We start from the raw sequence: 57,671 nt of genomic DNA on the forward strand, positions 1-57,671 counted from the left end.
TTTCGGTCTCGCTCCGGCGTCCGGACCGGGCGCTCCGCTCCTTGCCAGACAATCTGTAACTCCTTGGCATAAATTAATTTTCAATTTTCCATTTTAAAATGTCAACGGAATGCTTGAGCGGCAAATGAATGGTATCTATTTACTCAATAAAATCCGGAAATTTTCAAAGGTACCGCCGACCATGACGAGAGGCCCGGGAACCGTCCGAACCTTGACGCCGGAAACCGTTCTCCTGGTGGAGGAGATCCTGTCAGCGATGGAACGGCTGACCACCGCCGAGTTGGCGGGCGACCAGCTTGCCCAGCGGCGCGCGGAACGGGATTACAAGGCATTGTTGCTGGTGCTCCGCGAGCGCGGCGGCCACCGCCGTATCGCCCCCCGTTAGCTGCCCCGCAGCGGCAGCATGCACCGGAGCGCGCAGCCATCCGGATGACGACCTTCGACTGGCGGCCCATTCGCTACCGCAACGTGATCGGCGTGCTGAAGAACATGTTCTATGCCGGGGTCTATGCCTACGGAAAGACCGGGCGCCGGGCGGAAATCCGCGACGGACGCGCACATGTCACGTACAAGAACCGGAAGTCCCCCGAAGACTGGGATGTCGTGATCAAGGATCACCATGTCGGCTACATCGATTGGGAAGAGCATGAGCGCAATCAAGCCCAGCTGGCCAGGAATGCCTTCGGACGCGCAGGCGGCGTCAAGTCCGGCCGCGGCGGCGGCGCCCTCCTGGCAGGCATGCTGTGCTGTGCCCGATGCGGCCGACGGCTGCATGTCGTCTATGCCGGGCGAAAACCGCGGCCGGTCTACCGGTGCGGTTCTGGAGGCCGTGGCGCCGCTCGCAATCGAGGCCGCCGCGCAGGCGCGCGCCATCGTGAGCCAGGCCATGGAGGACAAGCGCAAGGTTCTCGAGATGGAACTGCAGCAGGCCCGCTACGACGCGTCCCTGGCCGAACGCCGCTACGCTGCCTGCGACCCGGACAACCGGCTCATTGCCGCGGAACTGGAAAGGCGATGGGAAGGGCGCGGGCGGGCTTTTCGCCGGCGTGGCGATCTTCCTCAGCGCGGCCAAGGTCGGCGGCGCGGTAGGTGCGTCGTCGACGGCACGGTAACCACGGCCAGCGGCATCAGCGTCACCGCGACCGGCAAGAATGTCGCCCAGACCGAAACCCTGGCGGTGGCCATCGGCTCGCTCGGCGGCTCGGGCACCGGGTCGTCTGCACGGATCACCTCCGCGGCCAATGTCACGGCTTCGGTGGGCACCGGCGCGAGCCTGACCACCGGCGGCGCCGTGCTGGTCCAGGCGACCGGCGAAAACGAGGCGACCAGCAGTTCCGATGCCGGCTCCGGCGGGCTTCTGGGGATTGCGGCAGCCGTGCTCGAGTCGGTGGTCGGCGGCGGCGTCTATGCCAGCCTGGACGGCTCCGTGACCGGCGCCTCCTCGCTGCAGGTGCTGGCCTCGGGCGACAACCGCGCCGACAGCGACGCGCTGGCGATCTCCATCGGCCTTGCGGCCGGGGCGGGCGCCGATGCCTATGCCGAGGTGTCCGACACGGCGGATGTCGAGGCCACGGTCGGCTCCAATGCGGTGATCAACCTGCCCTCGAGCGGCACGGTCGAGGTCGATGCCGAGGCCTATAACCGCGCCTGGGCGGATGCAGATGGCGGCTCGGGCTCGCTCGCGGTGTCGATCGCGGTGATGTTCCCCGAAGCCAAGATCGCCGGCGGGGTGCTGGCGGAATTCGACGGGGAAATGGTCAATGACGGCAGCATCGCCGACAGCCTGACCGTGACGGCGAGCGCCGACAACCTGGCCGACGCGGATACCTCGATCACCTCGATCAGCCTGCTCGGCGCCGGGTCCGGCGCCAAGGCGATCGCGACGATCACCTCGGCGGCGGATGTCATCGCCGGGCTCGGCGCCTCGGCCGCGGTCGCGGCACGGCTGGTCACGGTCAATGCCAGCCATGTGGGCGCGAAGAACAAGGCCGATGCGCGGGTGGACTCCGCCGGCGGGGCGCTCTTGGCCTCGGTGTCTGTGGTGAGTTCCGAAGCTTCGGTCGGCGGCAGCGTGATCGCCAAGATGGATGGCGAGATCACCTCTTCCACGGATGTCAGCATCACCTCCTCAGGCGAGCATATCGCCATCGCCGACACCAATGTCGCCGGCGGCGGGCTGGTCGGATACAACTCGGCGAGTTCCTATGCCGAAGTGACCGACGCGGCGTCGACCGAGGCGAATGCGGCGGCGGGCTCCAGCATCAGCGCGAGCGGCGTCGTGGTGTTCGAGGCGGCGGGCACCAGCACGGCCAATGCGGATTCCGACGCTGCGACCGGCGGGTTCATCGCCATCGGGTCGACCTTGCCGAGCGCGGCCGTGGAGGCCGACACCCGGGCCGATATCCGCGCCGACATTGCCGGGGCGGACACGATCCGCGTCGAGGCGATCGGCAGCAACCGGGCCGAGGCGATCTCGAACGCAGTGAGCGGCGGGCTGGGTGCGGGGAACAACGCCAATGCATACGGCACCATCACCTCCGCGTCGCAGACCATCGCGCGGATCGGCTCGGAATCGGATATCGACGCGCCGAATGCCGGTCTCGTCGTGCGGTCCACCGCCGATAACGAGGCGATCGCCAAGACCCAGACCACCACGGGCGGCCTTGTCGCGGTGTCTTCCGCGACACCACAGGCGGATTCGTCCGGCTATACGGCGGCCGAACTGCTCGGCAATGTCCAGCATGGCGCGGGCGAGGCCGGCGCGGCGACGATCACCGTCCTGGCGCAGGGCACCGAAGCTGCGGTCGCGAATGTCGAATCCGTCGGCGGCGGCCTGGTCAGCGCGCAGGACTCCGAGGCGCAGGCCAGGACCGGCGGCGTCACCGAGGCGCAGATCGCCGGCAGCAACCGCGACATCGTCGCGACCGGCGACATCGTGGTCACCGGGCTCGGCCAGACCGATGCCGATGCCACCACCAAGTCGAGCGGTGGCGGCGGCGTCAACATCAACGAATACGAAGGCAGCGCCTCGGCCTCGACCGCGGTCAATGTCTCGGTCGGCGCCAATTCGCTGGTCAAGTCGATGACCGGCCTCGTCAAGATCAGCGCCCAGCACAACGTCCCGCAGGAGGAACTGTCCGACGGCAGCTTCGACGCGGGCTCGGTCAGCAGCGACACGATCACCTTCGGCGCGTCGCACGGGCTCGATACCAACCAGACCGTGGTCTACAACAGCAATTCCCAGACCGAGATCGGCGTGGTCAGCAGCAGCGACCTGGAGGATGGCGAGACCTACACGGTGATCGCGACCTCGCCGACGACGCTGCAGATCGGCGCGGCCTTCCAGGCCGATGCCGAGTCGATCGACCTGGTGAACGACACGATCACCTTCCCGGTGGCGCACAACCTGCGCGACGGCGACCGGGTGACCTTCGTTTCGGCCGGCGGCGATGCGGTCGAGAAGCTGGTCAATGGCAGCACCCAAGTGGCGACCGGCATCCAGTACGATGTCGTGGTGATCGACGACCTGACGATCAAGCTTGCCGAGACCAATGCCCCGGCGAACGAGGACATCTCGGTCGCGGCCAGCCTGATCGACACGGACTCGGTGAACGTCTCGCATAATTTCGAGCTGAACGACGCGGTGACCTACATTCCGCTCGGGGACAAGTTCACCTTCACCGCCGATCTGGTCGACGTGAATGTCGCCGAGCAGAGCTTCGATGACGGCACCTTCCAGGCGCCGGTCCGCGATGGCAACGGCGACACCGTGCAGGTGGCGTCGAACAACAACATCTTCATCGGCGACAACAGCTTCTCCGAGAACGACAAGGTGGTCTACACGGTCGACTCGCCGACCCTGACCGCCAGCTTCACCTACGAGGCCAATGGCCAGCTCAACGACGTTCCGGTGGACTACGTCCGCAACGGCAACGTCGTGGAAGTGGTGCGCAGCGACGGCGGCAGCTGGATCGATGACGGCTTCCTCGCGGGCAGCGACGTCACCGTCACGGACAGCTCGGGCGCGAACGGCGTCTATGGCGTCACCGCCGTGACGACCGACACGCTGCTGCTCGACGGCACCGACGCCGTTTCGCTGGAAGCAAACGTGGTGGAGGGCACCTTCACCTTCGACCGCGACGAGACCTTCTCGGGCATTGCCTTCGAATTCGTCCGCGACGGCGCTTCGGTGCTGGTCACGCGGCTCGACGGCGGCAGCTGGATCGATGACGGCTTCGACGATGCCGGGGCCGATCTGGTGATCTCCGGCGGCACCGGGGCGGATGGCAGCTACACGATCGACGCGGTGACCGACACGGCCATCACGATCAGCGACGGCACCGACCTGGTGGACGACATCGAAGCGCGCCGGGTCGTGGCCGAGATGACCTTCGAGGGCCGCCAGCTCTTTGCCGGGATCGATGTCGACTATGTCCGCGACGGCAGCGCGATCGAGATCGTGCGCCAGGACGGCGGCAGCTGGCTGGATGACGGCTTCGACGCGGCGGGCGAGGACCTGGTGGTCAGCGCCAGCCCGGGGGCGAGCGGCACCTACACGATCGACAGCGCCACGGCGGATACGCTGACGATCAGCGACGGCGCGGATCTGCTGGACGACATCCAGGCGACGGTCGTCATTTCCGACATGACCTTCGACGGCACCTCGGTCTCCGGGCTGGCCGTGGACATCCTGCGCGACGGCGCGACGGTGCAGCTGGTGCGCGGCGCCGGCGACTGGACGGCGGACGGCTTCGCCATCGGCGAGGAGGTCATCATCTCCGGCGGCACCGGGGCGGACGGCACCTACCTGGTCTCCGGGGCGACGGCGACGACCCTGACCCTGGCCGACGACATCAACGCGGTGGACGACATCCCGGCCACCTCCTTCGTGGCGGGCTTCTCCTTCGATGCCGATGCCACCGGCGACACGCTGACCCGCACCGACGGCCGGACCTGGATCGCCGACGGGCTGACCAATGGCGACAGTTTCGACATCTCGGGCGCAGGCGCGCTCGACGGCACCTACACGATCGTCAGCGGCGCCGACAGCAGCACGGTGCTGCTGACCACGTCCAACGGCTTCGTCGACACGGCGGTGGCTTCGGCAACCGCGACCCGCGGCGACGTCACCGGTGATTTCAGCCAGTATGACCGGGTCACCCGCGATGACGGCCGCAGCTGGGAAGCGGACGGCTTCACCGACGGCCAGGCCTTCGAGCTGTCGAATTCCGGCGGCCGCGACGGCGTGTGGCAGATCCTCGGCGGCGCCTCGACTTCCACGGTCGTGCTGACCACCGCAACCGGCTTTGCCGACGGGTCCGAGACCGATGTCCGGGCCGACCGTGGCGACGGCGCCGGGCTGGGCTTTGCCAGCGGCGACTTCCTGCAGCCGCTCGACGGCGACACGATCACCCGCAATGACGGCCGGACCTGGGCCGATGACGGCTTCCAGGCCGGCGACGTGATCACCGTGACGGGCACCGCCGACTACAACGGCGTCTACGAGATCGGCTCGATCAACGGCGACACGATCAAGCTGACCGAGGCCGGGGTGCTGGCCGACGGCACGGTGGCCGATGTCTCGATGAGCCGGACGGTGCGGCTGCTGACCGCCGACATGACCTTCGACGGCGATGCCGGCGGCGACAGCATCACCCGCGACGACGGCTTCACCTGGGCCGATGCCGGGCTGTCGAACGGCGACACCTTCACCATCGCCGGGGCAGGGGCGGGTTTCGACGGCAGCTACACGATCCTGTCGGGCGCGGCCACGGGCACGGTCGTGCTGACCAGCTCCAATGCCTTCGGCGACGGGTCCTTCTCGGGCGTCGAGGCCTTTGAGGGCGATATCGACGGTGCCTTCGACCAGCCCGCCACCGGCGACCGGATCACCCGCACCGACGGGCGCGACTGGGCCGATGACGGCTTCACGAATGGTTCGACCGTCACGATCACGAATGCCGGCGCCTTCAATGGCACCTACACGATTTCGGACGGCGACAGCAGCGCGACGATCACGCTGTCGGCCAGCGGCCTGTTCTCGGCCGACGGCACCGAGGCGGGCACCGCCTCGCGCGATCCGGCGACGACCGGCGATTTCAACCAGTCGGTGGTTGCCGACCGGATCACCCGCAACGACGGCAAGACCTGGACCGAAGCCGGATTCGCCGACGGCGCGACGATCACGCTCTCGACCAACCCGATGCAGGAATTCACCATCGTCAGCGGGGCAGCGACCTCGACGATCCTGCTCGACGTCTCGGGCGCGCTGGCCGACGGCACGCAGGTGGCGACCGCACGGGTGCAGGAGGGCGCGATCGGCGGCCTGACCAACGGCGAGACCTACCGCATCGCCGAAATCACCAATGACGGCACCAGCATCAAGCTCAAGCGCAACGACTTCCTCGACGATATCGACATCGATTTCGTGCGCTTCGGCAACGGCACGGTGCAGGTGGTCCGCAACGATGGCGGCGACTGGCTGGAGGACGGCTTCGGCACCGTCGCGGGCGAGACCGTCCGCGTCATCATCAGCGACAGCAACAGCTCGAACGGCACCTTCATCATCTCGGCGGCCACTGCCAGCACGCTGACGCTGGCCAGCGACGCGACCAGCACCAGCACGGTCGACGCCACGATCCTGAACGGCGTGCAGCTCGATTTCATCGACAACACCGGCAGCAACAACGACGCGATCCACCGCGATGACGGCCGCAACTGGAATGCCGACGCCTTCGCCAACGGCTCCTCGATCACGCTCAGCGGCTACGGGGCCGGGCGCGACGGCACCTACACCATCGTCAGCGGGGCCGGATCGACCACGATCGTCGTCAACTCGACGGGGCTGACGGCGGGCACCAATATCGGCGGCGGGACGGTTACGCTGAACGGAACCTTCACCGCCGATTTCGACCAGCCGGTTCTGGCGCTCGATCCTTCGGTTGCGGATGACGAGACGCTGCACACGCTGCAGCCCTACGAGGACCAGGCGCTGCCGGGGCTCGTCGAGGGCCGGACCTATTACGTGGTCAGCCCCGACAGCGGCAACAGCTTCAAGCTGGCCGCGACGCCGAACGGGGTGGCGCTGCCGCTCAATACCGGCGGCTTCACCTCGGGTCCGCACCGCTTCGTGGTGCAGGGGATCGATTTCAGCGATACCGGCAGCGGCGAGAAGCAGGTCGTGCTGAACCTGACCAACGGATCGGGCACGCAGTATTTCGACCTGCAGGGTGCGGGCAACTTCATCGGAGCGCCCTCGGGCGACGGGGTGGTCACCGCCTCGGCCTCGGGCGGCGGCGGCGGCTTCATCGACGTGCAGAAGGCGGATGCCGCCACCAGCGTGACGGTGAGCGGCACCATGACGGTCGGCACCGGCGCGGTGATCGAGGGCAACACGGTCGTGGTCGGCTCGGACATCCGCGGCTCGACCAAGGCGATCTCGTCGAATACCGGCGGCGGCTTCGTCTCGGTGGGCGACGCCAACGGCAAGGCCGACATCGATGTCGACAGCACGCTGACCGTCGCCGAGGATGCCGTGCTGCGCGCCACCGGCATCGCCGAGGACAGCTATGAATACGAGCCCGGCGTCTTTGCCGAAGAGGGTGACGTGATCGTCAAGGGCAATGTCGTGGCCGCGGGCGACAGCTTCGCCTCGACCAATTCGGGCGGGCTGGGCGCCGGGGTGGATTCCCGGGCGCGGACCCGGATAGGGTTCGACAACGCGGTCGATATCGACGGCGCGCTCGAGGCGGCCGGGACGCTGAGCGTGCTGGGCGTCACCGACGTGACCGGCGACGTGAACGCCAAGGCCACCGCCGCCGGGCTCGGCGCGGATTCCGACGCCAACGACACCGACGACCAGGGCGTGCGGATCGGGGTGAACAACGGCTTCGACGCCGACACCATCGTCACGCTGCTCGACAACGCGGCACTTGCGGGGACCGCGGTCATCGTCTCCTCCACCAACCGGATCGACGCGCGGGCCGATGCACGGTCTCGTGCCACGGCGCTGGGGGCGGATTCCGATGCGCGCGGCGACATCTATGTCGGCGGCAGTGCCCAGACGGTCCTGCGCGAGGGATCGAGCATCATCGGCGACGAGACGGTGCTGCTGAAGGCGATGTATGACGATATCGATCTCCTGGCCGATCCCTTCGCCAAGACCAGCGGCGTCGGCGGCGACACCGACTCGCGCGCCAATATCGGCGTGAACACCGAGTCCAAGGTGATCGGCGAGGACGAGTCCGTCATCAAGACGGCGCGGCTGGACGTCCAGTCGCTGATCGACGTCATCCGCTTTGACCGGGATCCGACTCGCGACGGGGCGGCCTTCGACAGCGGCAATACCAGCCAGGGCGGCTATGCGACCTTCCAGCGCGAGATCTTCTGGGAATCGACCGTCAAGATGCTGGGCGAGCCGAACCCGCTGCTGATCGTCGACGATACCGGCAAGATCCTGCAGCTGCGCAACATCGAGTTCCTTGGCGGCAATGCCGGCAAGGAGGTCGGCCAGACGCTGACCGGCGAGATCGAACTGGCGGATATCGTCTATGACACGACCGGCTCTGCGGAATTCCTGGCCACGGGGGGGCAGAGCTTCGACGGCCTGTCGACGCCGACCGACCAGATCTGGGGCAATGCCGGGCTCTTCGAGATCCAGCGCTCCTGGGACTCGGTCTATATCGAGAATGCCAGCGCGCTCGACCTGCTGGTGAACCGGATCGACACGCTGCTTGACGGCTCGGACGTGCTCGAAGATGACGATCCGGCCGATATCGAGATCAAGGTCACCAGCGTGCCCGGCCCGGTCGACAACCCGGCGGACGACATTTCGCTCGATACGGTGGCGAATAACGGCCAGGGCGAGGATGACGGCGTCACCTTCGAGTTCAACGTCCTGAACAACTGGGTGCGGCCGCTCGTCGACATCCTCAATGTCATCGATGACGATCCGACCGGCTCGGACATCTATCTCAACGGCTGGATCGAGAACCCGATCGGCATCACCACGGTGCGCAACGAGCGCGGCAGCATCCTGTCGGATGCGGACAAGGAGCTGATCCGCACCTCCGAGATCGATCTCGATGCCACCGGCTCGATCGGCTTCGTCGGCGACACCGACACCTTCGTCGATGCCCATGGCTATGGCGACGAGGCGATGGTCAGCGCCACCAACGACCGCACGCCGATCGCCATCGAGCTGGTCCGCTGGCGCGATGCCAGCGAGGGCATCGCCGAGGGCGAGACCGCGGCGGATCTGGATCCGGGCGAGCTGGACCTGACGCCGAGCATCCCGGCCGGCAAGCTCTTCGAGCCCGATATCGAGGCCGATGCGGGCGGCGACGTGGTGCTGGATCTGGCCTATATCGATCTGGCGGACGCGGTTCTGGGCGGCGATCTCTCGCAGGATGCGGAGATCCGCCATATCCGCGCGGGCGACGACGTGTCCCTTGTGATCAACGACATGCAGGAGGCCAATGACGAGGGCGATGTCCCGGGCCTGACGGTGTATGACCGCGGCAGTTCGCCGGAACTCGTCCTGGCCACCGACCATTTCCGTCCGAACAAGGGCGGTCCGGCCTATGACGGCATCCTGCGCGCCACCAACCAGGAGCGCACGGCGGCCAGCGTCACGGCGATCGACTCCACCTGGATCTTCGAGGACGTGCGCGCGGGCGATGACATCGACATCGGCCACATCACCACGACCAGCGGCTATTTCGGCGACGAGCCGCGCCAATACGACACGACCTCGATCGGCGGGTCGCAATACGGCGCCGCGATCAGCTCGGCCGCGCCGCTGACCACGGTCAATTTCGAAATCGTCACCGATGTCGCCTGGAGCGGCGGCACGGTCGACAATGCCGAACAGACCGAGCAGATCTTCCTGACGACCAACGGCTACATTCTGGCCGAGGAACGCACCGGCGACATGCTGGTCGGCCACATCAACTCGACCGGCGCGGACGTGACGCTCGACAGCGGCGTGCTGATCCTCGATGCGGACGGCGCGCCGGGGGTCGATGTGTCCGGCGTCAACATCACGCTGAATTCCGGCGTGGTGACCCAGGGCACCGGCGGCCTGCATGGCGGCATCGGCGGGGAGAGCGACTTCCTCGAGATCGATGTCGACACCGCGGGCGGCGGCACCGGCAAGCTCGACGCCTTCGACACGGCGGCGTCTTCGAGCCATGGCGGCATCTTCATCGACGAGCTCGACGGCGACCTGCGGATCGGCATCGTCGAGACCGTGGAGAATGTCGCGCTGCGCACCGTCGACGGCTCGGTGATCGACGCCGACGACGAGACCGATGCCGACGTGATCGGCGACAGCATCGACATCGATGCCAACGGTGCCGGGGCGACGATCGGCACGGTGTCGAACGACCTCGACATCGACTCGCGCAACGGGCTCGACCAGGCGGCCTTTGCCGATGCGGATCTCGATGACGAGGGCGACGTGATCGACGATGTCGCGCTCGAGGCCTCGAACGGCATCTTCCTGACCGAGACCGATGGCGCGCTGCGCCTGGTGCTCGCCCATGCGCTGGCCGGGAACATCCGGCTGACCGTGCGCGAAAGCTCCGAGACCGACGGCGACACGCTGACCGGGCCGGATGGCGAGCATCTCTATGTCGAGGACAGCGGCACCGCCCGCTTCGCCGAAAGCAACAAGCGCGATCCCGGCCGGCAGACCGACGGGGTGCGCGAAATCGCGAACGGCACGATCTTCGCCGAGGCGGGGTCGGTCACGCTCTATGTCGGCGACAACATCGCCTTCGACGCCAATGCCGACATCCTGGCGGCGGGCGGCATCACGATCTTCGGCGACGCGGCGCAGATCGACGGCTCGACCGCGCTGCCCGGCGGCGATCCCGACGAGGGCCATGGCTCGACCATGATCCTGCGCGGCAGGATCATCGCCAATGCGACGGTGGTGCCGGGCAATGACGGCTACAGCCCGGGCGAGAACGGCAGCCTTCTGGCGCCCGGCAGCGGCGATCCGGCGATGGGGACGGCAACGCCGTCCTACGGCGCCCCGGCCGCGATGACGCTGATCTACGGCAATGACGATGTCGACACGATCCAGTTCGGCGATCCCTCCGGCGACACCGGCGGCACCTCGCAGAACGATGACGGCTTCATCTTCCTCGGCTCGATGACCCGCGCCTACGGTTCGCAGGACGACACCGACTCCACCGGCGATGACGGCCAGGACCGGATGATCGTCTACTACCTGCAGGACACCGCCACCGTGACCTCGCCCGCGCAGCTCGACCTGCTCGAGGCGCTCGGGCGCGAAAATGCGCTGCACACGCTGACCCTCGACGGCCAGGCCGATACCGACACCTACGAGGTCCACACGCTGGGGTCGCAGGGCGATGCGCGCAACTACATCATCAACGTGCTCGATACCGGGGACGAGGATGACGGCGTTGACACGCTCGACATCTTCGGCCGCGATTCCGAGATCGACCCGCTGGCCCCGGATGCGGTGGACGACATCTTTGTGATGCGCGCCGCCGAGAGCCTGCCGGGCGAGACCGCGGACCGGCCCGGCTATGTCGCGATGCTGCACGGCACGCTCGATCCCTATGCCGATGTCATCCCGGCCAACGAAGACAGCGCCGAGGTGCAGCGGATCACCTACGATACCGGCCTGAACGGGCGGCTGACCGTCGAAGGGCAGGGCGGCAACGATGCGTTCTTCTCCGACGACGTGACCGTGATCGCCACCTATGACGGCGGCACCGGAAACGACACCTTCCAAATCGGCCAGATCTTCGGCGCGAACCGCAATGTCGAGGACGGCAACCTGCTCGCCGAGGACGAGTTCCCGGCGCTGGTGCCGACGACGCGCGGCTGGCTGAGCCGCGGCTCTTCCGCCCCGGTCCTCGCCCAGGGCGGCAGCGGCAACGACACGTTCCGGGTCTATTCCAACCAGGCCGAGCTGCGGCTCGAAGGCGACGACGACAACGACCTGTTCATCGTCCGTGCCTTCGCCATCGCGGCGACGACCGATTTCGACTGGAACAATGACGGCACCATCGATGTCCTGGATCTCGATGTCGGGCGCGCCCTGCTGACCCATCTCTACGACGTGGTCGAAGGCGCGAATTTCGACTACGAGGGCCTCGACGGCGACGGGCTGCCGCTCGGCGACGACGTCAAGTCCGCCGATGCGATGGCCACGCTCGACCAGTCCATGCTGGAGAGCCTGGGCGTCTCGGTGGCCGACGGGGCCGCGGCGGCGGCCTATGTCACGGCGCTGGCCGGCGGGCTCCATACCGGCGATGACGACATCGACGGCGCGCCGATCTATGCCTTCGACACCAATGGCGACGGCGGGATCAACTTCCTCGATATCTTCCTGACCCAGGAGGACACGACCGACGACGTGATCGTGCTGGATGACGAAGGCGTCGCCAGCCCGCAGATCGGACTCGGATTCTCGGTCGCGCAGGCGCCCGACATCCGCGCCGGCGGCGGCCAGGACGAGGTGCGCTACAACATCAACGCGCCGGTCTCGGTCGAAGGCGGCACCGGCTTCGACAAGCTGGTGATCCTCGGCACCGAGTTCGCCGACGACATCGCGATTACCGAGGACGGCGTCTTCGGCGCCGGGCTGAACGTGCGCTATTCCACCGTCGAGGTGGTCGAGGTCGACGGGCTGGAGGGCGACGACAAGTTCTATGTCCGCTCCACCGCCTTCGGCGTGGCCTACCGGGTGATCGGCGGCCTCGGCTCCGACATCATCAACGTGGCGGGCGACGTCCAGGAGGACATCATCACCCGCGAGCTCGAGGGCGTCTCGGGCGCGGCCGACCATCTGGTGCAGTCCGACGGCGACATCTTCTATGACGGGCTGGTCGCCGACGGGCTCGACTACAACGTGACGACCGACGGCCAGGGGCTCGTGGTGATCGACGAGGGTGATGACGGCTTCACCGCGGTGCGCGAAGGCGAAACCGGCGGCAGCTCGGTCGACAGCTACAGCGTGCGGCTTGCGCGCAAGCTGACCGGCAGCGAGGTGGTCTATGTCACCGTCTCGGCGGCCCGCTCGCCGCAGGACGAGCGCGACGAGGCCTTCGCCAATCCGGCGGGGCTCGATGGCGGCCCGGGCGACACGATCTGGGTCTCCACGGCCAATCCGGCGGGCGCGACGACCGGCAATGCCGGCATCTACGGCGTCGACTACCTGGAGAACGGCACGGAGGCCTATGACGTCTTCCTGCGCGACTTCACGCTCGACGGCGATGATCTTGCGGTGGCGAACCGCGCCGTGGTGCTGCGCTTCGACGCGTCGAACTGGGATCTGGCCCAGGATGTCCATCTCTGGGCGGTCGACGATGCCCGCGCCGAGGGCGACCGCGTCGTGGTGGTCCAGCATTCGGTGATCTCGACGACCTCGGCGGATTACGATGCGGTCGACGTGCGCAATGTCGAGGTGGAGCTGCGCGACAACGACACGCCCGGCGTTCTGGTGATCGAGGCCGATCCGGACAGCGTGACGGTCGACGGCGACGGCAATGTCGACGGCTATGTCGAGGACGGCCGCACCCTGACCATCGAGGGCGATGCGACGACCGGCTTCGGCGACATCGTGCTGGTCAAGCTCGCCAAGGAGGTGGAGTCCGGCCAGGTGGTCATCAAGGTCAACCTGGGCGACCTGACCGGCAACCCGGACCTGAAGGCGCTGACCGACCAGGCCGTGACGCTGGAGAACGTGGCCGGCAGCAGCCGCTTCGACGCGGCGACCGGCACGATCATCTTCGACAACACTGCGGCACGGAACTGGGACAAGGCGGTCGCGATCCGCATCGTCCCGGTCGATGACGACATCCGCGAGGATCCGCAGACCGGCGTGCTGAGCTTCGGCCAGAATCTCGGCAGCTTCGGCCAGAACGACCTCTATGGCGATACCGGCCTGACCGTCGGCATCGGCGATCCCGAGGGAGATCTGCCCGACAATATCCGCCTGACGCTCTCTGGCGGCGGCTGGGTCGCGGGCGGCGTCGAGGTCGGCGAGATGCTGACCATCACCGGCATCGCAGGGCTGACCTCTGGCGAGGTGATCGGCTTCGAGGATGCCGGGCTGACCGCCGTTCTGAGCGAGACGGATGCGGGCGGCACGCTCGCCGGCACCTATTCCGCGGCGGAGGCGGTGCGCGACGCGCCCGAGGGTCCGCTCGGCACCGATGACACCTTCGTCTTCCCGAACCTGCGTTCGGGCACCGGGCTCCTCGACATCGAGGTGATCGACGACGAGACCCCCGGCGCGGTGGTGCTGGAATCCGGCCGCGACACGGTGCTGGTCCCGGCCACGGCCACGGGCGGCATCTTCGACTTCACCGCGACCACGGTCACGGCGCTGGAGGACGGCTTCGACTGGCTGGCCGAAGGCTTCGATGTGGGCGACCTGATCGAGCTGTCGGGCACCGGCGGCAATGACGGCACCTACGAGATCGGCAGCCTCTCGGGCGCGGTCCTGACGCTGGAGGCCGCTCCGGCCGATGCCGGAACGCTGACGAGCTTCGCCTCGACCGGCTCCGGCCTCTATGCCCGCATCCTGTCCGAAGACAGCGGCACGCAGTCCGACACCTACAAGCTGCGCCTGACGCAGGAGCCGAGCGACGACGTCACCGTCTCGGTCATCACTGACGGGCTGGCCGACGTGACGGCGATCGACCGCAACGGCGACGGCGATTTCGACGATGCCGGCGAGACCATCGGGGCGGATGACTACGTGACCATCGGCGGGCTGCGCGCGCAGCAGCTCTTCACCGGCACCATCCTCTTCGACAGCGAGGGCGGCCGCACCAGCCTGGTCCGCGGGGCGGATTCCGATTTCGGCAGCTTCCTCAACGAGGGCTGGGCCGCGGGCGACCTCATCGAGATCGCGAACACGCTGGATCCGGCGCTCGACGGGATCACCTTCGAGATCTTCTCGGTCGCCGATGACAAGATCGTGCTGGTACAGGATCCTGTGGCCGGCGCAGCGGCGACGGTGGAGAACGTGCTGCTGTCGAAGCTGGTGGAGCGCGACATCTGGTTCGGCGACGTGACCTTCGAGACCGACGAAAGCGGCGCGATCCGCATGGTCCGCACCGAGGCCTTCGTCGATACCACCGGGCTCGACGTCAACGATCCGGACGTGCTGGACAGCCTCGGCATTCCGGGCGATCCGAATTTCGATCCGAACTGGGAGGTCCAGGGCTTCCTCGGCGAGGGCTTCGTCGAAGGCATGCGGGTGCGCATCTTCAACACGGCCCTTGATGCCGATCCGTCGGACTACGTCGATGCCAAGATCGCGATCATCCGCGGCTTCAATGCCACCAAGGACCATACGATCCAGTTCACTTTCGAAAACAACGAGGATTTCGATGCGTCCTGGCTCGACCTTGACAGCGGCAGCGCGGTCAGCATCGAGCTGAACCGGATCGCGGTGCAGGCGGTCTTCGCGCCGAACCCCGAGGATCCGATGGCGCCGGTGCCCGAGAACCTGTGGCACCAGTTCCAGACCGTGGAGCTGACGGCCGATCCGTTCTACGACGTGCCGACCACCCGCGAGGGCGTGAAGATCTTCCCCGTCAAGCCGCACCGCCTGAGCGACCTGCGCGGTCCGCTCGCGGTCGAGGGCGGTCCCTCGGGGGCCGACCGCTCGCTGTCGAACGGCGTCAAGCTGCCGGGCGAACTGGACGATTTCCTGATCGCCATCGGCACCCAGGCGCCGGAGAGCCAGCAGATTGACGTGCTGAACATCTTCAATGACGGCAGCTGGGCGGACACCTCCGGCGTGCTGACCGAGACGACGCTCTCGGGCTTCGGGATGGGGCCGGATCTGGTCTTCCCCTTCGTGCAGGGGCCGCTCTTCGGCGAAGGCGCCGAGGACCAGGGACCGGTGACGCTGACCTATCCGGGCGGCATCAGCTTCGGCAAGGTGAACTTCGGCAGTTCGGGCGTCAGCAACGATGCCCAGGTCTCGACCATCGAGGTCGTCAACCTGATGCTCGGCGTCGGCAACGACTATCTCGAGGTCGAGGGCACGCTGAACCCGGCGCCCTTCGTCCAGGCGCAGAACGCGTTCGAGGCGATCGAGGGCTGGAGCGATCCGGATTACGAATTCCTGATCGGCGATGTCGATGACGACGGCCTGCCCGCCGCCGGCCTGAACGAAGACCTGCAGGGCAAGCTGGTGATCACCCGCGAAGGCTTCGACTGGAAGGCGCAGGGCTTCCTCGTCGGCCAGGACGTGTTCTTCGTCGACGGCGAGGGCAGCGAGACGCTGCTCGGCCGGATCATCGCGATCGAGGATGCGATCGAGTATTTCGACATCAACGGCAATCCGCTGATCGATCCGGAAACCGGCGAACCCTACCGCGATCCAAACGACAATTCGCTGCTTGTGCTCGACACCGAGGCGCTCCCGGCAGGCATCGCCTTCCTCGGCGACGTCAAGCTGATCGCCAAGGACCAGCAGGTCTACGAGGTGCTCTCGGCCAGCGTGACGCTGACCAACGGCGGCGCGGCGATCCGCTGGAACAGCCAGGTGCAGCCCGGTGACCGGGCGGCGTCGAACTGGGCCGAGGCCGGGTTCCTCGAAGGCCATCTGCTGCAGGTGGGGATCGGTGCGGACCGCCAGGAATTCCGCATCGTCGAGATCGTCAGCGACCTCTCCGAAGGCGACACGATCATCGTCGCGGCCTTCCGGGACGCCGCCGACTTTGCCAGCGATGGATCGGACAATCCCTGGGCCGGCGAGGACGGAGACAGCTTCGTGCTGGAAGAGGCCTTCTGGGTGCAGAGCGACCATGGCGGGCTGACCGTGCTGCATGGCGGCGGCAATCTCTATGTCAACACCCAGGGCACCTTCGACTTCTCGACCGATGACGGCAACCAGCTGACCCGCACCGACGGGCGCGCCTGGGCCGAGGCCGGGTTCGAGACCGGGCAGATCATCCAGCTCGAGGGCGAGACCCATACCCGCGAAATCCTCGGCATCCAGGACGCGGCGCAGGCGGAGTATTTCGACCTCGGCAACGGCGAGCTGCCGACCTTCGAGACTTGGGGCGAGGGCTCGGTCCTGCTGCTGAGCGATCCGCTCGGCACGTCGGACGGCGCGGTGGTGCTGACCGCCTTCACCGGCCAGGAGATGCTGGTGAATGTCGCCGAGGCGCTGGAGACCAGCGAAGTGCTCGATGTCCGCATCGAGGTGCTGGAGCGCGGCGAGACGATCGAGACCTATGTCACGCTGATCGGGGCCAACGAAGGCGATACCTGGTCGGATCTCGGCTACCAGGTCGGCGGCGTGCTCTTCATCGAGGGCCGCGCGGGCGGCTTCCAGATCGCGGCGATCGACGGGGCGGAGCTGCAGCTGCTGAATGCGGCGCTCGGCGACTGCGCGGATGCCGACGGCACCGCGACGCTCCGGATCACCACCTATGACATCGCCCGCTCCGCGCTGCAGCGCGTCGGCGGCGACCATTTCGTGGTCACCGGCGGCGCCGGGCCGGACAGCCCGCTGGTGATCTACGGCGATACCAGCCAGGACGGCGTCTGGTATGCCGGCGAGCCGAACAGCCGGCTCGGGCTGGAATTCGGCGAGAAGCCCTTCAATCCGTTCCCCGATCTTCCCGACCAGGAGAACGAGGATGACGAATGGGTCTTCGCGCTGGCCAATCCGTTCGACCTGCACGGCAACGACATCATCGACGCCTCTGCGCTGTTCGCGGACGAGGCGGATGGCGGGGTCTTCCGTTCGGTCGGGATCACCGCCTATGGCGGCATGGGCAACGACCTGATCATCGGCTCGCAGACCGGCGACCATCTGGCCGGCGGTTCGGGCGACGACATCATCATCGGCCAGCGCGGCACCGACCACATCTACGGCGACAGCGGGTTCAACGTGAACATCCTGACCCGCGGCCTGACCGTGACGACGGTGAACCTCTCGCCGCTGCCCTCGGTCGATCCCGGCGCGCCGCGCGGCGACAGCTCGATCGATCCCTCGGCAGGCAGCCAGGTTGCCGATCTGCTCGGCAAGCGGATTGCCGACCGCACGGTCCAGGCGGCGCAGTTCGCCGCGTTCGGGGCCGTGCCGGGGGCCGGCGACGACCTGATCGAAGGTAACGGGTCCGGCACCCCGGACGGCACGCCGGACATCATCTTCGGCGACCATGGCGAGGTCGTCCAGTTCGTGATCGACCCGAACCTGCCCGATCCGGTCGGCCGCCTCTATCTGGGCGAGATCGTTCCCGACGGCATCCCGCAGAAGATCCAGACGACCTTCCTCGGCACGGTGCTCGAGATCAACTCGGTCGAGCCGCAGACCGGCGGCGACGACGTGGTCTTCGGCTCCGAGATCGACGACATCCTGATCGGCGGCGCGGGCAATGACATGCTCGACGGCGGCGAGGGCGACGACCTGATCTTCGGCGACAATGTCAACCTCAACCGCCGCGGCGGCACCGAGGGCGGCATCATCACCTCGCTGCGCTTCCAGACGCTGGCGGGCACGATGATGTATTCGCGCTCCGACCGGGCGCTGTCCGAGGGCTATGACGGCAGCGCACAGGGACCGGGAAGCGGCGTGCTGATGGTGTCGCTCGACAGCGAGGGCAACCCGATCGCGCGCGACTACCGCGATCCGAACGGCCCGGGCTGGTGGACCGAATACGAGATCGACTATGCCGAGTATCACAGCTTCGACGTGCAGGAAGGCACGACCGGCGCAGGCAGCTTCGGCAACGACTATCTCGCGGGCGGCGAAGGCCATGACCAGATCTTCGGCCAGCTCGGCAATGACGTCATCCAGGGCGACGGCTCGATCCGCGGCGCCGTGGCAACGAAGGGCGACGGCACCTCGATCGGCGCCGAGTCGGACAACCCGCTCTTCGGCGGGCTGATCCTGCCCGAGCGCTATGTCAGCGCGGCGCGCGAGCTGCCCGAGACGACCGATCCGGTCGGCGCGCTGAAGATCGTCGCGGCCACCGAGGGCGATCCGTCCAAGGACGGCAACGACTACATCGAGGGCGGCGGCGGCTGCGACACGGTGTTCGGCGGCCTCGGCCAGGATGACATCGTTGGCGGCTCCTCGAGCTTCTTCAGCCTGGTCCATCCGGATCTGCGGCCCGACGGCGAGGACATGCTGTTCGGCGGCAGCGGCGCGCGCACCGACCGCAATGACGAGCGGGCGGCGGATGACGGCACGCTGGGCTTCGAGAGCGGCCTCAACACCGACGAGGAGGACCCCGATCTCGGCGAGGACACGGTGATCGGGGCGGGCCGCAATGCCCGCGACGCCGACGTGATCCTCGGCGACAACGGCGACATCATCCGGATCGTCGGCATCAACGGCATCGACGTGCTCGACACCGATGGCGACGGCACCAACGATATCGACATCGGCAGCTACGGACCCGATGGCGCGATCTACGCGACAGCCGACGAAGCGCTCTACGGCACGAAATATCTGACGCGGTCGACGCTGTCGGTGACGGGCGGCGGCGTGGCCTTCATGACCGGCGGGCTCTACCTGGCCTATAACTACGACGTCAATCTCGACGGGTTCTCCGGGCTCACCGGAACGACCGCCAACGAAAACGTCCGCGATACCGGCTACAACGACGAGGGCGGCGAGCGGATCGTGGTCCGCGGCGCGACGCTGCTCGACTATTCGGCGGGCGGTCCGGACTATGCCGGCAGCGATGGCGTGTCCGGCAATCTCGGCAAGTTCGACCTGGATACCGACATCACGCTCGACAAGAACCTGGCGGTGCCCGAAGGCGGCGACCTGTGGCGCAGCACCTTCGGCTTCTGGTCGCTGGTCGATATCGGCGGCGGCGACGAAATCCATGGCGGCACCGGCGACGACATCGCCTATGGCGGCGGCGGCAACGACATCATCTTCGGCGATGCCGACCATGACGACATCGTCGGCGGCTGGGGCAATGACTGGATCTCGGGCGGCACCGGCAATGACGGGGTGATCGGCGATGACGGCCGCATCTTCACCAGCCGCAATACCGGCCTGAGCGATGACGGCCAGGTCAGCCTGAAGGGCAATACCCGCAGCTTCGGCAATTACGGCACCGAATTCGCCGAGGAGCTGTTCGGGGTCTGGAGCCTGCTGAATGCCGATCCGGACAGCCGCACCAGCCAGGGCATCGTGCTGAACGAAGAGGCCTATACCCCCGGCCAGGTCCAGCGCGCGCTGCTGAACCGGGCGGGCGAGCTGGTCAAGTCGGTGGATATCAGCCCCTTCGACATCATCGACAGCTCGATCGAGCGGGTGACCTCGGCCGATCCGACGTCGCACGATCCGGACTTCGCCGATGACGTGATCTTCGGCGGACTTGGCGACGACTTCCTGCATGGCGGCTCGGGCGATGACGCGATCGGCGGCCAGGAGGCGCTGCGCGACAGCTACATGGTCTGGTTCTCCGGCGACTTGCCGCAGAACAGCGCCTTCCTCGAAGACGATGAGCTCAATCCCGACAATCCGGGCACGGACGAGATGGTGCTGGTCCGCACCGACTTCACCCGGCCCTGGAATCCGGGCAACATCCTGCTCTTCGGCACCGGCGAGGACCATTGGAACGAGCCGACCCCGGTCCAGCAGCGCACCGGCGAGTTCTACCTCTATGACGAGTACGACCCGCGCCGCGTGATCCTGTTCAACGAGGACGGCACGCTGTGGAAGGGCTCGGACGACCCGTCGGGCTACCGCCAGTACTTCCTTAACGCTTATGACAACGAGGGCCTGTCGCTCTCCGGCATCACCGAGTTCGAGCCGAACGGCGACCCGGTGCTTGGCTCCGAGCGCGTCGTCCAGAGCGACGGCGACGACCGGATCTTCGGCGACATGGGCAATGACTGGATCGTCGGCGGCACCGGGCGCGACCATATCTACGGCGGCTTCGGCAATGACCTGATGAATGCCGATGACGTGCAGGGCGGGCCGGGCACCTCCTATGACGACGGGACCTTCGGCGCCGCCGACGATCCCGACGGCGACGGCGGCGACATGGGCCTGAACGACACGCCCGAGACGCATTACACCTGGGAGGACCGCGTCTTCGGCGGGGCCGGTCTGGACATCCTGATCGGCAACACGGGCGGCGACCGGCTGATCGACCATCTGGGCGAGTTCAACAGCTACATCGTGCCCTTCGCGCCCTTCGGCATCGCGACGGTCAGCCGCCAGGTGCCGCCGCAGCTCTGGGACTTCCTGACGGCGCAGGCCGCCAGCGACGGGGTCGACATGACCCGCGCCGCGGACCAGGGGGCGCTGACTGCCGACCAGGACAGCCGCTATTCGGCGGTGATCCAGCAGCAGGGCAACCCGCATGGCGAGATCGGGCTGGTGACCCAGCGCGACCACGGCTTCTGGCAGGACCAGTCCGGGCCGCCCACCGATCCTCAGGCCGGCAACATCCCCGGAGGGGCCCGCGACATCCTGCGCACGGCGGACTTCAACGACCGCTCCGGCGACGGCTTCGCGGTGGACCGCGGCAAGTTCACGGCGGAGGCGGGCGCGCTGGAAATCGCCTCCGAGACGCCGGACTCGGTCGCCTCTGCGGTGTTCCTGCTCGACGACTACAAGCCGAGCTATTTCGAGATCGTCACGGATGTGCAGGTCGACAAGCCGACGGCCGGCTGGAAGGCCAATGCCTTCGCGGTCTTCGACTACTACAGCGACAACGACTTCAAGTTCGCCGGCATCGACATTTCGACCAACAAGATCGTCATGGGCTACTATGACGAGACCGGCATCCACTATGTCCGGCAGTCGAACAAGCCGGTGCAGATCAAGCCGGACCAGACCTACCGGGTCACGGTCGCGGTGAACGGCAACAACGTCACCGTTGCGGTCGCGGGCGTGAACTACTTCGACCACGACTATGCGCCGCGCTATGACGTCTACGGCGATCCGATCCCGATGGCCCGCGGCATGGTCGGCGTGGCGATGGTCGGATCGAAGGGGCGGATCGACAACTTCAAGGTGCAGATCCTGCCGCCGGAATGGACGCTGGAGGAAACCGACGACTTCCTGCCGCCGGTGGCCGAGCTGCCGCGGGTGATCCAGTCCAGCGAATGGGCCGAGGCCTCCGGCACGCTGGTCGGCACCGCCATGGGCCCGGCGCCCGCGGTGCAGACCGTCGATCTGGGCGTCCCGCTGATGACCAACTCGATCCTCGAGATGGAGGTGGACATCGAGACCGAGGGCATGGCGGGCTTCGTCTTCGACCGCTACGACGCGTTCGACTACAAGTTCGTCGCGCTCGACACCGCCAATGACCGGGTGGTGGTCGGCCATGCCACGCCGGAGGACGGCCAGGTGATCGACGCCGCCTATGCCGTCAGTCTCGACGGGTCGGCGGTCCGGCTGAAGGTCTCGATCCAGGGCGCCGGGCTCGACATCCTGGTCAACGGCTCCGAGATCGCCTCGCACGGCTTCAATGCCGGGCTGGTCGATGGCGGCTTCGGGCTGGCGGTGATCGAGGGCGAGGCGTCCTTCTCGGAGTTCCGCCTGGCCACCAATGACCAGCAGTTCGAAGCGGCGCTGAAGCTGGCGGCGGAAAGCGTCGCGGCGCTCGACGGCGATGCCTATATCGCCGCCGATCCGGTCGATCCCGGCGACGTGCAGCGGATCTACGCGGCTGCGCTCGAAGACTGGGTCGAGGCGGGCTTCGTCACCGAGGCAGAGGCGGATGCGCTGGCCGATGTGCAGGTCGTCGTCACCGATCTCGAGGGGGCGACCCTGGCGCGGGTGCTCGACGAAAACACCATCGCCATCGACCTGACGGCGGCTGGCGCGGGCTGGAACCTCGAAGCCGATCCGGAGGACGACACCGCCTATGACAGCGGCCTGGTGTCCGGCGGGGTCGACCTGCTGACCGTGCTGCGCCACGAAATCGGCCACCTGCTCGGCTACGAGCATGACGATCTGGCAATCATGTCGGCGGAGCTCTCGGCTTCGACCCGCATCGCGGTCGATGCGGAGGACGCGCCGCCCGCAGAGGACAGCGGCACGGCAACGGTCGATCCGGCGCCGGAGGACAGCACCGATCCGGTGGTGACCGACGGCAAGGGCAATGGCCGCAAATCCGCCGCCCTGGTCTATGATCCGGAGACCGGCACGCTGGTCGACGGTGCCGAGGCAGACCAGCTCTTTGCCTCGCGCAACACCGGCGGGGCAGTGCTGGCAGGCGGCGCGGTGGCTCTGGCAGGCACCCGGCTGGCCTCTGCCAAGGCGCAGCCCGCCAAGCCGAAGCCCTTGGCAAAGGCCGCGACGGCGAAGGCGCGGGGCCTGCGCCGCTGGTTCAGCCGCTCGGCCTGACCTGACCTGACCTCGACGGGGCCGGTTTCCGCTTGGCGGGACCGGCCCTGCCGCTAGGATGCGGCCATGACATGCCCATCCGCACAGGCCCCGGGGGAGCCGCCATGACGCTGGTCGACGTGCTCGACATCCTGGGAACCTTCGCCTTCGGCCTCAGCGGCGCGACGGTGGCGATCCGCAAGAAGCTGGACCTGTTCGGCATCCTCGTGCTCTCGGCTTCGGTCGGCGTGGCGGGGGGGACGATGCGCGACGTGCTCCTCGGCGACGTGCCGCCGGATTCGCTGAAGGACCCGCGCCTGTTGCTGGTGGCCTGTTCGGCGGGGATCGCGGCGTTCTTCCTCGGCAGGCGGCTCGAGAAGCTGCGCCGCCCGGTTCAGGACCAGGGGGCGCGCGGCAGCTTCCAGCCGAAATGCTCGGCCCCGACGCGCAGCGCGAAGGTCACCAGGATCGNCGGCGATCGCCGAGGGCAAGAGCGGCCAGGCGAAATGGAAGGCGGCCGNCATAGACCGCCGCCCCGGCCAGCGCGGCGGCGGCATAGATGTCCTCGCGCAGCACGCGGGGGATTTCGGCCGCCATCATGTCGCGCAGCACGCCCCCGCCGACGCCGGTCATTACGCCGAGCAGGATCGCCGACAGCAGCGGCAGCCCATGGGTCAGCGCCTTGTGGCAGCCCGCCACCGCGAAGAAGCCCAGCCCAACCGCATCGAGCAGCATCCGCCGCTGGCGCGGACCGGCCCGGACTCCCCCGGACGGTTTCCTGATCCTCCTCATCCGCCATAGGCCTGCTGGCGGCCGCGGCGTCCCGATGGGATGGCCTCGCATTGCGTCGAAGGATCGGACCAGACGGTCAGCGATCCGCGCTGCTTCAGAACCTCGCTCGCCGTTGCGCCCGGACCGCTGGCGCGCAGCGGCTCGCTAGCTACGCCAGTTGGCGGTCTTGCAGGCCGGTTTCGCCGGTCTACTCTGGCCAGCCCGCGACTACATTGGATTAACGATGTGAATCCCAGACCGTCTTTGTGAAACAAGACAACCCGCAGCCAAGGCCTCTTCCGAAAGCGCTGGCCCCCGCCCCGTGGCACCCCCCGGTTCAGCCTGCCCGGGCAGAAGGGCCGCGACAGTCTCCCGAAAACATCCGGGCGGGAGGCGGAGATCTCGGCGCGGAAACGCGCTATCGAGACAATGCGTGGCGACGACTCACTCGTCGGCTCCAAACCACGTAACGGAAAGGGAAAGACATGAACACGCTGAAATTCCTGCGCCTCGCGGGCAACGACCTGCCGCTGCCGGCCTATGCGACTCCCGGGGCTGCGGGAATGGATCTGCGGGCCTGTCTGCCCGAGGGGCCGGTCGAGATCGCCCCCGGCAAGGTCGCGCTGATCCCTGCGGGCTTCATCGTCGAATTGCCGCTGGGCACCGAGATGCAGATCCGGCCACGCTCGGGGCTGGCGACGCGCCATTCGATCCTGGTGCCCAACAGCCCCGGCACCGTGGATTTCGACTATCGTGGCCCGGTCGCCGTCGCGCTCCTCAACGCTGGCAGCGAAACCTTCACCGTCACGCATGGCGACCGGATCGCACAGGCCGTGATTGCGGATGTGCGCCGCCCGGAAATCGTCGAGGTTGACGCCGTTTCTGAGACCGAGCGCGGCGCCGGAGGCTTCGGCTCCACCGGCGTGGCCTGAGGCCGTCCCGGAGGCGTCGCCCAAGGGCCCCGTCGGCGCGGCGGCGGTGGAGATCGGGCGGGCCATCGCCTCCCACACCCTGAGCACTGATCAAGTCGGACAGGCCCGCCTCGACCGGCTGCGCGCCGGGCCGATGACGGTGGGCGAGCCCGCCTGACCGAACTCCGCGGCGAATGGGCCGCCGCGGACTGAGCTTGCCCCCGGGATCGCGGACTGGGCCGATATTCACTATGCGGCCAAGCCGAACCCGAAATCCTTCGGCGAGCGGATCGCTTCAAGGGACCCCGACCGCCAGACCGCCGAAATCCATATCCGAGTTGCCCTGATCAACCGCTTCAACGCCCTCGGCACCGCCGAGATCGGGCGCGTGGCCTGACCTCATATAGGGGAAGGGGCATCGCGTCCTGAAGCCGACTTCTGCAACAATGCCCTTTGACGGTGGCTGAGTGAGGAGAACTCAGCCCCCGGCCAGTCCTCGCCCGCCATTTCGAGGATGCTGGAGAACAATCCACCTCGCCATGGTCACTCGGACCCGTGGCGTTCCCATGGCTCGATCTGCCGGATCGGCAAGCCGACCGCGACCGTGACCATCAGGCAGACTTGGATGGCATCTGCCGGGCAGGGCTCCGCCCGTCCGGCCCTCAGGGGCTCCGCCCGTTCCCTCCTCAAACTGTCCGCGGGGACAGTTTGCCTCCTGAGGAGGACCGGAGCGACCCCCGCCGGAGGATTTGCCGCTGGCGCGGATCGAACCGAACTCCCCCGGACTGTCTGCGGCTCCTCTTCGTTCAGGGAAGACCGGCGGGTGCCCGGCCTTGCCTGCCTTCGGCGCGAGCCATGTCATGTCCTTGTCCAGCCGGACGAGCAGCGACCCGCGCCGCTTCAGCGCGTCGTGTTCGGGCCAGGAACCGCGGTCGGCTGCTGACCATGGACATGTCGCGCAAGGAGATGGCATTCGTCGGCGAAACCGTCCCCCGGACGGTTTCCCGATCCTCTTCATTCCTGGCGCACCGCGAGGCCGCGCCGCAGCTGTCCGCTGCCCGATAGGACATTGCGTAGCAATGTCCCGAAAGGGGACGGCCATTTTCCGTTCATCGCCAAGGGCCCGGGGTCCATGGCCCGGACCAGCTTCAGGGCACTTATCATGGCGTCATCGGCCCGAGCCCGATGGACGGCGGGCTGCGTCATCTGCCAACGACGCGCTCCCGCGAGGCTTGGACCGGTGGCGCCAGCGTGTCCGCTCCTTCCGGTCCATGGTGGCGGGGTTTCGGCCCCGGTCTCGACCATTGTCCTGCAGCGAAGCCGCTTGGGGAAGCAAGCGTGCGGTGCCTCTTGCCCGGCCGCGTCTTCCGGTCGGACAGCCTCCCGGCATGCGTCGGACCTGCATCGCGGCAGTTTTGCCGGACACGGTGTCTTTGAGGCGTTGCGCCGCCGCGGCTGTCCGCATGACGTCAAGCCGGTTCGCGCGGCGGGTCGGACTGCCTCCGGGGGCGGAAGGCGCGGATCGCAAAGGCCGGGTGCTGCGCGAAGGTGCTGACGGGGGAGGAGGCCTGCCTGTCGGAGCATGGAACCTGCGCGGACTCCCGGTCAGAGTCCCGGCTTGATCGAAGCCTGCAGCTGCGTCCTGCATTCAGCTCCGGGCTGCCTGAGCCCCGCTCAATTCGAAGGCTGCCGCCTCCGCGCCAGGGGCAGGGCCGCTGCCTGATCCGCTCCATCCGCCGTGGTTCGGTCCGGGTTCGGCCAGGTTTGCGCCCGCCGCCTGCCGCGCGATGCATTGTTCGATCTCGACCTCGTAATGCGCGATCTCTTCGATCAGCTCGGCCATCAGAGGCATCAGATGCGGGGCATAGGCTTTCCATTTCCCGGAACTGCCGCGGTAGATGCCTTGCCGCACCTGGCGCAGGCTTGCCGTTTGAACGGTCCCGGTGCTGCCGCGGTAGTCGGCCAGACCCTCCTCCATCTCCAGGCCGCAGAACCGGGCCATCCGGGCAATCCAGGCCGCGGGGGCTTCGGTCAGCGGTTCGTAGAGAACGGGCAGGATCCGGCCGGGGAAGTCCTTGGCCCAGCGGGCCATTGCCGTTTCCGTGAGCCGGTGGAATTCGGCGAGAGTGGCAAAACGGTGCGCGTGGTCATGCCCCTCGGCAAAGCGGATGCGGAAGGCCGAGAAGGCGCAGGCCATCGGATGGCGGCGGCAATGCAGGACCCGGGCTTCGGGCATGGCCTTGAGCGCGAGGCCGCAGAGAAACGCGTTCGAGGGCATCTTGTCGAGCAGCACCTCGGAATCGGCGGCCTCCGGCGGCAGATTGCCGAGATAGGCGTCCCGGAAGGCTTGCGGATCGATCGGGCCGTCGCCGGCGCAGAGCGTGTTGTAGGCCTCGGCCAGCCGCGTGCTTTCGCCGATCGTGGCGGTGCGGCTGTGGCGCAGCAGGATCTGTTCGGCCAGCGTCGTGCCGGAGCGCGGCAGGCCGGTGATGAAGACCGGGCGGGGCGTCCGGCCCTGCGGCGGCGGTGCGGATATCCGGGCGGCCACCGCAGGGGCGCGCCCGGCAACCGCGCGGACGCTGTCCATGTAGCGGCGGATATCTTCGTCCGGTTTCAGGGCGTTGGCCATTGCCAGATAGCGGAAGGCCGTCGCGGTGTCGCCCTGGTCCTCGCGGTTCTTCGCCAGCGCATAGGCGGCCATTTCCCGGTCGGTGCGCGGTGCAGCGGGGGTGTCGAACACCTCTTCGATCTGGCTGATGATCTCGGCTTCGGCCGACAGGTCCGTCTGGCGGGACAGGTTGTAGAGCCCGGACATGGCGAGCCTGCCGGATCGGGCGGCGCCGAGCAGGACCTGCCGGGCCTCGTCAAGCCGCCCGAGAAAGGCCAGCGAACTGCCCAGCACGTTCAGCGCCTCTGCATCGAGTGCGCCGCGCTGGCACAAGGGCTCCAGCATGTCCGCGGCGGCGGCGTGGTCTCCGTCGAAGGCGGTGGCGATGGCATGGCTGGTGCAGATGCCGTCATGATCCGGATGGCTGCCGAGGAAGGGGGCGAGCCGGGCGAGCGCCGCGCGGGGCTGCTTCAGCACGACGAGCGCGCGGGCCTCGAAGGCGGCGAGCGCCGGGTTCGCGGGCGGCGGGTCGCTGCGCTTTGCCGGCGCCGTGCTGGAGGGCGGCGGCCTCGGCGACATGCCGGTGCTGGTCTTCGGCGCGGGCACGGCCGGGGAGGAACGCCTCGGCGCGGAGGAGCTCGAGGCGCTGATCGGCGACGGCGGCGATGCCCCGGTCTTCCTCTCCTCCGGGCTGGCCAATGACACCGGGCGCAGCGCGTCGGACGGCATCACCTCGGATCCGGCCATTGCCGGGCAGGTCTCGGACGATGCCGGTATCGCGAAGCTGGAGCTGCGCTTCGGCGAGGGCAGTGCCTTCGCCGACATCACGGCGGCGCTCGCTGGGGACGGAACCTTCTCGCTCGGACGGGCGGCGCTGGAGCAAGCGCTCGGACGGGCGATCGGCGATGGCCTCCATGCCGTCACGCTGCGCGCGACCGGCGGCGACGGGCAGCGCGCCGAGACCGGCTTCGCCATGCAGGTCGATACCGCGATCCAGGCGGTGCAGGCCGCGCTGGCCGTGTCCTCGGATACCGGCACCGCGGGCGACGCCATCACGTCGCTCCGCTCGGTGAAGCTGACCGGCCAGGGCGAGCCCGGGGCCACGGTCGAGGCCGGCGGCATCTCCAGCGTCGTCGCGGCGAATGGCAGCTTCGCGCTGAACGGCGTGGCCGTGGCCTTGGGCACCAACGACATCGTGGTCACCACCACCGACGCGGCCGGCAACAGCAGCCAGACCCTGCTCGAGATCACTGGCATCGCCGCGGTCGAGGGCCAGCCGGTGCTGGTCTGGAACGACATTGCGCTCGAAGCCATTGCCGGCAATGCCGATATCGGCACCGGCGCGTCGCGCGTCCTCGCGATGCAGTCGGTCGCGGTGCATGACGTGATCGCGGCCATCGACGGCACGCAGGCCTTCATGGTGGACGAGACCGCCGCAGACGGGGCCAGCCTGGCCGCGGCCATCGCCCAGGCTTCGCACGCGGTCCTGAGCTATGCCTATCCGGCCTTCCGCGACGCGCTCGACGCCTATCTGGCCGAGGCGCTGGCGGATGTGCCCGACGGTGCGGCAGAAGATGCCGGCATCGCGCTGGGACAGGCCGTCGCCGACCAGATGATCCGGATCCGCAGCGCCGACGGCTGGGACGATTTCGAGACCTATCCCGGCAGCGCCGATCCCGGAAAATGGCGCGAGACCGGACCGCTCTACGAGGTCGCGGTCGATCCGCAATGGGCGACCATGACCCCCTGGGCACTGACCGGAGCGGACCAGTTCCGCGTGGGCGCGCCGCCCGCGCTGAACAGCCAGGCCTATGCCGATGCGGTCAACGAGGTGAAATCGCTGGGTTCGGCGACCTCGACGACGCGCACGGCGGACATGTCCGAGGCGGCACGTTTCTGGAAGGACGGCCGCGGGACCGAGACCACGCCGGGGCACTGGAACTCGATCGCCACGGACCTGATGAAGGCCGGCGGCGCTTCGTCCTCGGAGTCGGCGCGGGCGCTGGCCATCCTGAACGTGTCGATGGCCGACGCGATGATCGCCGCCTGGGACTCGAAATACGCCTATGGCCTGTGGCGGCCGCAGGACGCGATCCGGATGGCGGAGACCGACGGCAACCCGGCCACCGCGGCGGACAAGGCGTGGCAGCCCTTCATGTTGGCGCCGGCGCATCCGGAATATGTCTCGGGCCATTCGGTGTCCTCCGGCGCCGCCGCCGGCGCGCTGACCGCGCTGTTCGGCGGCGAAACCGGCTTCACCACCGAAAGCCTCGGCCTCGCCGGGGTCGAGCGGAGCTTCGGCAGCTTCTGGGAGGCGGCGGAAGAGAATGCAAATTCGCGGCTCTGGGCCGGGGTGCATTACGCGTTTTCGAACACGGCCGGCCTGGCGCAGGGGGCCGAGGTCGCGCAATGGGCGCTCAACGCGTTCGACAGCGTGACCGACACCGCGGCGCCGGTGGTCATCCTCGACGTCGCCTTCGGCTACGCCTCCGGGCTGCCCTTCGCCGTGAACGGCGCCGCCCTCGACACGCTGTCCGGGGTCGCGAAGCTGCGGGTCACGATCGACGACGGCAACCCGGACACGCCCGCGGAGGTGCGGGAGCTGGCCTTCGACGCCAAGGGCGGGTTCTCAGCCGCGCTCGGCGAGGCCACGGCGGACGGCACCTATACGCTGGCCTTCCGGGCGGAAGATGCCGCGGGCAACCTGTCGAAGACCGTGACCTCCACCGTCACCGTCGACACCGCCGATCCCGAGCTGGAGCTGACCAGCCTGGAAGACGGCGCGCTCAGGGGCACCGCGGCGCGGCTGGCGGGCACCATCGACGGCACCGGCGCGCCGGTCATCGCGCTGGCCTACCAGATCGACGGCGGCCGGACCTATTCGCTGACCTTCAACAAGTCGACCGGCGCCTTCGACCGGGCGCTGAATCTCTCGGCAGTGGGCGAGGGCGAACATGTCGTCAGCGTGATCGCCGCCGACGCCGCGGGCAATTCGATCCGCGAGGACTTCGCGCTGATCCTCGACGAACCGGTGCCCTTCGTCGTCACCGACGTCTCCCCGGCCTCCGGCGCAACCGAGGTCGGCGCCACCTTCCGTCCCGAGATCCATTTCTCGCGCGCAGTCGATCCGGACACGGTGACCGCGGACACGGTGTTCCTGACCGGCGCAGCGGGCCAGAGGCTGCCCTCTGCGGTCAAGGTTTCGGCCGACGGGCTGAAGGCCTGGGTCTTCCCCGAGGGCGCGATGCCGGGCGCGACCAAGATCAAGCTGGCCGTGACGGACGGGGTCAAGGCGCTCGACGGCACCGCGCTCGACGGCGATGGCGACGGCACCGAAGGCGGCGACCTGGTGTCGGACTTCACCACCGTGTCGACCACCGCGGTGCCGGGCACCACGCTTTCGGGCTATGTGGTCGATCCCGGCGACGACCTGAAGCCCCTGACGGTGGACGATTACTCGGTCGGGCCGGACGGGACGGACTTCACCGGGGACGACGTGTTCCTCAGCCCGATCGCCGGCGCCGAGGTCTTCGTCCTCGGGCTCGAGCACATCAAGGCGATCACCGACGAGAACGGCTATTTCGAGCTGACCAACCTGCCCTCGGGCAACGTCAAGGTCGCCGTCGAGGGCCGCACCGCGACCAACGCGCCCGAGGGCGTGTTCTGGCCCGAGATGGTGATGGACGTGACCATCATCGCGGGCCAGGCCAACACGCTGATGGCCGGCATGGGCACGGTGGAGGAGCGCGAGGCGGTTGCCGGGCGCGGCGAGGTCTACCTGCCGCGGGTGCAGACCGACATCCTCAAGGAGCTTTCGGAGACCGAGGCGACCGAAATCGGCGTCCCGGCCAAGGCGGCGCAGGATCTGACGACCGAACAGCGCGAGGCGATCCGGCTGGTGGTGCAGCCCGGCAGCGCGGTGGATGCCAGCGGCAATCCGGTCGAGGGCGCGCAAGTCGGCATCTCGACCGTGCCGCCCGAACTGGTGCTCGACATGCTGCCCGAAGGGGTCATGCAGCACACCTTCGACCTGACGATCCAGTCGCCGGACTCGGCGGTCTTCACCACGCCCGCCGAGCTGACGCTGCCGAACGTGTTCGACGCAGCGCCGGGGACCAAGCTCAACATCCTGTCCTTCGACCACACCACCGGGCGGCTGGTGATCGAGGGCACCGCGACCGTGTCGGCGGACGGCAAGACCGTGACTTCGGACCCCGGTACCGGCATCACCAAGCCCGGCTGGCACGGGCTGACGCCGCCGGGCGGCAACGGCTGCAACGGCGGCGATCCGCTCGGCCCGGACGAGAAGGATCCGGAGGTCCCCGATCCGGAGGAGGCGGACGAGACCGAGGTGATGGCACTCTACAGCCATGACGGCGAAGGCGGCATCCGCTTCAAGCGCGAATGGACCGCGCCCGATCCGCTCGAGGAAACCCCGCCCTCGCCCGGGGGCGACGAGGACTGCCCCGAGGCCGCCGAGGATCTCGAGGACAAGGAGCAGCCCTGGATCAACGTCAAGATCGAGATCGACGGCCCGCTGGCGGATTTCGCCAAGAAATCGGGAAACCTGGGCCTGACGGACACGGAATTCACCCTGCGCGCCGGCACCAATGCCGAGCGCGGCTTTGCCTTCTCGATGAAGACCTTCGAGGAGATGTTCGGCGCGGGCGGGCTGAAGAACGTCGAGAAGAACCAGCTCTACGGCTCGAAGATCACCATCACCGAACGGGTGCAGGATGCCGATGGCAACCAGACCGTCACCAAGGAGGAGATCTTCGTCACCCGCTATGTCGATGCCACCGACGACAACCACACCGATGCACAGACGGAATTCAATGACGCGGTGGTCGACGGCGTTGCGCGGGAGGTGCCGCTGGAGGTGAAGGGGACCGACGGGCTGACCGTCGAGGTGGCCGACACGACCCATTTCCAGGCCAGCAATTCCAAGATCACCTTCGATCCCGGCGCGACCGGATCGCAGAGCACGCAGCTGAACTTCAAGTATGACGGCGGCAACGACGTCCCCGGCGCGATCGCCCTCAAGGGCAAGGGGGCGGAGGTGCAGAAATTCCTCGTCGACACGGCGTCGATCGTCACCACGCTCGCGGCCATAGCCAACGGCACCGACGCCAACACCACGGCGAACACCACGGCGGCCGAGAAGCAGCTGTTCGACAATTCCGACAATGCCATGCCGCCGGCGGCCAATACCGAGCGCGCCGACATCGCGGCGGCCATCAAGACCAAGACCGAGGCATTCTTCACGCCCTACAATGCCGGGCTGGCGCCCGGGGCTGCAGGCGACTCCAACCTGATGACGCTGAAATTCCTGACCACCTCCTCGGGCGGTCTTCTCGGCGACAGCGCCCCGGGCGGCGGCATCGACAAGGCGGCGGACATCAAGTCGGTGGTGGACGACCGCGCCGACTGGTCCAAGGCGGAGCAGAACTTCCGCCTCGACAAGGCGATCAACCAGAGCTTCACCGGCACCGTCGAAAGCTACATCAACACGCCGCTCGAATACCGTGCCGTGGCGACCGCCACCGCGCTGGAGAACACGCTGGCCAAGACCGCCGCGCACGAGCTGGGCCACACGCTGGGGCTGAGGCACACAGGCAATTCCAGCGGCACCAAGGTGGTCAATGTCGGCGGCGTCGCCGGCAGCACCGACTTCATGCAGCAGGGGCTCGATTTCAACGCCAACCTGAGCGTGACCAGCATCACCGACGGCGCGCTCAAGCTCGCTTCGAACATCGGCTACACGGTGGCAGAGGCCCAGGCCGCGCTGTCCTATTACGTCGCGCATTACGCGCTCGGCGCCTTCGATCTGGTCCTCGAGACCGCCGCGAGCATCGTCGCCGATGCCGTGGAAACCGGCGCGGAGTTCCTCTGCGGATGCGGCGGCAACCATGCCTTCGTCCACGAGAAGGCGATCTCGGTCGAGCTTGCCGATGCCATCGAGGGATACAACGACCCGCAGGGCGAGGGCGCGCCCATCGAGGGCGTTGCCGTCGCCGTCTTCGACCTTGCCACGGGGCTGCTTCTGGGAGGAGACGTGGAGTTCGGCACCGTCCTGGCCGACGGTCCCGGCGGCGAACAGGCCGTCCGGTCGATCCAGATCATCTCCATCGGCTCGGAACCGCTGGAGCTCGACGGCGTCTGGTCGGCCTCTTCCGCCGTTTCCGTCGAGGGGCTGGACGGGCCGCTCGAACTGGGACTGGGCGAGACGCTGGTTCTCGACATCGTTTTCGATCCCGCCGGGCCCGGGGCGCAGGACACGACGGTCAGCTTCGCATCGAATGCCGGGAACGGACTCGCCGACATCGCCGTCGCCGGAAGCGCCGTCACCGCAGGGCCGTCGATCTTGGTCACCACGCAGAATTCCAACATCGGGGGCGTCGACCGCGGCACGGCCGAAACGGCGGCGGAGATGTTCACCATCGCAAACCGGGGCGTCGAGGATCTGGTCATCGACGCGATCACGCTCGATCCCTCTGCAGCGTCCTTTGCCCTCACCGGCCTGCCCGCCGATCTTGCCGCCGATCCGATCACCCTGTCCACCGGCGAGACCTTCAGCTTCGGCGTGTCCTTCACCGGGGTCGCGCCCGGGCTGTCGCGCGGCGCGATCGCCATTTCCTCGAACGATGCCGCCTCCCCGGTCACCGAGGTCGCGGCGGCGGCCACCTCCTACGAGGACCTGCTCTATTTCGACTGGGGCAATGACTATGTCGCGATCGACATCGCCGGCGACACGCTGCGCACGGTCTCCGACGAGGACGGCGATCTCATGGTCTTCCTTCCGGCGGAGGAGGACTACAAGATCACGGTCTTCGATCCCGAAAGCGGCCTCGTGGCGGTCAATTACGGCACCACCTCGCCCTCGGGCCAGGGCACCGACCTGACCTCGGGGCTGGTGTTCAAGGCCTCCGCCGCGGTCGACGCCGATTTCGACGGGCTGGCCGCGGATATCGAACATGCCATCGGCACCTCGGACATCAACGCGGATTCGAACGGCGACGGGATTTCGGATTTCGACGCCCTCGCCGCCGGGGTGGCCGCGCTCGATCCCTTCGCCACCAATCTCGGCGTCGTGCGCACGCTGGAGCTCGACGGCGAGATCAAGGCAATGTTCGCGACCCGCGGCTTCGATGCCGGGGGCACGGCCAGCGATCCGCTCTTGGTGCTGACGGCAACCGGGCTGTCGGTGATCGACGTCACCGACCCGCGCGAGCCGGTTCTGTCTTCGGTCACCGCCATCGCGGACGTCAAGGGCGGCGCCTTCGATCCGGCGCTGGAGCAGCTCCTGGTGCTCGGCACCGACGGCACGCTTTCGGCCTGGAATCTCGCGGATCCTGCCGCCCCCGCCAATCTCGGCACCGTGGCCACCGGCGTGAGCCAGGTCACCGCCCGCGACGGCCGCGCGCTTGCCGCCGTCGCAGGCACGCTGCGGCTCTTCGATCTGGCGACCGGCGAGGAGCTCGACAGCGTCAATCTCGGCCCGAGCGTCTCCTCGGTCCGCAGCCTCGCGCAGGACGGCGCCTTCGCCTATGCGCTCGACAACCGCGGCAGCCTGAGCGTGATCGAGCTGTTCGGCGACGAGCTGGTTTCCCGCGGCAGCGTGTCGACCGCGCTGTCCTCGGGCGACCGCAAGATGTTTGCCGCCGAGGGCATCGTCTACATCCCGGCCGGGAACGGCTTCCAGGGCGGCTACCAGACCTATGACGTCTCCGACCCGGATGCGCCCGCGCTGATCAGCGGCGCCGACGACACTTCGCTGGCAGGGACCGCCATTGCGCTGAACGGCGCGGGCCGCGGCCTGCTGGTCGGCGATCCCGGCGGCGTCTTCGGCACCGATGCCATCGACGTGGTGAACACCGCCGACAGTGCCGATACCGGCGCGCTGATCACCCGCTACCAGATCGACACCAGGCCGACGGACGTGGCGATCGCCGCCGGCGTCGGCTATGTCGGCACGACGGACGGCAAGCTGCACATCGTCAACTTCCAGCCCTTCGACACCTCCGGCGTGCCGCCCGAGGTCGCTCTGGCCGCATCCGGCCTCGATGTCGACCCGGACACGCCCGGCGTGCAGATCCTCGAAGGCACCCTGCTCTCGCTCGATGCCACGATCACCGACGATGCCGGGCTGAAATCGGTCTCGCTGCTGGTCAACGGCGATCCGATCTCCGTCGACATCTCCTATCCGTTCGACCTGAGCGCGCGGATTCCGCTCCTGGCCGAGGGCGAGGACGCGCGCGACGTGACCCTGCAGGTGCGTGCCACAGACACGGGCGGCAATATCGGGCTCAGCCAGCTGATCGAGGCCGAGATCGTGCCGGACACGATCCCGCCGATGCTGATCGATTCGACGCTGGAGGAAGGCGCGCTCTACGGCCGCTCGAAGCGGTCCTTCACCTTCACCTTCGACGAGCCGCTCGACCCGGAGACCGACCCGGCCGCCGCCTTCCGGCTGACCGGGCCATCCGGACTGGTCGATCCCGACATCGCGCTGCTCCTGTCCGGCGACCGCGTGGTGCGGCTGGTCTATCCCGAGCTGGAAGAGGGCGCCCATGTGATGACCCTGCCCGGGGGCGGGATCACCGACCTGGCGGGCAATGCCTATTCGGAGACCGATATCGAGCTCGGCTTCGAGCTCGGCAGCTTCTCGAACGAATGGACCGGCGCAGCCGGCGACGGGCTCTGGGGCACGGCAGAGAACTGGAGCGCGGGCCGGGTGCCGGAGGCCGAGGATGACGTCTTCGTCGGCAATCTCACCGGCGGCGTCGCGCTGCAGAATCTCGGCACCGTCGCGCTGAAATCGCTGGTCGCCGAGGCGCCGATCACCATCGGCTTCAACACCACGCTGGCGACGGAATTCGACGCGATCCTCGACGAACTGATCCTGAGCGGCAGCTTCAATTCGCGGGTCGAGATCGGCACCGCCGCCGAGATCGGCACGCTGGAGATGCAGGGCGGCATTTTCGGCGGGGCGGGCACGGTCAACGTCACCGAGAAACTCGACTGGACCGCGGGCACCTTCGAGCGCGGCGGCCTGCTGACGGTGGAAAACGGCGCGGTTGCCGAATTCGGCCGGGATTTCGACCCGGAGGTTGCACCGCCCTCTCCGGCCAGTTCCTATCTCTACCGCGACCTGCTGCTTGCGGGCTCGGGCGTGGTCGGGTCGAACCGCCTCTATCTCGGCACCCAGGATTACGACGCCGATCTCGGACAGAACGTCAATGTCGGCGGCAGGTTCACCATCGCGGCCGGCGCCGAGCTGGAGCTGGCCAATTTCAACTCTGACATCCTCCTCGGCGTCTCCGGCAGCGATGCGGGCATCGAGAACCTCGGCACGCTGCGCAAGACCGGCGGCGGCACCTCGACCGTGGTGCCCTTTGCCCAGTCGCTCGGCGAGGTGGTGATCGAGGACGGCTTCATCGCGATCCCGGCCAACGCCACGCTGCGGCTGTCCTCGGAGGACGATCTGGATCTCTTCGCCGGGCTGAAGCTCGAGGGCGGCACGCTGATCCTCGAGGACGACGTGACGCTCGGGAATTTCCAGATGGCCAGCGGCACGGTCGGCGGGCCGGGCACGCTGACCCTGACGGGCACGGCGGCGGTCACCGGCGGCACCTTCTCGGGCGCGGGCGACGTGGTGGTGCCGGAGGGCGCGCTGCTGACCCTCGGCCATCCCTACGACCCGGACGAATACCGCAGCATCGGCTATCCGACCCTCGGCCGCGACATCATCGTCGAGGGCGAGGTCGACCATGCCAATGCCGATCTCCGCCTGGGCACCCGGACGTACAATTCCGAAACCGCCCAGTTCGACTATGCCGACGGGGCGCTGCGCATCGCGCCGGGCGGCACCTATACCTTCTCCAGCCCGTTCGCCGACATGAACGTCAACTATCCGGCCCAGAACACGGCCTCCGGCCTGCTGAACGAGGGCGGGATCGTCAAGACCGGCGGCGGGGCCTCGGGCGCGGCGTTCTTCGGGACGCAGACCGGCAGCTTCGACTTCCGGGACGGCATCCTGGAAATCACCGACGGCGCCTTCCTGCTGACCCAGGACCTGGTCGATGCGGGCTTCGACCGGCTGCAGATCTCCGGCGGCACGGTCACCATCGACGAGGAGGTGACCCTGGCCGCGCTGTCGATCACCGGCGGCACGCTCGCCGGCGCCGGAGCGGCGGAGATCGCCGAGCTGGACTGGAACGGCGGCAGCGTCACCCTGGACGGCGGCCTCTCCATCGCCGAAGACGCGACCGCCCGGATCGGCAGCGCCTATCCCTTCGCCAATGCCTATCTCGGCACCACGCTCTCGGTCGGCGGCACGCTCGTCTTCGAGAACAATGCCCGCCTCTATCTCGGCCGCAATGACGGCACGGACCACGTGCCGGGCCTGATCGATGTCGGCGCCGGGGGCACCGTCGAATTCGGCCGCGACAGCTCTCTCTACGACAACACCTCGGGCAACGCGCTCTCGGGGCTGACCGGCAGCGGCGCGATCGTCAAGTCCGGAACCGGGACCTCCGGACTGATGCTGCAGGATTTCACCGGCAGCTTCGACGCGGGCAACGGCCGGTTCGTTCTGCAAAACGGCGTCTCGACGATCTCGCAGGCCGCGATCGACGGCGGACTGTCCGATCTGGTGATCAGCGGCGCGACCGTGCGGGCCGAAGGCGACCTGGTCCTCGGCGGGCTCGAGGTCTCGGGCGGCCGGCTCGACGGCGCCGGAGACGTCACGGTCGGCGGGCGCTTCGACTGGACCGGCGGGGCGCTGACCGGCAGCGGCGGGATCACCCTCGCCGAGGGCGGCGCCGCGCAATTCGGATTTCCGATCGAGGAGAGCAGCAGCACCCGGACGCTCTATCTCGGCCGCGAGATGACGCTGGCCGGCGGTGCGGCCTTCGGAAACGCCAACCTCTATCTCGGCTACCGCTACTATGACGGCACGATCCCGGGCTATGTGGACCTGCCCGGCTTCCTGACCGTCGCCGAAACCGGCACGCTGGATTTCCGCAATACCGCGGGCGAGATCCGGATCTACAACAGCGGCTTCTTCGGCGCAGGCGAGGCGGTCGGCCTGGTCAATCTCGGCGGGATCACCTCGAGCCTCGGCAGCCAGACGACCAATGTCGCCTTTGCCCGCAACGAGGGAACCGTGGATGCCGCCGAAGGCCGGCTGGCGGTGAATGGCGGCGTGCTGATCCTCGACGGCGACACCGATGCCGGCCTCCTGGACCTCGCGGCGGTGCTCGGCGGCACGGTCTCGGCGGCGGAGGACGTGACGCTTGCCCGTCTCGATTTCCGCGGCGGGACTTTGGCCGGTCCGGGCGACCTGACGGTGGACACCCGCCTCGACTGGCGCGCGGGCACCTTCGGCGGCACCGGCCAGGTGATCATCGCCGACGGCGCCGAAGCCGAGATCGGCGCCGGGCCGGACGGCACCGCGACGCTCTACCTGCGGCAGGATCTGGTGATCGGCGGCGAGGCGAGCTTCGAGGGGCTGCGGCTGCGGCTGGGCGACTATTACAACGACGCCGGGCTGGGACAGAACGTCAACACGCCTGGGCGGGTGCTGGTCGATGCTTCGGGCACGTTGCGGCTGGTCGGCGAGGCCTCGGATCTCGACATCTACCGCTCGACCGGCGGCGCAGCCTCCTCGGGCAATGCGCTGGTCAATGACGGGCTCGTCGTCAAATCCGGGGGCGGCGCCAGCTCGGTCTCGGGCGGGGTCCAGATCGAAGGCAGCGGCGTCTTCCTGACCGAGGACGGCTTCCTCGAAATCGGTTCCGGCGCAACCTTCGTCATCGACGGTCCGGTCACCGTGGCCAACCTGCGCCTGAACGGCGGCACGCTCGACGTGCAGGCCGATGCCGCCATCGCCAATCTCGAGATCGCCGGCGGCACGGTCACCGGCGGGGCCGACCTGACCGTGACGGAAAGTCTGGTGCAGACCGGCGGCACGCTCGCCGGCGCGGGAACGCTGATCGTCGGCGCCGGGGCGGAGGCGCTCTTCGGCAGCCCCTGGACCGGAACCTCGGATCCGGGATCGGCGGTGATGGCGGTGGCGCGAAACCTGGCCATCGAGGGAACCGCGGTGATCGAACAGGCCGAGCTGCGGCTCGGCATCGACGATGCGCCCGATATCGGCATCGACGTGACCGTCGCGGCGGGCGGCGTGCTGGAATTCGACGGCGCCCGCGCCCGGCTGCGCGACTACCGCAGCTCGGCGGGCGAGGAGAACCGCGTGATCAATGACGGCACCATCCGCAAGACCGGCGGGGGCATTGCCGACATAGATCCCGGGATCCTCGTCTCGGGGGGCGGCACGATCGAGGCCTCGGAGGGGATGCTGGCCACGCCGATCGGCGATTTCGGCAGCTTCGCGCCGCCGCCCGGCACCCCGGTCTATGCCGATGCGGTCGGCAACGGCGTCACGAGAGTGCTGGCCGAGGCCGACGGCGTCTCGGAGATCAGCGTCACCGGCGGCGTGCTGCAGGTGGACGAGGACATCACGCTGGACAACCTCTCGATGACCAACGGCCGCATCGAGGGCACGGGCCGGATCACGGTCACCGGCCGCTTCGACTGGGAAGGCGGCGACATCCGCGGCAACAACGAGATCGTCGTCCGCTCCGGCGCCGAAGCGGTGATCGGCGCGGCCTACGATGTCGAGGCGCCGGCCAATCACGGCAACCTCCATCTCGGCGGCCGGCTGGTGATCGAAGGCACGGCGCTGCAATCGCAGGCGGTGCTAAGGCTCGGCTCGCTGACCGCCGGGGAGGACGCCGAGGGCGTTCTGGAAATCGCCGCGGGCGGCAGCTACGTGCTCGACGGCTGGCGGGCGGACATCAACCGCTACCGCGACGGCTCCGATGGCAGCCTGTCGCAGATCATCGTCGACGGCAGCCTGTCGAAGACCGGCGGCGGCGAGTCGCTGCTCAGCGGCCTGCCGGTCTCGGGCACCGGCACGGTGGCGCAGTCCGGCGACGGCACGCTGCGGTTCCAGAGCGGCAGCATGGCGTTCGATGCGCCGGGATTTGCCCTGTCGGGCGAGGTGATCCTGAGCGCCGGCACGATGGCCATCGGCCCGGGGGCCGATCTCTCGGGGCTGACCGGCCTCACCGTCACCGGCGGCACTCTGATCCTGTCCGGCGATCTGGAAATCCCCGAACTGTCGGTCCTGGGCGGCGCCGCGGAAATTTCGGACACCGTCACCGTGACGGACAGCTTCGCGCTGAGCAATGCCACGATCCGCGGCGGCGGCGAAATCGCCATTGCGGACGGGGCGGCGGCATCGCTGGTGTCGACCCAGAGCTATACGGTCAACAGCTATCTCGGCGTCACGCTGACAGTGAATGGCGATCTGGCGGTCGAGCGGAGCAATGTCCGGCTCGGAACCAACACCTATGACGCGGAGCTCGGCCAGTATGTCCAGAATGGCGGGCGGATCGAGATTGCCGCCTCCGGGTCGCTGACCCTGCAGGGCGAGGATTCCGACATCCTGAACTCGACCAACGAGACCGGGTTCGAGAACGGCGTCTCGGTGGCGGGCTCGCTGGTGAAGACCGGCGGCGGCAGCAGCCGGGTCCACAACCTGAGCTTCGGCGACGGGGCCGGCATCGACATCGTCGACGGGGTGCTGGAACTCACCGGCGGCCGCTTCGAGCTGAGCCAGGAGATCGTCGATGCCGGGCTCGGCCAGATCCGCGTCAGCGGCGGCGAGCTGGTCCTGGACGGGGATGTCACGCTGGCCGGGCTGGAGATGACCGGCGGCCAGCTCCTCGGCGACGGCGACCTGACGGTGACCTCGACGCTGGCCGTGGGCAATGCCACGCTGAAAGGCGGCGATCTGGTGATCGCGGCCGCCGCGACCGGCACCATAGCAAACGGCTATTACGGCTCCATTGGCCGCGACCTGGCCGTGGAAGGCACGCTGCGGCTCGGGGACAACACCTATATCGGCCGCCAGGAATTCGACAACGACCTCGGTGAATACGTCCAGCTCGGCGGGCATCTCGACATCGGCGCCGCCGGGCGGCTGGAGCTGCCGGCGAACGGGGCTGTCTATCTGGGCTTCCCGCTCCAGGAGGGCGGCGACCACGGGGTGTCCTCGGCCGGCACGATTTCTTCCGAGGGCAACATCCGCCTGCCCTTCGCCCCGGGCGGCGGGATCGGCACGGTCGAGCTGAACGGCGGCACGCTGATCCTGAGCCAGGACATGACTCTGACCCAGGCGATGGTCGATGCCGGGATCGACGCGGTCCGGGTGGTCTCCGGAACGCTGACGATCGACGAGGACGTGACCCTCGGCACGCTCGAGCTGCATGGCGGGGGCCTTGCAGGCAGCGGAGAGGTCACCGTCGCCGGGTCGTTCGAATGGCTGAACGGCAGCATGTCGGGCAGCGGCACAACCCTCCTCGCCGCCACGGCCGACGTGCAGTTCGGCCATGACTGGGAGCAGACTTCCGCCACCGGCAGCGGCACGCTTGCCAGGGCGCTGGAGGTCGGGGGCGCGGCCGACTTCGGCAACCTCTATCTCTCGCTCGGCCAGCGGCTGGCCTATGATCCGGACCTCGGGGACTATCCGTTCGACAGCGGCATTCTTGCCATCGCCGAGACCGGCAGCCTGACCATCGGCGGCGACCGCAGCCGGATCATCCGCACCTATAGCGGCCATGAGCTGGACGAGAGCGGGATTGCCAATGCCGGGCAGATCGTCAAGACCGGCGGCGGCGCGACGCCGGTGTCGCTGGCCTCGAACAGCGGCAGCTTCGTCTTCGAGGACGGCGTGCTGACCCTGCGCGAGGGCGAGCTCACGCTGACCCAGGCGCTGATCGACGCAGGATTCTCGGAAATCGTCATCGAATCCGGCAGCGTCGTGATGTCCGAGGCGCTCACCCTCGACACGCTGACCGTCACCGGCGGCGAGCTTGTCGCCGAAGAGGGTCTGACCGTCACCGGCAGCTTCGACTGGAGCGGCGGCGGCATCCGTACCGGCGCGGCGGCCTTCACCATCGCCGGCACCGCGACAGCCACCTGGGGCGCGCCCTTCGACCCGGAAAACCCGACCGCATCGGATTATCTCTATTTGCGGGGGAACATGGACATCGCCGGCAGCGTCGCGATGGGGGCGGTGCAAGTCGAACTCGGCGGCATCGAATACGACAGCGAAGCGGGTGAATACATGCTCCTGCCGGGCTCGGTCGACATCCTCGAAGGCGGATCGCTGGCCATGGACGGCTCGCGCGCGGATTTCCGCAGCTATCTCGACTACGGCGAGTACGAATTCTATTACGGAACCGGCACGGCCGATACCGCCGTCGCGGTCGGCGTGAACAACCAGGGCAGCCTGGCCAAGACCAGCGGCGGCACCAGCGGTCTCGTGCTCTACGGCGAGCAGGCCGGCAGCTTCGACCAGGGCAGCGGCGCCTTCGCCCTGTCGGGCGGCTTCGCCGGCGGCGCCAGCCAGACCGTCGCGCTGACAGCCGACATGGCCGCAAACGGGCTTGGCGATGTGCTGATCGACAGCAGCATCCTGGAGGTCGGCGCGGACGTGACGCTGGCCTCGCTGCGGATGACGGGCGGCGCCGCCCTGATCGGCGGCGGCGATCTGACCGTGTCCGAATGGTTCCAACTCGAGAGCGGCGCTCTCGCGGGCACCGGAACGCTGATTGTCGGCAGCGGCGCGACCGGGCGCTTCGGGATCGAGGCGGTGCCGGACCAGTACAACTACCCGCAGCAGATCCAGATTTCCCAAGCGGTCGAGATCCGCGGCACCGGCATCTTCGAACAGGCCGAAACCGTGCTCGGCGGCTCCGTCGACGAGTTCGCCTTCCTGGAGACCGAGCCGCAGGCAGGCACGGTCTTCGTCACCGACACCGGAACGCTGATCTTCGCCGGCGCGCTGAGCGACGTGACGCGCGGCGCCGACGCTCCGGCCGGCGAGCCGAGCGGCTTCGACAATGCCGGCACTCTGGTCAGGTCAGGCGCCGGCACGACGACGATCGCCGAAGAGCTCGGCTTCTCGAGCAGCGGCACCATCATCGTGCAGGGCGGCGCGTTCGATGCGCCGGGCACGGAGTTCGATTTCGGGCTGTGAGCGGGTGCCGGTCCGGAGCGTTGTTCCGGACCGGCACCGGCGGGGCGGCCATGGCAATCCGCCCCGTCCGGGCGTCGGGCAGCCAATGCCCGGATGCCAAGGCTGCCGGTTGCAAAGAGGCCGCTTCTCCCGGAGCCTCCCTCCGTGCTGGCGCATTGCCGCGGACCGGAGCGACGCTTCATGCCGTCAAGCACGCCCTGCAGGAGAGCCAGATCATGGCTGCAACACCCGCCGGCGGGGCCGCGATCTCCGCGAACGTGCGTCAGCCTCTCCGTTCTGCCCATGCCGCCGATGCGCCGGCCGGCATCTTCTGAACCGGTCTGCAAGATCCGGTTCCAACGCGCCGAGCCAATGCGGCAACGCCTTCCGTGACAGGGCAGCCCTGAGCTCCAGCTGATTTGCGCAGCAGCGCCCCTCCCGGGCCCGAGAGCGAAACAGGCCCTGTTTTTGTGCATCTGCCCGAAATGCACCAATTCCAGGACCTGGGACAACGGACAAGCAAGGAAAATGGTTGTCCGCTCCTCGGGAAGGTGACAGGTCTTTGCAAACGATTGCCAAACCGTTTCGTCCGGCCACGCCGCGCGCGGCAGATGGCGAGGTCGCAACGCAACGACCCGAGTACAGGAAACACCGCAACATGTCCGAGACCCGCCACGACGTGCTGGTTGTCGGCTCCGGCGCCGCTGGGGCCCTTGCCGCCCGCGAACTCACCGCGCAGGGCCTGTCCGTCCTCATGCTGGAGGCCGGTCCGCCGGTCGGCGCGGCGCATTTCAAGCCGCGCAAGGCCAAGCCCAAGACCGCGATCAACCTGCCGGAGCGCGGCCTTGCCACGCTGGCGGGCCAGCACCTGCAGGCGCGCGCGCTGTTCTTCTCCCGCAAGATGGGACGGTTCTTCGTGAACGACCGCAGGAACCCCTACACGACGCCGGAGGGGGAGCCCTTCCTCTGGGTGCGCGGCCGCCAGGAAGGCGGACGGATGCATTCCTTCGGCCGTGTCCTGATGCGCTGGACCGACGACGATTTCCGCATCCATAGCCGGGCGGGACGCGGGCTCGACTGGGCGTTCGGCTATGACGAAATCGCGCCCTATTACGAAGAAGTAGAGCGTATGCTCGGCCTCTACGGCAACGAGGACCAGGCGGCGACGATGCCGGACAGCCTCTATGCCCACCCGGCCTATCTTACTCAGGCAGAACGGATTTTCCGGGAAAAGGTGGAGACGGCCGACCCCGCGCAGCGAGTGGTGTCCTGGCGCTATGTCATGGCCGAGCCCGACCGGATGCTGCCGCCGATGCGGCAGGCCAAGGCGACGGGGCTGCTTGAGATCCGCCATGATGCGGTCGTGCGCCGGGTGCTGGCAGACCCGGAAGGACGGGCCACTGGAGTCGAATTCGTCGACCGGATCGGCCATGACGTCCATGTCGCGCGGGCGGCGGCGGTGATGCTCTGCGCCTCGCCGGTCGAGACGGTCCGGCTCCTGCTGAACTCCGCCACGAAAGAGCAGCCGGAGGGGCTGGGCAACAGCTCGGGCAAGCTCGGCCGGTACTTCATGGACCAGTTGCCGGTGCTGGCACAGGGCCAGTTTCCCGCCGCGAAGGGCTGGGAAGACGACCGCTCCGGCCCGGCCGATCCGTTCTACGCGCAGCCCGGCGGCATCTTCATCGCCCGCGCCGACCGTCCGCTGGCCGAGCGCGGCGAATACGCATTCCAGGGCAGCCTCGGGCGGGCCGCCCTGCCCTCGCGGGACGATGCGGCCGCGTTTTCCTTCTTCGGCTTCGGCCAGATGCTGCCCTACGAGGACAACCGGATCACGCTGGACCCGGCGCGGGTCGATGCCTGGGGAATCCCGGTGCCGCATATCCGCTGCGTGATGCATGACTACGAGACGGCGCTGATCCAGCGGCAGCAGGACGAGTTGATGGAAATCGTTTGCCGAGCCGGCGGCGCGTTCGACTTCATCGGCTCGCCGCTCGGCCTGCGCGAGATGAACCGCGGCGGCTTCCCGCATGCCGATCCGCTCAGCCGCCTGTTCTTCCGCAAGATGTTCACCAAGTCGATGTGCATGGGCTCGGCGATCCACGAGACCGGCGGCGCCATCATGGGCACGGATCCGGCGGCCTCGGTCGTGGACACCTGGGGCCGCAGCTGGGACGTGCCGAACCTCGTCGTTGCGGATGCCTCCGCCTTCCCCGGCAGCGGGGTGACCGGCACGACGCTGACCGTCATGGCGCAGGCCGTGCGCGCCGGCCGCCGCCTTGCCGCCGCAGCAGGCCGGCATCGCCGTCCGGGACGGCGGCCGCGCCCGCCATGAGCGCGCGCAGCTCCATCATCGGTTTGGCCATCGGGGCATCCCTCGCTCCAGGCTGCGCCGGGTCTGTCGAACAGGTGGCGTTCACCGGCGCGATGCCGGCAACCCAACCCTGCCGGGAGACCCGATGGACACCGGAAGCGACACCGCCCCCCGGGACACGATCGCAGGCGATCTGGTTTGATCCCGAGATGGAGTGGCGGCTACATGGCCGGGGCAAGCGGGATCACCAGAGATCTTTTCCGAATGAGGCGGGTCCGGAAACGGCCCGGACCGCCAGAGCCCTGCCCGGGGATTGCGAAACAGACATGCCTGCGTCTGAAGGTCCTGTTCGGCCTGATGCTTCGGTAACCAGTTGGCCCAAGCGCAACCCTCGTTGAAATGGCCGGACTCGACAGGCCCGTGCCCGACTGTTCTACCTTGCGCCGCCATACTGCCCGGATCGCAGCGCTGGAGAATGGCGCGCCGCTGCGCGCTGGCCGCTGGCGCCTTAACCACACGCTGCGATCGCCAAGTGGTGATCTCGCAGGTTTGCCCATGCCGGGCGTTTTAGGACCCATAAATCGGCTTCCATTCAGAACTTGCACGACAGCGCCGCGTCTCTGGCGTGATCGTGCTGCTGATGGGCAAGGCTCCGAAATCGAGCGGTGGCTTGCAAACGGAGCGGGCGGGCCGCAGGGAGCGTCGGCTCGACCGGGCCACGGTGTGGCCGTGCGCCGGACCGGTCAGGCGCTGCGCGATCTGGCGGTGCCGTTGGTTGTCCAGGCGGTTTCGCCGCCGGGGGGCGTGGTCCTGAAATAGGCAGCTTCGTCGCGCATCGCCTCGACCTTTGCGCCGAAGCTCTGGACGGCGGCGTTGGTTTCCTCGGCCATGGCCGCGTTCTGCTGGGTGACCCGGTCGAGGTCGCTGATCGCGCGGTTCATTTCGCCGAGCCCCAAGGACTGCTCTTCCGCCGAGGCGGCGATGCTGCGGATGAGGTCGAGGACGGTGGTCATCCGGGCGTCTATCTTGGCGAGCGCGCGTTCCGCATCGCCGACCTGCTGCACGCCGTCGGTGACCTGGCGGCCGGATTCCGCGATCAGCTCCGCGATCTCGCGCGCGGCATCCGCCGATCTCTGCGCCAGGGCGCGAACCTCGGAGGCCACCACGGCAAAACCGCGTCCGGCCTCGCCCGCGCGGGCGGCCTCGATCCCGGCATTCAGCGCCAGAAGGTTCGTCTGGAAGGAAATGTCGTCGATCACGCTGGTGATCTTGGAGATTTTCTCGGAGGAGGCGGATATCCTGCCCATCGACTCCATGGCGACGGCAATGACGGCTGCCGATTCGACGGTTTCCTGCTTCGCCTGCTGGGCCTCGCCGCGGGCGTCGCGGCTGCGCTCGGTCGTGCCGCCGACGGAATTGGTCAGCTCCTCGAGGGCGGCGGCGCTTTGTTCCAGGGTTGCGGCCTGGCGTTCGGTGCGGCGCGCGAGATCGTCGCTGGCGCCACGGATCCCGGCGGAATCGGCCACCAGTTCGCCGGACTGGCCGAGCACTTCGGTGATCACCGAATCGACCTTGGAGATCGCCTCGTTGAAGTTTTCCCGGATCGCGTCGAGATCGCCGAGGTCGCGGGTGATCCGGGTCGCGAGATCACCGTCGGAGAGGCTGCGCAGGGCGCGGCCGGCCTCTTCGAGGGTGATGCGGAAAGCGGTCGTGTCGACCGCGAACTTGACGACGCGGACAACCTTGCCGGAGGCATCGCGGATCGGGTTGTAGCTGGCCTCGATCCAGACTTCGCGGCCGCCCTTGCCGATCCGCTTGAACTGGTCGGCCAGCGTCTCGCCCGCGCGCAGCCGCTGCCAGAAGGTGGCGTAGTCGGCACTGTCGCGATAGGCGGGGTCGAGGAAGATGGCATGCTGCCTGCCGACGATCTCGTCCAGCTCGTAGCCCATCGCCTTAAGGAAAATGTCGTTTGCCGTCAGTATTTTGCCCTGCGCATCGAACTCGATCACCGCCTGGACACGCTGGATCGCGGCCAGCTTTGCGTTGACGTCGGCTTCGCGGTTCTTCGCCTCGGTGATGTCGAAGGCGTATTTGACCACCTTGAAGGGACGGCCTTCGGGGTCGATGAGGGTTTCGTAGGTGGCTTCCAGCCAGATCACGCTGCCGTCCTTGGCGATGCGCTGGACCTTGCCGTTTTCCGAGGCGCCGGTGGCAAGGCGGTGCCAGAATTCGGCATAGTCCCGTCCCTCGGCCTCGCCTTCGGGCATGAAGATGCGGTGGTGGCGGCCCTTGATCTCGTCGAGCGCGTAGCCGGTCGCGTTCAGGAAATGGCTGTTGGCAGTCAGGATGGTGCCGTCGAGATCGAATTCGATCACCGCCATGCTGCGGGCGACGGCATCGACCTGGCCGCGGTTGTCGCGGCGGCGCAGGTGGTAGGCGGTGATGTCATGCGCGGTGATCAGGATCTCCTGCACCGTGCCGTCCGCGCCGGTCACCGGCGAGACCATGAGGTCGAGCCAGATTTCGCGTCCGGCCTTGTCGAGATGCGGCATGATCCGGGCGGCGTCCTGTCCGGCGGCCACCTCTGCCTGCAGCCTTTCGATGTCAGGCGTTCCGCGGTCCTTGGCGCGCAGGAGGTCGAAATAGCTGCCGCCGGTGACGTCGGCAGCGCCATGTCCGGTCGCATCGCAGAAGGTGGCATTGGCCTCTCTCACGGTCCAGTCGGGGGCCAGGACGAGCACCAGATGGCTGCGTTCGATGGCCTCCAGCCGGGGGTTGCGGGAGGGGGAAGGCGGTTTCTGGCGGAAGGAAAACAGGGAGAACATGGCCAATCCGGAACGAGGGTCCCGCCATGCATGCCCTGAATTCCCTTTCCAAGGCGTTTAAGGAAACAAGCATTCTGCGCCTTGGGTGCCGGAACCGGGTCAGCCCTGCGGCCGCTCCGCCCAGCCCGCGAAGATCTTCTCCAGCGCGACGACGATGTAGTAGAGCACGATGCCGAGGAAGGCCAAGGCGATCAGCACCGCGAACATCAGCGGATAATCCGCGCTGATTTTCCCCGAGTCGAAGAGCGCGCCGAGGCCGCGGCCATGGGGCGAGACGATCTCCATCAGGTTGGTGCCGATGAAGGCCAGCGTCACCGCCACCTTCAGCGCGCCGAAGAATTCGGGCAGGGTCTTCGGCAGGGCGATTTTCCGGAACACCGTCAGCTGCGAGGCCCCGAGCGAGCGCAGGATGTCGCGGTATTCGGGCTCCAGCGTGGAAAGTCCGATCGAGACCGAGACCGCGATCGGGAAGAAGGAGATCATGAAGGCGATCATGATCGTGTTGAAATCATGCTCGCCGACGAAGATCAGTGCCATGATCGGCACCACGGTCGCCTTCGGGATGGCGTTGAAGCCGACGAGCAGCGGATAGAGGCCTTCGCGGGCAATGCGCGAGAAGCCCATGACCATGCCGATCCCGGTGCCGGCGATGACGGCCAGCAGCAGCCCCGCGACGGTGCGCCAGAGCGTCTGCCAGCCGTTTTCGAGGAACAGCCAGCGGTATTTCCAGAAGGCGGGCCAGAGATCCGAAGGCGAGGCCATCTTGTAGTCCGGCCAGCCCTTGGCCCAGACCAGCCATTCCCAGAAGAGCAGGAAGAGGAGCATGGCCGCGAGCGGCACGAGGATCTTGCGCAGCAGGGTCATGCCGCGGCCCTGCCCTGGGCGATCCGGATCTGGCGGCGCAGCGTGGCGAGCATCTCGACGGCCTCGGGCGTATAGAGGATTTCGAGGTCGCGGTTTTTCGGCAGGCGGCTCTGCATCCGGTACTGGACGCGGGCGGGGCGGGCGGACATGACGACGATCTCGTCGGCGAGGAAGACGCTTTCGCGCAGGTCATGGGTGATCAGCACGGCGGTGAACTTCTCCTCGGCGCGCAGCCGGTGCATGGTCTGCCAGAGGTCCTCGCGGGTGAAGGCGTCGAGCGCTCCGAAGGGCTCGTCGAGGATCAGCACCTCGGGACGATGGACGAGGGCGCGGCAGAGCGAGGCGCGCTGGCGCATGCCGCCCGACAGTTCCGAGGGGCGCTTGTCCTCGAAATCCGACAGGCCGACGAGGGCCAGGAGGTCGCGGGCGCGGGCGGTGCGCTCGGCTTTGGAGAGCTTGTTGGGGACGATTTCGAGCGGCAGCAGCACGTTCGAGAGGATCGAGCGCCATTCCAGCAGCACAGGGTTCTGGAAGGCCATGCCGACGGTGGCGCGGGGCGATTTCACCATCTGCCCGCCGAGCCAGACCTGGCCCTCGTCGGGGCGCATCAGCCCGGCCACGAGCTTCGTGAGGGTGGACTTGCCGCAGCCCGAGGGGCCGACGAAGGCGGTGAAGCTGCCCGGCGGCATCTTGACGTCGAGATGGTCGAGCACGGGCAGGGGACCGCCGATCTCGGCGGACATGGGGCCTCGCAGGACAGGAAGAGGCCCCGGGTCAAGCCCGGGGCGGGACAGGGCGTGCGGAGAGGCCGGAACTCAGTCGAGCGCGAAGCCGCCCTCGGGCAGGTAGGCATCGGTGAAATACAACGCCGGATCGGGCGTGCCCTGGAACTCGTAGGTCTCGGCGATCTGTTCGAGCGATGCCGCGAAACGGCCGGGGTCGATATTGCCCATGCCGTGCTCGGCGACCCAGGGGGTCAGGACGTTGGCGTCGATGACCATCTGCAGGCGGCGGGTCTCCAGTTCGGCATCGCCCGCCGGGTTGCGCTCGATCACCATGGCGGCGCCGGCCGCCGGATCGGCGATCGCGTCCTTCCAGCCCGCCGCGACGGCGGCGAGGAAGCCCTTGACCAGCTCGGGATTGTCTTCGGCGAAATCGGTGTTGACGATGATGCCGTTGCCGTAGAGCGACAGGCCGTGATCGGCCATCAGGATGGTGGTGATGTCGTCTTCCGGCACGCCGAGCCGCGCGAGGTTGAGGAAGGACGAGAAGTTGTAGCCGGTCACCGCGTCGACCTTGCCCTCCGCGAGCATCGGCTCGCGGGTCGGGAAGCCGACGGGTTCGACCTTGATCGTTTCCATGTCGAGCCCGTTGGCGGTGGCGAAGGGGGCGAATTGCGCCCAAGCGCCGTCGGGCGGCGGTGCGCCGAGCACCTTGCCCTCGAGATCCTGCGGTTCGGAGACCCCGAGCGAGGCGCGGCCGATCACAGCGAAAGGCGGCTTGTCGTAGCTCATCATCACCATGATCACCGGCGCGTCCGGGTTCTGGTCCTTGAACTTGATCAGCGAGTTGATGTCGGCGAAGCCGAAGGGATAGGCGCCGGTCGCGACCTTGGGGATCGCGTCGAGCGAGCCCTGGCCGGCAAGCACCTCGACCGAAAGGCCGTTCGCGGCGAAATGGCCGTTGTCGATGGCCGCGAAATAGGGCGCCGCAGGCCCTTCGAATTTCCAGTCCAGGGCAAGCTGGACATCGGTTTCGGCCTGGGCCGCAACGGCCCCGAGCCCGAATGCGGCGACCGCGGTCATGGCGCGCAGAAACATGATCGGACGTTCCTCCCCTCCGGAAGCAAATGGATGGGGCGGAGCCTGCCCGCGGCCCGGACCCTTGTCAGGGAGGGCAATCCGGCGGCGCGATCAAATACGGTCCGCGCCGCAGATTGTGCACAATCACCGGGCGGATTGCTTCGCAAGCAGGCGGCCGGAGAAGCGTTCGCCGGGATCGAGCGCCAGTTCGAAGAGCGCGAAGCCGTCGCTGCGGTCGCCGAGATCGGCCAGTCCGAGCCCGGCCAGCTCGGCTGCGGCCCCGCGGAGCCGCGGCGAGGTCGCCACCGGTGTCGGCGGGCGAGGACAGCCCGTAGCTGCGGTAGCGCTCCAGATCGGCGCGGTCCGGCGGCGCGGCCTGCCAGGCGGTGGCGATCTCCTTCAGATGCGCCAGCCCCGTCGGCCCCAGCGCCCCGGAAAGCGCCGGGATGATGCCGTCGAACTCGCCGAAATCCGCCGCCGCCACCGCGTCGAGAATGCGCTCGGCCAGGGTTTCGGGATCGGCGGAGAGCCGCGGCGCCAGCGCTTCGATCATCTCCACCGCGCCGCCCAGAACCTCGCCGAGCGCGCCGTTGCCGTCATCGGTGCGGGCATGGATCGAGGGGGCGAGCTGCAGGAAGGACCATAGCAGCTCGAAGGCGCCGTCGGGGTCCTCGGGCGCGATCGAGCCTGCGATCATCGACAGCAGCCCGGTGAGGTCCTTGACCAGCGCGCGCTGCTTCTGCCAGTCGATCCACGAGGTCGCGCGGCGCAGCGAGGCCATGCGCTTGCGGATGTCGGCGGCGACCTCTTCGGGACCCTGCGCGGCCGCGAGCTCCATCCGCGCGCGCCGCTTCAGCGCGGCGCTGCCCTGCACCAGTTCCATCACCAGCGCGGCGAGGGTCTCCGCGCCGAGCTTTTCCAGATTGGCCTTGTTCAGGGTGGTCTTCGACATGTCAGGGGCGCCGCGCGTTTGGAAAAAGATGCGCGGCGACCCTGCCCGATGCGGCGCCGGACGGCAACCGCCGGTCAGGCCCGGCGGTAATCCCGCGCGACGCGGCCGTCCTTCAGCACCAGCCGCAGATGCGTCTCCGGACGGCCGAGCAGGGTGATGTCGGCGAAGGGGTTGCCCTCGACCGCGATCAGGTTGGCCCGCGCGCCGGGCGCGATCACGCCGGCCTCGCCCTCCATCCGGCAGAGTTTCGCCCCGGTCTCGGTGACCGAGCGCAGGATCTCGGCCGGGCCCAGCACCTTGGCGAGCAGGTCGAATTCCATGCCGCCGTATTTGCGCAGCTGGCCCAGCAGGTCGGTGCCATAGGCCATCGGCAGCCCGGCCTCGCGCATGATGGCGAGCGACTCGATTCCCTTGTCGCGGACGATGTCGATCTTGGCCTGCTCCGCAGCGCCCAGCCCCAGGGCGGCGCCCTCGAGCTTCAGCCCCTCATAGGCAACGAGCGTCGGCACCGCGATGCAGCCCGCCTCGGCCGCCATCCGCGCAGTCTCCGGGGTGATCAGGTTGCAGTGTTCCAGCGAATGCACGCCCAGCTCGACGCAGCGGCGGATGGCGGCGTCGTGATAGACATGGGCCGAGACATAGGTATTGGCGTTGCGGGCCTCCTCGACCATGGCGCGGATCTCGTCGGCGGAATACTGGATCGCGTCGATCGGATCGTTCGGCGAGGAGACGCCGCCATTGGCCATCACCTTGATGAAGCGCGCGCCTTCCTTGAGCATCTTGCGGCAGGTGCGGCGGATCTCGTCGACGCCGTCGACCAGCACGCCCATGTTGCCCAGCCGCCAGCCCATCGCGTCGGGGCGGATGTCGGTGCGGGCGCGCAGGTCGGTATGGCCGCCGGTCATCGACAGGCCCTTGCCGCAGATCACCAGATCCGGCCCGTCGACGAAGCCGTCCTCGACCGCGCGCACCAGCCCCAGATCGGCGCCGCCGAGATCGCGCACGGTGGTGAAGCCGCGATCCAGCAGCTCCTCCATGATCCGGCCCGCGCGGAAGGCGGCCAGCGAGTCCGGCGCGGTGGCGTTGTCCCACAGATCGAGCGAATGGGCGACGACGTGGAAATGGCTGTCGATCAGCCCCGGCATCAGCGTCAGCCCGCCCAGATCGACGGTGTCCGCGCCCTCGGGCGCCGCGCCGCCGACCTGCGCGATGCGGCCGTCCCGGACCGTCACCGAACCGGGCGCGCTCAGCGCCTCCGATCCGGGCAGGACCAGCCGGGCATTGGTGTAGACCGTCACCGTCATTGTCTCGTCTTCCTCTTCCGTCAATCCAGCGGCGCGGCCATCCGCGCGGCGTCGAGCAGCGAATAGACCGGCAGCCGCAGTGCCTGCCGCAGCGCCCCGGCATAGGGCGGCAGGTTCCCGCATTCCAGCACCAGCGGCCGCGGCCTCGATGCCGCTGCCCGCCAGAAGCCCGCGCAGCTCGTCCAGACGCTCGGGATAGGCGGTGACCGCGACTTCCGGACGGAACTCGCGCGCCAGGCGGGCCAGCTTGGCGATGTTGCCCCCGGCCGTCAGCGCGACGACCCGGTAGGCCCCGGCATCGCGCCGGATCAGGTCGAGCGTGCTGTCGCCGATCGATCCGGTGGCGCCGAAAACGGAAATCCTGCGCATGTCCTCAGCCCCAGGGCGTGGGCGGGAAGCCCACCACCTGCTCCACCATCAGGAACAGCACGGTCGCGCCCAGCATGCCGGAAATAGAGCCCGGTGCCGCCGACGATCACCGGCGCGGGGCCGTCTGCCAGGAGCGGCGCGACCTCGCGCAGCCAGTCGCCGACCGAATAGGTCTCGCGGTAGCCGACATGGCCGTAGAGCAGGTGCGGCGCGGCGGCGAGATCGGCATCGTCCGGGCGCGCGGTCAGGATGCGCCAGCCGTCATAGACCTGCAGCGCATCGGCATTCACCACCTTGCGCCCTTGGCGCAGCGCCAGGCCGAGCGCGAGGGCGGATTTGCCGGAGGCGGTGCAGCCCGAGAGCAGGACCGGACGGCCGGGATCGCAGGCGGGCAGGCGGTTATCNCACCGACATTCCCGCCTCCGCGGCGTTGGGGCACCTCGNAGCACGGTTGTGCCCGGGGCGGGTTTNCGGACAATGTCGCGGCGCAAGAGAGGACTTCGAGGATTTNGTGTGACATGGNGTGACGAGAAAGCAGCGANCGCCGGTGACGTTCAAGCGCGTATTGCTCAAGATTTCCGGCGAAGCGCTGATGGGGGACCAGGCCTTCGGCCTCCATCCGCCCACCGTGGAGCGGATCGCGTCCGAGGTGAAGAAGGTTCATGACCTCGGCGTCGAGATCTGCATGGTGATCGGCGGCGGCAACATCTTCCGCGGGCTGCAGGGCTCGGCGCAGGGGATGGAGCGGACCACCGCCGACTACATGGGGATGCTGGCGACGGTGATGAACGCGCTCGGCATGCAGGCTGCGCTGGAAGCGCACGGCATCCATACCCGCGTGATCACCGCGATCCGCATGGACGAGGTGGCCGAACCCTATATCCGCCGCCGCGCCGTGCGCCATCTCGAGAAGAAGCGGGTCTGCATCTTCGCCGCCGGCACCGGCAACCCGTATTTCACCACCGACACTGCCGCGACGCTGCGCGCCAACGAGATGGGCTGCGAGGCGATCTTCATGGGCAAGAACGGCACCGACGGGGTCTACGACAAGGATCCGCGCACCAATCCGGATGCGAAACGCTATGACAGCGTCACCTATGACGAGGTCCTGGCGAAGAACCTGAAGGTCATGGATGCCTCCGCGATCGCCCTGGCGCGCGACAACTCGAANGCCGATCATTGTCTTCCCGCTGGACGAGCCGGGCGGGTTCTGCGGCATCTTGCGGGGCGAGGGGACCTATACAAGAGTGCACGGTTAGGCGTATAGAACCGTGCCGGGCCCTTGCGGCCCGGGCGGCTCCGCCCCCATGCAATCCGGCTCCCGCCCCGCGGTCCGAGCCGGCAACGAAAGAAACAATGAGGCTGCTCGCTCATGTCTACCGAAGATGACCTAGAGATCGACCTGGACGACCTGAAGCGCCGGATGGACGGCGCGATGGCATCGCTGAAGCACGAATTCCAGACGCTGCGCACCGGCCGCGCGGCGGCAACGATGGTCGATCCGATCCATGTCGACGCCTATGGCGCCTCGACCCCGATCAACCAGATCGGCACCGTGAACGTGCCCGAGCCCCGGATGCTGACGATCAACATCTGGGACAAGTCGCTGGTCGGCAAGGCCGAGAAGGCGATCCGCGAAAGCGGCCTGGGGATCAACCCGGTGGTCGACGGCACCATCATCCGCCTGCCGATCCCCGAGCTGAACGAAGAGCGCCGGACGCAGCTGACCAAGGTCGCCGCGCAATATGCCGAGCATGCCCGCGTCGCGATTCGCAACGTGCGCCGCGACGGCATGGACCAGATCAAGAAGGCCAAGTCCGCCGGCATGAGCGAGGACGACCAGAAGATCTGGGCCGACGAGATCCAGGAGCTGACCGACGCCGCGATTGCGAATGTCGACAAGACGCTCGAGCACAAGCAAGCCGAGATCATGCAGGTTTAACCGCCTGCATGTTCCCATTTCCCGCTTTTGCGGGCTTTACCTGTTTTGCCCTTCGGGGCCTGTATGTTCAGTCCATCGAACGAGGATAAATTGGCGGCAAAAGATTCCTCCGTTACGCCGGCAGCGNCATGTCGCGATCATCATGGATGGCAATGGCCGCTGGGCCAAGAGCCGGGGGAAGCCGCGGTTGTTCGGTCACAAGATGGGCGCGCGCCGGGTCCGGGAGGTCGTCGAGGCCTGTCCGGATCACGGCGTCCGCTACCTGACGCTCTATGCCTTCTCGACCGAGAACTGGAAACGTGCGCCCGCCGAGGTTGCCGGGCTGATGGCGCTGTTCCGGCAGTTCATCCGCTCCGAGACCGGCGAGCTGGTGNCGCGAGGGCGTCCGCGTGCGCTTCATCGGCGACCGCCGTCCGCTGAACTCCAAGCTGCGCCGGATGATGGGCGAGCTCGAGCAGGCGACTGCCCGCAACGACACGCTGAACCTGACCGTGGCGCTGAACTACGGCGCGCGCGACGAGCTTGCCCGTGCCGCGGCGCGCATGGCGGCCGATGTCGCCGGCGGCCGCATCTGNCGGGGAAACCGTCGATGCCGACAGCCTGCGCCCCTATCTGGACACGGCCGACCTGCCGGATCCGGATCTGGTGATCCGCACCTCCGGCGAGACGCGCATCTCCAACTTCCTGCTCTGGCAGGCGGCCTATTCGGAGTTCGAGTTCACCGATGTCTTCTGGCCGGATTTCGGCCGCGCCGAGCTGGGCCGCATCCTCGAGAATTTCGGAACCCGCGAACGCCGCTTCGGCGCCGTGCTGACATGACCGGCCCGGCCGGAAAGGCCACGGGGTCGAAGATGGCCGATCTCGTCCCGCGGNCTGTTGTCGGGGCTGGTGATGGCGGGGCTCGGCCTGGCGGTGGTGTCGATCGGCGGCCCCGTCCTGGCCGTCTTCGTGGCCGCCGCCGTCGGGCTGATGGTCTGGGAGCTGGCGCGGATGTGCGGCTCGGGCGAACCGGTCGTGCTTGCCGCGGTTGCCGCCGTTTCGTCGCTTCTGGCGATGCTCCTGCCCGAGGGCTGGNGGCNGTGCCCTTCCTGATCCTGCCGGCCTTCGTCGGCCTGGCGCGGCTCGGCCACCGCAAGATGACCTTCGCGGTCTTCTCCGTGCTGATGCTGCTGGCGGGCTTCGGGCTCGTGCATGTGCGGGTCGATTTCGGCGCGGCCTGGATGGCCTGGCTGATCCTCGTCGTCGTGGTCACCGATGTCTTCGGCTATTTCGCCGGCCGCCTGATCGGCGGGCCGAAATTCTGGCCGAAGATCAGTCCGAAGAAGACCTGGTCCGGAACTGTCGCGGGCTGGGTCGGCGCCGCGCTGGTCGGCTGGGGCGCGATCGCGCTTCTCGGCGGCGGCAACGAGGTGATCGGCCTGTCGATCGGCCTGTCGATGGCCTCGCAGCTCGGCGACATCGCCGAAAGCGCGCTGAAGCGCCGCGCAGGGGTCAAGGANCAGCTCCAACCTGATCCCCGGCCATGGCGGCCTGTTCGACCGGTTCGACGAGCGCACCTTCGAGCAGCTGCTCGAATTCTTCGACGCGAACGGCCTGCCGAAG

Annotated in this window: 15 protein-coding genes and 8 pseudogenes (1 of these 23 only partly in view); 12 read left to right on the top strand and 11 right to left on the bottom strand. The window is 68.1% G+C overall.

All coding sequences use genetic code 11. The annotated features are described in order from the left end of the window. Positions 1-52: the beginning of a TetR/AcrR family transcriptional regulator gene (locus C7T91_RS27305; RefSeq protein ID WP_161556136.1), read on the bottom strand. It extends 578 nt beyond the left edge of the window; the window shows 52 of its 630 coding nt (coding positions 1-52); its start codon is at positions 50-52; the stop codon falls past the left edge of the window. Positions 53-124: 72 nt separating this feature from the next. On the opposite strand from C7T91_RS27305, the gene C7T91_RS27310 reads away from it, so the two are divergent. The 4 genes and pseudogenes from C7T91_RS27310 to C7T91_RS40095 all read left to right on the top strand — a co-directional run. Next, complete coding sequence (locus tag C7T91_RS27310) at positions 125-385, top strand: hypothetical protein (protein ID WP_145963045.1); 261 nt, start codon at positions 125-127, stop codon at positions 383-385. Positions 386-489: 104 nt separating this feature from the next. Continuing rightward, a pseudogene (locus C7T91_RS37170) lies at positions 490-618 on the top strand (hypothetical protein); the annotation flags it as partial. Positions 619-829: 211 nt separating this feature from the next. Further along, positions 830-23,341: a hypothetical protein gene (locus C7T91_RS33980; protein ID WP_201742286.1), complete on the top strand. Its 22,512-nt coding sequence runs from the start codon at positions 830-832 to the stop codon at positions 23,339-23,341. A 104-nt stretch (positions 23,342-23,445) separates the two neighbouring features. After that, a pseudogene (locus C7T91_RS40095) lies at positions 23,446-23,670 on the top strand (trimeric intracellular cation channel family protein); the annotation flags it as partial. A gap of 109 nt (positions 23,671-23,779) precedes the next feature. Here the strand turns inward: C7T91_RS40095 and C7T91_RS27335 are convergent. Both C7T91_RS27335 and C7T91_RS37175 read right to left on the bottom strand, forming a co-directional pair. Further along, positions 23,780-24,163 carry a TRIC cation channel family protein gene (locus C7T91_RS27335; protein WP_108263012.1) on the bottom strand — a complete coding sequence of 128 codons (384 nt, stop codon included), beginning with the start codon at positions 24,161-24,163 and terminating at the stop codon, positions 23,780-23,782. Beyond that, a pseudogene (locus C7T91_RS37175) lies at positions 24,118-24,219 on the bottom strand (IS5/IS1182 family transposase); the annotation flags it as partial. The pseudogene C7T91_RS37175 and the gene C7T91_RS27335, both read right to left, overlap by 46 nt. A gap of 357 nt (positions 24,220-24,576) precedes the next feature. Here C7T91_RS37175 and dut point away from each other — a divergent pair. Together dut and C7T91_RS27350 are read left to right on the top strand one after the other, a co-directional pair. Then, positions 24,577-25,023, top strand: coding sequence for a dUTP diphosphatase (dut, locus tag C7T91_RS27345; RefSeq protein WP_108263016.1), 447 nt, complete (start codon positions 24,577-24,579; stop codon positions 25,021-25,023). A 250-nt stretch (positions 25,024-25,273) separates the two neighbouring features. Then, positions 25,274-25,399: pseudogene (locus C7T91_RS27350) on the top strand (IS5/IS1182 family transposase); the annotation flags it as partial. A gap of 1,251 nt (positions 25,400-26,650) precedes the next feature. On the opposite strand, the gene C7T91_RS27360 reads toward C7T91_RS27350, so the two are convergent. Then, positions 26,651-28,189 (bottom strand): tetratricopeptide repeat-containing sulfotransferase family protein, encoded by a 1,539-nt coding sequence (locus tag C7T91_RS27360; RefSeq protein ID WP_108263020.1) that lies wholly within the window; start codon positions 28,187-28,189, stop codon positions 26,651-26,653. Between C7T91_RS27360 and C7T91_RS27370 the strand changes: the two genes are divergently transcribed. Both C7T91_RS27370 and C7T91_RS27375 read left to right on the top strand, forming a co-directional pair. Beyond that, complete coding sequence (locus tag C7T91_RS27370) at positions 28,161-43,721, top strand: Ig-like domain-containing protein (RefSeq protein ID WP_145963049.1); 15,561 nt, start codon at positions 28,161-28,163, stop codon at positions 43,719-43,721. The genes C7T91_RS27360 and C7T91_RS27370 overlap by 29 nt on opposite strands. A gap of 637 nt (positions 43,722-44,358) precedes the next feature. Then, positions 44,359-46,032, top strand: a complete 1,674-nt coding sequence (locus C7T91_RS27375) for a GMC oxidoreductase (RefSeq protein ID WP_108263024.1) — start codon at positions 44,359-44,361, stop codon at positions 46,030-46,032. Positions 46,033-46,754: 722 nt separating this feature from the next. On the opposite strand, the gene C7T91_RS27380 is transcribed toward C7T91_RS27375, so the two are convergent. The 7 genes and pseudogenes from C7T91_RS27380 to C7T91_RS37180 form a co-directional block, all read right to left on the bottom strand. Further along, positions 46,755-48,836 carry a methyl-accepting chemotaxis protein gene (locus tag C7T91_RS27380; RefSeq protein ID WP_108263026.1) on the bottom strand — a complete coding sequence of 694 codons (2,082 nt, stop codon included), beginning with the start codon at positions 48,834-48,836 and terminating at the stop codon, positions 46,755-46,757. A 99-nt stretch (positions 48,837-48,935) separates the two neighbouring features. Next, the gene (locus C7T91_RS27385; protein WP_108263028.1) at positions 48,936-49,700 is read right to left on the bottom strand and encodes an ABC transporter permease; all 765 of its coding nucleotides are present in this window, start codon (positions 49,698-49,700) and stop codon (positions 48,936-48,938) included. Further along, entirely contained in the window at positions 49,697-50,443 is a 747-nt protein-coding gene (locus tag C7T91_RS27390) for an ABC transporter ATP-binding protein (protein WP_108263030.1), read from the bottom strand. Before C7T91_RS27390 ends, C7T91_RS27385 begins: the two co-directional genes overlap by 4 nt. Before the next feature lie 72 nt (positions 50,444-50,515). Further along, on the bottom strand, positions 50,516-51,520 hold the full coding sequence (locus C7T91_RS27395) for an ABC transporter substrate-binding protein (RefSeq protein WP_108263032.1): 1,005 nt from the start codon (positions 51,518-51,520) through the stop codon (positions 50,516-50,518). A 67-nt stretch (positions 51,521-51,587) separates the two neighbouring features. Further along, a complete protein-coding gene (locus tag C7T91_RS27400; protein ID WP_108263035.1) occupies positions 51,588-52,454 on the bottom strand; it encodes a DUF6880 family protein in 867 nt (288 codons plus the stop codon). Between the two features lie 74 nt (positions 52,455-52,528). Then, on the bottom strand, positions 52,529-54,127 hold the full coding sequence (locus C7T91_RS27405) for a metal-dependent hydrolase family protein (RefSeq protein ID WP_108263037.1): 1,599 nt from the start codon (positions 54,125-54,127) through the stop codon (positions 52,529-52,531). Between the two features lie 80 nt (positions 54,128-54,207). Further along, positions 54,208-54,522: pseudogene (locus C7T91_RS37180) on the bottom strand (isopentenyl transferase family protein); the annotation flags it as partial. Between the two features lie 197 nt (positions 54,523-54,719). Between C7T91_RS37180 and pyrH the strand changes: the two are divergent. The 4 genes and pseudogenes from pyrH to C7T91_RS40505 form a co-directional block, all read left to right on the top strand. After that, a pseudogene (gene pyrH, locus C7T91_RS27415) lies at positions 54,720-55,386 on the top strand (UMP kinase). A 113-nt stretch (positions 55,387-55,499) separates the two neighbouring features. After that, positions 55,500-56,069: a ribosome recycling factor gene (frr, locus tag C7T91_RS27420; protein ID WP_108263041.1), complete on the top strand. Its 570-nt coding sequence runs from the start codon at positions 55,500-55,502 to the stop codon at positions 56,067-56,069. Between the two features lie 142 nt (positions 56,070-56,211). Continuing rightward, positions 56,212-56,888, top strand: a pseudogene (gene uppS / locus C7T91_RS27425) (polyprenyl diphosphate synthase). Beyond that, positions 56,801-57,505 (top strand): annotated as a pseudogene (locus C7T91_RS40505) (phosphatidate cytidylyltransferase); the annotation flags it as partial. The pseudogenes uppS and C7T91_RS40505, both read left to right, overlap by 88 nt. Positions 57,506-57,671 lie beyond the last annotated feature (166 nt).

It is taken from the genome of Mangrovicoccus ximenensis (assembly GCF_003056725.1).
GTDB lineage: Bacteria > Pseudomonadota > Alphaproteobacteria > Rhodobacterales > Rhodobacteraceae > Mangrovicoccus > Mangrovicoccus ximenensis.

What these genes read in the sequence shown, in the direction of transcription:
- C7T91_RS27310 (WP_145963045.1), top strand. Translation starts at nt 125, where the DNA reads ATGAATGGTATCTATTTACTCAATAAAATCCGGAAATTTTCAAAGGTA.
- dut (WP_108263016.1), top strand. Translation starts at nt 24,577, where the DNA reads ATGAACACGCTGAAATTCCTGCGCCTCGCGGGCAACGACCTGCCGCTG.
- C7T91_RS27360 (WP_108263020.1), bottom strand. Translation starts at nt 28,189, where the DNA reads ATGTCGCCGAGGCCGCCGCCCTCCAGCACGGCGCCGGCAAAGCGCAGC.
- C7T91_RS27375 (WP_108263024.1), top strand. Translation starts at nt 44,359, where the DNA reads ATGTCCGAGACCCGCCACGACGTGCTGGTTGTCGGCTCCGGCGCCGCT.
- C7T91_RS27380 (WP_108263026.1), bottom strand. Translation starts at nt 48,836, where the DNA reads ATGTTCTCCCTGTTTTCCTTCCGCCAGAAACCGCCTTCCCCCTCCCGC.
- C7T91_RS27385 (WP_108263028.1), bottom strand. Translation starts at nt 49,700, where the DNA reads ATGACCCTGCTGCGCAAGATCCTCGTGCCGCTCGCGGCCATGCTCCTC.
- C7T91_RS27390 (WP_108263030.1), bottom strand. Translation starts at nt 50,443, where the DNA reads ATGTCCGCCGAGATCGGCGGTCCCCTGCCCGTGCTCGACCATCTCGAC.
- C7T91_RS27395 (WP_108263032.1), bottom strand. Translation starts at nt 51,520, where the DNA reads ATGTTTCTGCGCGCCATGACCGCGGTCGCCGCATTCGGGCTCGGGGCC.
- C7T91_RS27400 (WP_108263035.1), bottom strand. Translation starts at nt 52,454, where the DNA reads ATGTCGAAGACCACCCTGAACAAGGCCAATCTGGAAAAGCTCGGCGCG.
- C7T91_RS27405 (WP_108263037.1), bottom strand. Translation starts at nt 54,127, where the DNA reads ATGCGCAGGATTTCCGTTTTCGGCGCCACCGGATCGATCGGCGACAGC.
- frr (WP_108263041.1), top strand. Translation starts at nt 55,500, where the DNA reads ATGTCTACCGAAGATGACCTAGAGATCGACCTGGACGACCTGAAGCGC.